This window comes from Streptomyces sp. NPDC048521, from assembly GCF_043199855.1.
Lineage (GTDB): Bacteria > Actinomycetota > Actinomycetes > Streptomycetales > Streptomycetaceae > Streptomyces.
Window position 1 is genome coordinate 115,344 of record NZ_JBICWR010000017.1, and the last position, 56,486, is coordinate 171,829.

Annotated in this window: 55 protein-coding genes, 1 pseudogene and 1 riboswitch (2 of these 57 cut by a window edge); of the genes and pseudogenes, 35 read left to right on the plus strand and 21 right to left on the minus strand. The window is 71.2% G+C overall.

Annotated elements, in window-relative coordinates:
• Positions 1-1,815: the 5' portion of a DNA topoisomerase (ATP-hydrolyzing) subunit A gene (locus ACGFRF_RS32015; RefSeq protein WP_393745955.1), read on the minus strand. The gene continues 645 nt to the left of window position 1, outside the view; 1,815 of the gene's 2,460 nt are visible here — the first part of the coding sequence; the start codon lies at positions 1,813-1,815; its stop codon lies off the left edge, out of view.
• A gap of 452 nt (positions 1,816-2,267) precedes the next feature.
• On the opposite strand from ACGFRF_RS32015, the gene ACGFRF_RS32020 reads away from it, so the two are divergent.
• The 4 genes from ACGFRF_RS32020 to ACGFRF_RS32035 all read left to right on the plus strand — a co-directional run bounded on the left by ACGFRF_RS32020 (position 2,268) and on the right by ACGFRF_RS32035 (position 7,071).
• Positions 2,268-3,662, plus strand: a complete 1,395-nt coding sequence (locus tag ACGFRF_RS32020; protein WP_393745957.1) for a M16 family metallopeptidase — start codon at positions 2,268-2,270, stop codon at positions 3,660-3,662.
• Positions 3,659-5,047 (plus strand): M16 family metallopeptidase, encoded by a 1,389-nt coding sequence (locus ACGFRF_RS32025; protein ID WP_393745959.1) that lies wholly within the window; start codon positions 3,659-3,661, stop codon positions 5,045-5,047. The genes ACGFRF_RS32020 and ACGFRF_RS32025 overlap by 4 nt, the downstream gene beginning before the upstream one ends.
• 210 nt (positions 5,048-5,257) lie before the next feature.
• Positions 5,258-5,418: riboswitch (cyclic di-AMP (ydaO/yuaA leader) on the plus strand.
• 12 nt (positions 5,419-5,430) lie between these two features.
• Positions 5,431-6,186 (plus strand): M23 family metallopeptidase, encoded by a 756-nt coding sequence (locus tag ACGFRF_RS32030; protein ID WP_393745961.1) that lies wholly within the window; start codon positions 5,431-5,433, stop codon positions 6,184-6,186.
• 198 nt (positions 6,187-6,384) lie between these two features.
• Positions 6,385-7,071 (plus strand): GntR family transcriptional regulator, encoded by a 687-nt coding sequence (locus ACGFRF_RS32035; RefSeq protein ID WP_393745963.1) that lies wholly within the window; start codon positions 6,385-6,387, stop codon positions 7,069-7,071.
• Between the two features lie 280 nt (positions 7,072-7,351).
• On the opposite strand, the gene ACGFRF_RS32040 is transcribed toward ACGFRF_RS32035, so the two are convergent.
• Complete coding sequence (locus tag ACGFRF_RS32040; RefSeq protein WP_030563197.1) at positions 7,352-7,633, minus strand: HPr family phosphocarrier protein; 282 nt, start codon at positions 7,631-7,633, stop codon at positions 7,352-7,354.
• Positions 7,634-7,810: 177 nt separating this feature from the next.
• Between ACGFRF_RS32040 and ACGFRF_RS32045 the strand changes: the two genes are divergently transcribed.
• Genes ACGFRF_RS32045 through ACGFRF_RS32065 form a run of 5 tightly spaced genes read left to right on the plus strand, consistent with a single transcriptional unit; the run spans position 7,811 to position 13,540 of the window.
• Positions 7,811-10,633: a GNAT family N-acetyltransferase gene (locus tag ACGFRF_RS32045; protein WP_393745965.1), complete on the plus strand. Its 2,823-nt coding sequence runs from the start codon at positions 7,811-7,813 to the stop codon at positions 10,631-10,633.
• A 16-nt stretch (positions 10,634-10,649) separates the two neighbouring features.
• Positions 10,650-11,063, plus strand: a complete 414-nt coding sequence (locus ACGFRF_RS32050) for a hypothetical protein (RefSeq protein ID WP_393745967.1) — start codon at positions 10,650-10,652, stop codon at positions 11,061-11,063.
• 1 nt (position 11,064) lies between these two features.
• Positions 11,065-11,661, plus strand: a complete 597-nt coding sequence (locus ACGFRF_RS32055) for a DUF5998 family protein (RefSeq protein ID WP_393745969.1) — start codon at positions 11,065-11,067, stop codon at positions 11,659-11,661.
• Positions 11,661-12,851 (plus strand): alkaline phosphatase family protein, encoded by a 1,191-nt coding sequence (locus ACGFRF_RS32060; protein WP_393745971.1) that lies wholly within the window; start codon positions 11,661-11,663, stop codon positions 12,849-12,851. Before ACGFRF_RS32055 ends, ACGFRF_RS32060 begins: the two co-directional genes overlap by 1 nt.
• Positions 12,852-12,889: 38 nt before the next feature.
• Positions 12,890-13,540: a thymidine kinase gene (locus ACGFRF_RS32065; RefSeq protein WP_393745973.1), complete on the plus strand. Its 651-nt coding sequence runs from the start codon at positions 12,890-12,892 to the stop codon at positions 13,538-13,540.
• Between the two features lie 88 nt (positions 13,541-13,628).
• Here ACGFRF_RS32065 and ACGFRF_RS32070 read toward each other — a convergent pair whose 3' ends face one another.
• A complete protein-coding gene (locus ACGFRF_RS32070) occupies positions 13,629-14,420 on the minus strand; it encodes a VOC family protein (protein WP_393745975.1) in 792 nt (263 codons plus the stop codon).
• Between the two features lie 319 nt (positions 14,421-14,739).
• Here ACGFRF_RS32070 and ACGFRF_RS32075 point away from each other — a divergent pair, with 319 nt between their 5' ends.
• Entirely contained in the window at positions 14,740-15,591 is an 852-nt protein-coding gene (locus ACGFRF_RS32075) for a sulfurtransferase (RefSeq protein ID WP_393745977.1), read from the plus strand.
• A 63-nt stretch (positions 15,592-15,654) separates the two neighbouring features.
• Here ACGFRF_RS32075 and sepH read toward each other — a convergent pair whose 3' ends face one another.
• Positions 15,655-16,695, minus strand: coding sequence for a septation protein SepH (gene sepH / locus ACGFRF_RS32080; RefSeq protein ID WP_393745979.1), 1,041 nt, complete (start codon positions 16,693-16,695; stop codon positions 15,655-15,657).
• Positions 16,696-17,186: 491 nt separating this feature from the next.
• On the opposite strand from sepH, the gene ACGFRF_RS32085 reads away from it, so the two are divergent.
• A complete protein-coding gene (locus ACGFRF_RS32085) occupies positions 17,187-17,978 on the plus strand; it encodes a hypothetical protein (RefSeq protein ID WP_393745981.1) in 792 nt (263 codons plus the stop codon).
• Here the strand turns inward: ACGFRF_RS32085 and ACGFRF_RS32090 are convergent.
• Positions 17,902-19,221, minus strand: coding sequence for a D-arabinono-1,4-lactone oxidase (locus tag ACGFRF_RS32090; protein WP_393745983.1), 1,320 nt, complete (start codon positions 19,219-19,221; stop codon positions 17,902-17,904). The two genes, ACGFRF_RS32085 and ACGFRF_RS32090, sit on opposite strands and share 77 nt — an antisense overlap.
• The gene (locus ACGFRF_RS32095) at positions 19,181-20,419 is read right to left on the minus strand and encodes an MFS transporter (RefSeq protein ID WP_393745985.1); all 1,239 of its coding nucleotides are present in this window, start codon (positions 20,417-20,419) and stop codon (positions 19,181-19,183) included. Before ACGFRF_RS32095 ends, ACGFRF_RS32090 begins: the two co-directional genes overlap by 41 nt.
• Positions 20,420-20,591: 172 nt before the next feature.
• Here ACGFRF_RS32095 and ACGFRF_RS32100 point away from each other — a divergent pair, with 172 nt between their 5' ends.
• A complete protein-coding gene (locus tag ACGFRF_RS32100) occupies positions 20,592-21,719 on the plus strand; it encodes a ferrochelatase (protein ID WP_393745987.1) in 1,128 nt (375 codons plus the stop codon).
• An 8-nt stretch (positions 21,720-21,727) separates the two neighbouring features.
• On the plus strand, positions 21,728-22,543 hold the full coding sequence (locus tag ACGFRF_RS32105) for an inositol monophosphatase family protein (RefSeq protein WP_393745989.1): 816 nt from the start codon (positions 21,728-21,730) through the stop codon (positions 22,541-22,543).
• Positions 22,544-22,653: 110 nt separating this feature from the next.
• Here the strand turns inward: ACGFRF_RS32105 and ACGFRF_RS32110 are convergent, their stop codons facing one another.
• On the minus strand, positions 22,654-22,827 hold the full coding sequence (locus ACGFRF_RS32110) for a hypothetical protein (protein WP_186581674.1): 174 nt from the start codon (positions 22,825-22,827) through the stop codon (positions 22,654-22,656).
• A 415-nt stretch (positions 22,828-23,242) separates the two neighbouring features.
• On the opposite strand from ACGFRF_RS32110, the gene ACGFRF_RS32115 reads away from it, so the two are divergent.
• The 4 genes from ACGFRF_RS32115 to ACGFRF_RS32130 all read left to right on the plus strand — a co-directional run bounded on the left by ACGFRF_RS32115 (position 23,243) and on the right by ACGFRF_RS32130 (position 26,768).
• Complete coding sequence (locus ACGFRF_RS32115; RefSeq protein WP_003993508.1) at positions 23,243-23,896, plus strand: response regulator transcription factor; 654 nt, start codon at positions 23,243-23,245, stop codon at positions 23,894-23,896.
• Between the two features lie 6 nt (positions 23,897-23,902).
• Positions 23,903-25,150: a sensor histidine kinase gene (locus ACGFRF_RS32120; RefSeq protein WP_393745991.1), complete on the plus strand. Its 1,248-nt coding sequence runs from the start codon at positions 23,903-23,905 to the stop codon at positions 25,148-25,150.
• 393 nt (positions 25,151-25,543) lie between these two features.
• Positions 25,544-25,840: a DUF4193 domain-containing protein gene (locus ACGFRF_RS32125; RefSeq protein WP_003997302.1), complete on the plus strand. Its 297-nt coding sequence runs from the start codon at positions 25,544-25,546 to the stop codon at positions 25,838-25,840.
• Positions 25,841-25,853: 13 nt separating this feature from the next.
• Positions 25,854-26,768, plus strand: a complete 915-nt coding sequence (locus tag ACGFRF_RS32130) for a hypothetical protein (protein ID WP_393745993.1) — start codon at positions 25,854-25,856, stop codon at positions 26,766-26,768.
• 13 nt (positions 26,769-26,781) lie between these two features.
• On the opposite strand, the gene ACGFRF_RS32135 is transcribed toward ACGFRF_RS32130, so the two are convergent.
• On the minus strand, positions 26,782-27,246 hold the full coding sequence (locus ACGFRF_RS32135) for a DUF3093 domain-containing protein (RefSeq protein ID WP_393745995.1): 465 nt from the start codon (positions 27,244-27,246) through the stop codon (positions 26,782-26,784).
• 58 nt (positions 27,247-27,304) lie between these two features.
• Between ACGFRF_RS32135 and ACGFRF_RS32140 the strand changes: the two genes are divergently transcribed.
• The 9 genes from ACGFRF_RS32140 (at position 27,305) to ACGFRF_RS32180 (ending at position 35,901) form a co-directional block, all read left to right on the plus strand.
• The gene (locus ACGFRF_RS32140) at positions 27,305-27,889 is read left to right on the plus strand and encodes a PaaI family thioesterase (RefSeq protein WP_393745997.1); all 585 of its coding nucleotides are present in this window, start codon (positions 27,305-27,307) and stop codon (positions 27,887-27,889) included.
• Positions 27,886-28,437 (plus strand): dUTP diphosphatase, encoded by a 552-nt coding sequence (gene dut / locus ACGFRF_RS32145; protein ID WP_393745999.1) that lies wholly within the window; start codon positions 27,886-27,888, stop codon positions 28,435-28,437. The genes ACGFRF_RS32140 and dut overlap by 4 nt, the downstream gene beginning before the upstream one ends.
• Position 28,438: 1 nt before the next feature.
• On the plus strand, positions 28,439-29,203 hold the full coding sequence (locus tag ACGFRF_RS32150) for a DUF3710 domain-containing protein (protein ID WP_393746001.1): 765 nt from the start codon (positions 28,439-28,441) through the stop codon (positions 29,201-29,203).
• Positions 29,204-29,349: 146 nt separating this feature from the next.
• The gene (locus ACGFRF_RS32155) at positions 29,350-30,519 is read left to right on the plus strand and encodes an alginate lyase family protein (protein ID WP_393746003.1); all 1,170 of its coding nucleotides are present in this window, start codon (positions 29,350-29,352) and stop codon (positions 30,517-30,519) included.
• Between the two features lie 69 nt (positions 30,520-30,588).
• Positions 30,589-31,281, plus strand: coding sequence for an ABC transporter ATP-binding protein (locus ACGFRF_RS32160; RefSeq protein WP_393746005.1), 693 nt, complete (start codon positions 30,589-30,591; stop codon positions 31,279-31,281).
• Between the two features lie 135 nt (positions 31,282-31,416).
• Positions 31,417-33,972: an ATP-binding protein gene (locus tag ACGFRF_RS32165; RefSeq protein ID WP_393746007.1), complete on the plus strand. Its 2,556-nt coding sequence runs from the start codon at positions 31,417-31,419 to the stop codon at positions 33,970-33,972.
• The gene (locus ACGFRF_RS32170; protein ID WP_393746009.1) at positions 33,969-34,658 is read left to right on the plus strand and encodes a response regulator; all 690 of its coding nucleotides are present in this window, start codon (positions 33,969-33,971) and stop codon (positions 34,656-34,658) included. Before ACGFRF_RS32165 ends, ACGFRF_RS32170 begins: the two co-directional genes overlap by 4 nt.
• 73 nt (positions 34,659-34,731) lie before the next feature.
• Positions 34,732-35,130, plus strand: coding sequence for an OB-fold nucleic acid binding domain-containing protein (locus ACGFRF_RS32175; protein ID WP_078894191.1), 399 nt, complete (start codon positions 34,732-34,734; stop codon positions 35,128-35,130).
• Between the two features lie 3 nt (positions 35,131-35,133).
• Positions 35,134-35,901, plus strand: a complete 768-nt coding sequence (locus ACGFRF_RS32180) for a DUF3159 domain-containing protein (RefSeq protein ID WP_393746011.1) — start codon at positions 35,134-35,136, stop codon at positions 35,899-35,901.
• Positions 35,902-35,971: 70 nt separating this feature from the next.
• Here the strand turns inward: ACGFRF_RS32180 and ACGFRF_RS32185 are convergent, their stop codons facing one another.
• The 3 genes from ACGFRF_RS32185 to ACGFRF_RS32195 form a co-directional block, all read right to left on the minus strand.
• Entirely contained in the window at positions 35,972-36,643 is a 672-nt protein-coding gene (locus ACGFRF_RS32185) for a potassium channel family protein (RefSeq protein ID WP_393746013.1), read from the minus strand.
• On the minus strand, positions 36,643-37,314 hold the full coding sequence (locus ACGFRF_RS32190) for an NAD-binding protein (protein WP_392074965.1): 672 nt from the start codon (positions 37,312-37,314) through the stop codon (positions 36,643-36,645). Before ACGFRF_RS32190 ends, ACGFRF_RS32185 begins: the two co-directional genes overlap by 1 nt.
• Positions 37,315-37,428: 114 nt before the next feature.
• The gene (locus ACGFRF_RS32195; RefSeq protein ID WP_393746078.1) at positions 37,429-37,563 is read right to left on the minus strand and encodes a hypothetical protein; all 135 of its coding nucleotides are present in this window, start codon (positions 37,561-37,563) and stop codon (positions 37,429-37,431) included.
• A 161-nt stretch (positions 37,564-37,724) separates the two neighbouring features.
• On the opposite strand from ACGFRF_RS32195, the gene ACGFRF_RS32200 reads away from it, so the two are divergent.
• From ACGFRF_RS32200 to ACGFRF_RS32230, 7 genes are all read left to right on the plus strand, one after another.
• Positions 37,725-39,776: an APC family permease gene (locus tag ACGFRF_RS32200; protein ID WP_393746016.1), complete on the plus strand. Its 2,052-nt coding sequence runs from the start codon at positions 37,725-37,727 to the stop codon at positions 39,774-39,776.
• Positions 39,777-39,902: 126 nt separating this feature from the next.
• Complete coding sequence (locus ACGFRF_RS32205; RefSeq protein ID WP_393746018.1) at positions 39,903-41,231, plus strand: class I SAM-dependent RNA methyltransferase; 1,329 nt, start codon at positions 39,903-39,905, stop codon at positions 41,229-41,231.
• A gap of 295 nt (positions 41,232-41,526) precedes the next feature.
• A complete protein-coding gene (locus ACGFRF_RS32210; RefSeq protein ID WP_037672007.1) occupies positions 41,527-41,721 on the plus strand; it encodes a ribbon-helix-helix protein, CopG family in 195 nt (64 codons plus the stop codon).
• Positions 41,718-42,110 (plus strand): type II toxin-antitoxin system death-on-curing family toxin, encoded by a 393-nt coding sequence (locus ACGFRF_RS32215; protein WP_393746020.1) that lies wholly within the window; start codon positions 41,718-41,720, stop codon positions 42,108-42,110. Before ACGFRF_RS32210 ends, ACGFRF_RS32215 begins: the two co-directional genes overlap by 4 nt.
• Positions 42,111-42,519: 409 nt before the next feature.
• Entirely contained in the window at positions 42,520-42,951 is a 432-nt protein-coding gene (locus ACGFRF_RS32220) for a hypothetical protein (protein ID WP_393746022.1), read from the plus strand.
• 20 nt (positions 42,952-42,971) lie between these two features.
• Entirely contained in the window at positions 42,972-45,329 is a 2,358-nt protein-coding gene (locus ACGFRF_RS32225; protein WP_393746024.1) for a hypothetical protein, read from the plus strand.
• Positions 45,330-45,358: 29 nt separating this feature from the next.
• Positions 45,359-46,042: a hypothetical protein gene (locus tag ACGFRF_RS32230; protein WP_393746026.1), complete on the plus strand. Its 684-nt coding sequence runs from the start codon at positions 45,359-45,361 to the stop codon at positions 46,040-46,042.
• Between the two features lie 566 nt (positions 46,043-46,608).
• Here the strand turns inward: ACGFRF_RS32230 and ACGFRF_RS32235 are convergent.
• The 9 genes from ACGFRF_RS32235 to ACGFRF_RS32275 form a co-directional block, all read right to left on the minus strand.
• Positions 46,609-46,983, minus strand: a complete 375-nt coding sequence (locus tag ACGFRF_RS32235) for a hypothetical protein (RefSeq protein WP_393746028.1) — start codon at positions 46,981-46,983, stop codon at positions 46,609-46,611.
• Positions 46,984-47,162: 179 nt separating this feature from the next.
• Positions 47,163-47,543 carry an SDR family NAD(P)-dependent oxidoreductase gene (locus ACGFRF_RS32240; RefSeq protein ID WP_393746030.1) on the minus strand — a complete coding sequence of 127 codons (381 nt, stop codon included), beginning with the start codon at positions 47,541-47,543 and terminating at the stop codon, positions 47,163-47,165.
• Positions 47,540-48,292, minus strand: coding sequence for an SDR family NAD(P)-dependent oxidoreductase (locus tag ACGFRF_RS32245; protein ID WP_393746032.1), 753 nt, complete (start codon positions 48,290-48,292; stop codon positions 47,540-47,542). Before ACGFRF_RS32245 ends, ACGFRF_RS32240 begins: the two co-directional genes overlap by 4 nt.
• Entirely contained in the window at positions 48,289-49,260 is a 972-nt protein-coding gene (locus tag ACGFRF_RS32250) for a fumarylacetoacetate hydrolase family protein (RefSeq protein WP_393746034.1), read from the minus strand. Before ACGFRF_RS32250 ends, ACGFRF_RS32245 begins: the two co-directional genes overlap by 4 nt.
• Positions 49,261-49,357: 97 nt before the next feature.
• Complete coding sequence (locus ACGFRF_RS32255) at positions 49,358-50,296, minus strand: VOC family protein (RefSeq protein ID WP_393746036.1); 939 nt, start codon at positions 50,294-50,296, stop codon at positions 49,358-49,360.
• Between the two features lie 4 nt (positions 50,297-50,300).
• On the minus strand, positions 50,301-51,302 hold the full coding sequence (locus ACGFRF_RS32260) for an amidohydrolase family protein (protein ID WP_393746038.1): 1,002 nt from the start codon (positions 51,300-51,302) through the stop codon (positions 50,301-50,303).
• Positions 51,299-52,429 (minus strand): FAD-dependent oxidoreductase, encoded by a 1,131-nt coding sequence (locus ACGFRF_RS32265; protein ID WP_393746040.1) that lies wholly within the window; start codon positions 52,427-52,429, stop codon positions 51,299-51,301. The genes ACGFRF_RS32260 and ACGFRF_RS32265 overlap by 4 nt, the downstream gene beginning before the upstream one ends.
• Before the next feature lie 24 nt (positions 52,430-52,453).
• Positions 52,454-53,416: a cyclase family protein gene (locus ACGFRF_RS32270; protein ID WP_393746042.1), complete on the minus strand. Its 963-nt coding sequence runs from the start codon at positions 53,414-53,416 to the stop codon at positions 52,454-52,456.
• On the minus strand, positions 53,413-54,414 hold the full coding sequence (locus tag ACGFRF_RS32275; protein WP_393746044.1) for a fumarylacetoacetate hydrolase family protein: 1,002 nt from the start codon (positions 54,412-54,414) through the stop codon (positions 53,413-53,415). Before ACGFRF_RS32275 ends, ACGFRF_RS32270 begins: the two co-directional genes overlap by 4 nt.
• 128 nt (positions 54,415-54,542) lie before the next feature.
• On the opposite strand from ACGFRF_RS32275, the gene ACGFRF_RS32280 reads away from it, so the two are divergent.
• The gene (locus tag ACGFRF_RS32280) at positions 54,543-55,478 is read left to right on the plus strand and encodes a LysR family transcriptional regulator (protein WP_393746046.1); all 936 of its coding nucleotides are present in this window, start codon (positions 54,543-54,545) and stop codon (positions 55,476-55,478) included.
• 204 nt (positions 55,479-55,682) lie between these two features.
• Positions 55,683-55,871: pseudogene (locus ACGFRF_RS32285) on the plus strand (MFS transporter); the annotation flags it as partial.
• 115 nt (positions 55,872-55,986) lie between these two features.
• Here the strand turns inward: ACGFRF_RS32285 and ACGFRF_RS32290 are convergent.
• Positions 55,987-56,486, minus strand: the 3' portion of a protein-coding gene (locus tag ACGFRF_RS32290) for a LacI family DNA-binding transcriptional regulator (RefSeq protein WP_393746048.1). It continues 514 nt past the right edge of the window; the window shows 500 of its 1,014 coding nt (coding positions 515-1,014); the start codon falls outside the window, past its right edge; it ends in the stop codon at positions 55,987-55,989.

The following is a 56,486-nucleotide window of genomic DNA, read 5'->3' on the forward strand; positions in this document are numbered from 1 at the left end:
CAGGGAGACGAACTCCGCCAGCGGCGCCCCTCCGGAGAGGTTCGGCGTGGCCACCGACTCGGGCAGCTGCGGCAGGTCTACCACGTTGATCCGCAACAGGCGGCCCGCCGACGTCACCGCGCCGATCTCACCGCGCGCGGTCGCCGGGACCGCCGAGACGATCACATCGTGCTTGACGCGCTTGGCGCCGGCCGCCTCCGCGAACGGCTCCGCGGTCGCCGTACGGGCCAGCAGACCCGTCGAGGACAGCAGCACCCGGCACGGGTCGTCGGCCACCTGGAGCGGCACGGCGGCCACCGGGGCACCCGCGGACTCCAGCAGGACCGTGCGCCGGTCGGTGCCGAACTTCTTGGCCACCGCCGCCAGTTCGGCCGAGACCAGCTTGCGCAGCTCGGCGTCCGAATCCAGGATCCGGGTCAGCTCCTCGATCTCCGCGGTGAGCTTCTCCTTCTCCGCCTCCAGCTCGATGCGGTCGTACTTGGTGAGCCGGCGCAGCGGCGTGTCGAGGATGTACTGCGTCTGCACCTCGCTCAGCGAGAAGCGCTCGATCAGGCGCTCCTTGGCCTGCGCGGAGTTGTCGCTGGACCGGATGATCCGGATGACCTCGTCGATGTCGACCAGCGCGGTCAGCAGACCCTCGACCAGGTGCAGCCGGTCGCGCTTCTTGCCGCGGCGGAACTCGCTGCGGCGCCGGACCACCTCGAAGCGGTGGTCGAGATAGACCTCCAGCAGCTCCTTCAGGCCCAGGGTGAGTGGCTGGCCGTCGACCAGGGCGACGTTGTTGATGCCGAAGGACTCCTCCATCGGCGTCAGCTTGTACAGCTGCTCCAGGACCGCCTCGGGCACGAAGCCGTTCTTGATCTCGATGACGAGGCGCAGACCGTGCTCGCGGTCGGTGAGGTCCTTGACGTCGGCGATGCCCTGGATCTTCTTCGCGTTGACCAGGTCCTTGATCTTCGCGATGACCTTCTCGGGGCCGACCGTGAACGGCAGTTCGGTGACCACCAGGCCCTTGCGGCGGGCGGTCACGGTCTCCACCGACACCGTCGCGCGCATCTTGAAGGTGCCGCGACCCGTCGCGTACGCGTCCCGGATGCCGTCCAGGCCGACGATCCGGCCGCCGGTGGGCAGGTCCGGGCCCGGGACGTGCTTCATCAGCGCGTCCAGGTCCGCGTTCGGGTGCTTGATCAGGTGACGGGCGGCGGCGACGACCTCGCGCAGGTTGTGCGGCGGCATGTTCGTCGCCATGCCGACCGCGATGCCGGAGGAGCCGTTGACCAGCAGGTTCGGGAAGGCGGCCGGGAGGGCCACCGGCTCCTGCTCCTGGCCGTCGTAGTTGGGCGCGAAGTCGACCGTGTCCTCGTCGATCGACTCGGTCATCAGGCTCGTCGCCTCGGCCTGGCGGCACTCGGTGTACCGCATCGCGGCCGGCGGGTCGTCGTTGCCCAGCGAGCCGAAGTTGCCGTGGCCGTCGACCAGGGGCACGCGCATGGAGAAGGGCTGCGCCATACGCACCAGGGCGTCGTAGATCGACGCGTCACCGTGCGGGTGCAGCTTGCCCATGACCTCGCCGACGACACGCGCGCACTTCACATAGCCGCGGTCGGGGCGCAGGCCCATCTCGTTCATCTGGTAGACGATCCGGCGATGCACCGGCTTGAGGCCGTCACGGGCGTCCGGCAGGGCGCGCGAGTAGATGACCGAGTACGCGTACTCCAGGTAGGAGCCACGCATCTCGTCCACGACGTCGATGTCGAGGATCCTCTCCTCGAACGAATCGTCGGGCGGCGGGGTCTTCGTGCTGCGGCGGGCCATCGCTGCCGGCTCCTCCTGATCTGGTCGCTTGCCTACGGTGCGCTCGGTGTGGGGGGGCGGGGGGGGGGGGGGGCGGGGCGGGGGGGCGGGGGGGGGCCGCCCCCCCCCCCCCCCCCCCCCCCCCCCCCCCCCCCCCCCCCCCCCCCCCCCCCCCCCCCCCCCCCCCCCCCCCGCGCCCCCTCGGCTCGCTCTTGCTGCTGAAGCGATTGACGGATCTGACGCGGACCATTGTGGACCGCGGCACTGACAGCCCGGGCCACGACCCGGTCTCCGCCGGCCTGGCCGGTGCCCGGAGGCCATCGGGAGAGGGGTCGCAGGCAGGCTACGCGATCCGCTGTGGGCGTACGTCCCGCGGGAACTTCACCGACGTCCCGCACGCTTTGCATACAGTGGCAGGAACGGCAGGAAAACCGCGGTTTCTTTCGACCGCCTCCGCTCGCGAAGGGACGTACATGCCCATGGGTCACACGACCACAGCCGAGGCAGGCTCCGGGGGCCTGACAGCGACCGAGCACCGCCTGGCCAACGGTCTGCGCGTGGTGCTCTCCGAGGACCACCTGACCCCGGTGGCGGCGGTGTGCCTCTGGTACGACGTCGGTTCCCGCCACGAGGTCAAGGGGCGTACCGGCCTGGCTCACCTCTTCGAGCACCTGATGTTCCAGGGCTCGGCGCAGGTCAAGGGCAACGGCCACTTCGAGCTGGTGCAGGGCGCCGGCGGCTCGCTCAACGGCACCACCAGCTTCGAGCGGACCAACTACTTCGAGACCATGCCGGCCCACCAGCTGGAGCTCGCCCTCTGGCTGGAGGCCGACCGCATGGGCTCGCTGCTGGCCGCCCTGGACGACGAGTCCATGGAGAACCAGCGGGACGTCGTCAAGAACGAGCGCCGCCAGCGCTACGACAACGTCCCCTACGGCACCGCCTTCGAGAAGCTGACCGCCCTCTCCTACCCGGAGGGCCACCCCTACCACCACACGCCGATCGGCTCGATGGCGGACCTGGACGCGGCCACCCTGGAGGACGCGCGCCAGTTCTTCCGCACCTACTACGCGCCGAACAACGCGGTGCTCTCCGTGGTCGGCGACATCGACAGCGCGCAGACGCTCGCCTGGATCGAGAAGTACTTCGGGTCGATCCCGTCCCACGACGGCAAGCCCCAGCCCCGCGACGGCTCCCTGCCGGAGATCATCGGGGAGCAGCTGCGCGAGGTCGTCGTCGAGGAGGTCCCGGCGCGCGCCCTGATGGCCGCCTACCGGCTGCCGCACGACGGCACGCGCGAGGCGGACGCGGCCGACCTCGCCCTGACCGTCCTCGGCGGCGGCGAGTCCTCCCGCCTGTACAACCGGCTGGTGCGCCGCGACCGTACGGCCGTCGCGGCCGGTTTCGGCCTGCTGCGCCTGGCCGGCGCGCCCTCGATGGGCTGGCTCGACGTGAAGACCTCCGGTGACGTGGAGGTGCCGGTCATCGAGGCCGCCATCGACGAGGAACTGGCCCGGTTCGCCGCGGAGGGCCCCACGCCCGAGGAGATGGAGCGCGCCCAGGCCCAGTTGGAGCGTGAGTGGCTGGACCGGCTCGGCACGGTCGCCGGCCGCGCCGACGAACTGTGCCGGTACGCCGTGCTGTTCGGCGACCCGCAGCTCGCCCTCACCGCCGTGCACCGCGTCCTCGAGGTGACCCCCGAGGAGGTCCAGGAGGTCGCCAAGGCCCGCCTGCGGCCCGACAACCGCGCGGTCCTCGTCTACGAGCCCAAGTCCCCGGAGGCCGTCGAGGACGCCGAGGTCCCGGAGGATCCGGAGCAGGAAGCGACCGTAGAGGCCGGTAACGAGAACGAGGAGACGGCCAAGTGACCCAGCTCGCCACGATGGACTTCCACCCCCAGCCGCAGCCGGGCGAGGCCAGGCCGTGGGCGTTCCCGGCCCCCGAGCGCGGCACGCTCGACAACGGTCTGACGGTGCTGCGCTGCCACCGCCCCGGCCAGCAGGTCGTCGCCGTCGAGGTGCTGCTCGACGCGCCCCTGGACGCCGAGCCGGCCGGCCTGGACGGCGTCGCCACGATCATGGCGCGAGCCTTCTCCGAAGGCACCGACAAGCACTCCGCCGAGGAGTTCGCGGCCGAGCTGGAGCGCGCGGGCGCCACGCTGGACGCGCACGCCGACCACCCCGGTGTCCGGCTCAGCCTGGAGGTCCCGGCCTCCCGCCTGGCCAAGGGCCTCGGACTGCTCGCCGACGCCCTGCGCGCCCCGGCCTTCGCCGAGAGCGAGGTGGAGCGGCTGGTCCGCAACCGCCTGGACGAGATCCCGCACGAGCTGGCCAACCCCTCCCGCCGGGCGGCCAAGGAACTCTCCAAGGAGCTGTTCCCGGCCGCCTCGCGCATGTCCCGCCCGCGGCAGGGCACCGAGGAGACCGTCGAGAAGATCGACGCGGGGGCGGTACGCGCCTTCTACGAGCGGTACGTACGCCCGGGCACGGCCACCGCGGTCGTGGTCGGCGACCTGACCGGGGCCGATCTGGACGCGCTGCTCGGCGACACCCTGGGCGCGTGGACCGGCACCCGGGGCGAGCCCCGGCCCGTGCCGCCGGTGACCGCCGACGACACCGGCCGCGTGGTCATCGTGGACCGGCCCGGCGCCGTCCAGACGCAGCTGCTCATCGGCCGGGTCGGCCCGGACCGGCACGACCGCGTCTGGCCCGCCCAGGTGCTCGGCACCTACTGCCTCGGCGGCACCCTCACCTCCCGCCTGGACCGCGTCCTGCGCGAGGAGAAGGGCTACACCTACGGTGTGCGTGCCTTCGGGCAGGTCCTCAGGTCCGCCCCGGACGGCACCGGTGCCTCGATGCTCGCCATCAGCGGCTCCGTGGACACCCCCAACACCGGCCCCGCGCTGGAGGACCTGTGGAAGGTGCTGCGCACCCTCGCGGCGGAGGGCCTGACCGACGCCGAGCGGGACGTCGCCGTGCAGAACCTGGTGGGTGTGGCGCCGCTGAAGTACGAGACCGCGGCGGCCGTCGCGAGCACCCTCGCCGACCAGGTCGAGCAGCACCTGCCCGACGACTTCCAGGCGACGCTGTACCAGCAGCTGGCCGCGACGGGCACGGTGGAGGCCACCGCGGCCGTCGTCAACGCCTTCCCGGTGGACCGGCTGGTGACCGTCCTCGTCGGTGACGCGGCTCAGATCAAGGCGCCGGTCGAGGCGCTGGGCATCGGCGAAGTCACCGTCGTCGCCGCGGAGTAGCGGCACGCGCGCGTGGGGCCCTGACGACCCGCGGGTCGTCAGGGCCCCACGCTGTTCCACCGGCTGCCCAGATGCCCGATTTGAGGCGGAGGTTGCCTGTCTGCCCTGTGGGATGCGCTACAAAAGCCCCGATCCGTTTGAGGATTGAAAGCAGGCTTTCGTAGCGTCATGCGGGCTGTTCGTCAGGCAGTGCGCCGCACCCGCGGCACCGGACAGCCATCGCCGAGTCCCCGTACGGCGCGAGCCAGGGGAGCCGGGGACCCACCGTCCCTGGGGTGAATCGGGTGCCCATGCGAGAGCGAGGGGGCCCGTAGGAGACCTTCCTGCTCCGAACCCGTCAGCTAACCCGGTAGGCGAGAGGGAAGGAAAGGACCAGCCACTTCATGGCGTTCATGTGCGCCACCGGGAAGCACCGCAAGCCCGGCCGGGTCAAGCGGACCACCGCTCAGGCGGCCGGTATCGCGGCCCTCACCACCACCGGTGTCATCGGCACCCTCGCCGTCTCGCCGGCGCTCGCCGCGGAGAACTCCCTGGAGCAGACCGGTCTCACGCCCGTCCTCGCCGCGAGCGACGACGTGGCCGAGCAGATCGACGCGCAGGCCGCCGCTCAGCAGCAGGCCGCCCAGGAGAAGGCGGCCGAGGAGGCCGCGGCCAAGGCGGCCGCCGAGAAGGTCAAGCAGGAGCGTGCGGCCCAGGCCCGCGCCGCCCGCGAGGCCGAGCGCAAGCGCCTGAACGCCTTCGTCGCCCCGATAGCGCACTCCTACGTCTCCACGGCCTACCAGGCCACCAGTTCCCTGTGGTCCTCCCGTTCGCACACCGGCGTCGACTTCCACGCCGCCAGCGGCACGTCCGTCCACGCGGTCGGCTCCGGCACCGTGGTCTCCGCCGGCTGGGGCGGCGCGTACGGCAACCAGATCGTGATCCGGATGGCCGACGGCATGTACACCCAGTACGGCCACCTGTCGTCCATCGGTGTCACCGTGGGCCAGAAGGTCACCCCGGGCCAGCAGATCGGCCTGTCCGGCGCGACCGGCAACGTCACCGGCCCGCACCTCCACTTCGAGGCCCGCACGACCCCCGACTACGGCTCGGACATCGACCCCGTCGCCTACCTCCGCAAGCACGGCGTGAACGTCTGACCCTCCGTCGCACGGCACCCGAAGCCCCGGCTCGCCGAGCCGGGGCTTTCGTCGTTTTTCGCGGTGTCCGCCGGGCCCGTTGTCCAAAAAATATGCATGGATTCCGGCCCGCCGTCGGAAATTACGGCTCATTGGAATAGAGTCACGGGACACACGTCCATCGTCGACGTTTCACGGGGATTAAGGCGGAGGTCGGTCATGCGTATTCCGGCGCACTCGGTGTGCACGGCGATCCGGGACGACATCGTCGCGGGTGTCTACGAGCGCGGCAGCCGCCTCACCGAGGAAGTCCTGGCCCGCCGCTACGGCGTCTCACGCGTCCCCGTCCGCGAGGCCCTGCGCACCCTGGAGGCGGAGGGCTTCGTGGTGACCCGCAGGCACGCGGGCGCGTGCGTGGCCGAACCCACCGAGCAGGAGGCCGCCGACCTGCTGGAGATGCGCATGCTCCTGGAACCGCTGGGCGCGGCGCGGGCCGCCCAGCGGCGCACGGAGGCCCACCTCAAGGTGCTGCGCGGCCTGGTCCGGCTGGGGCAGGAGCGGGCCAGGCGGGGCAACAGCGAGGATCTGCGCTCGCTGGGCGGCTGGTTCCACGAGACGCTCGCCCAGGCCTCCGGCAGCCCCTCGCTGACCTCGATGCTCACCCAGCTGCGCCACAAGATCGCCTGGATGTACGCGGTGGAGGCGCCGTCGAGCCCGCTGGAGGCCTGGGCGGAGCACGGCGCGATCGTGGACGCGGTGGCGCGCGGCGACGGTGAGCGCGCGCGGGCGGTCACGGCGCTGCACGCCGAGCGCGCGACGAGCGCGCACCGCCTTCGCTTTTCCGGCGCCGCGGAGCGTGTGAGGACTTCGCAACATGCCGTAAACATGTCGGGCCAGCGGCATTAACACGGGCGCCGTATACAAAGAAGAGCTATTCGGCGGCGGGGCATTTTCTGCGCTGCCCGAATTCCGCTGTGCCGTAATTCATGAGAGGGCGCCACACGCATGCCGGCGGTAAATCGGCGGTAAATCGGTGGCAAATGGAGCGGGGCGTGCGGCGCTTATGACGCAGCCGCGTGCGGAGGGTGCGAGCTTATGACGCAGCCGCGTGAGCATTGCGCCGCACAGGGTGCAGCCGCGCCGCCCCGAGGGGCCGACGCGGCTGCGGCGTGAGCGCGCGAGGCGCTCAGACGGTCTCGGGCAGCTCTTCCAGGCCCTCGGCGACCAGCTTGGCCAGACGGTCCAGGGCGGCGTCCGCGCCCTCGGCGTCGGAGGCCAGGACGATCTCCTCGCCACCCTGGGCGCCCAGGCCCAGGACGGCCAGCATGGAGGCCGCGTTGACGGGGTTGCCCCCGGCCTTGGCGATCGTCACCGGGACGCCTGCGGCCGTGGCGGCTCGGACGAAGATGGAGGCGGGACGGGCGTGAAGGCCCTCGGCCCAGCCGACGTTGACGCGGCGCTCAGCCATGTGTTGCTGCCCTTCAGTCTTCAGGGTTGTCTAGACCAGTTTCCCATATCGTGAAGCGTCCCCGGAGTGGACCTTCGTCCCCTCCGGTGTGGCGTCGGACCGCGGCCTCGGTCCGGCTTGTCGTCCTCCACAGACTGCCTCGCGCCGTTGTCGTACGCGAGCCGTACTCTGGGGCCCATGCAGACCTCGGCGGACCGGCAGGACCGGCACGAGTACCCCGCCCACTGGGAGGCGGACGTGGTGTTGCGCGACGGGGGCACCGCGCGCATCCGGCCCATCACCGTTGATGACGCCGACCGCCTGGTCAGCTTCTACGAGCAGGTCTCGGACGAGTCGAAGTACTACCGCTTCTTCGCGCCGTACCCGCGGCTCTCCGCCAAGGACGTCCACCGCTTCACGCACCACGACTTTGTGGACCGGGTGGGACTCGCGGCCACCATCGGCGGCGAGTTCATCGCCACCGTACGCTATGACCGCATCGGTACCGACGGAATGCCCGCCTCCGCGCCCGCCGACGAGGCCGAGGTCGCCTTCCTGGTGCAGGACGCCCACCAGGGCCGCGGGGTCGCCTCCGCCCTGCTGGAGCACATCGCGGCCGTCGCCCGCGAGCGGGACATCCGCCGCTTCGCCGCCGAGGTGCTGCCCGCCAACACCAAGATGATCAAGGTGTTCACCGACGCCGGCTACACCCAGAAGCGCAGCTTCGAGGACGGTGTCGTACGCCTGGAGTTCGACCTCGAACCCACCGACCGCTCCCTCGCCGTGCAGCGCGCGCGGGAGCAGCGCGCCGAGGGCCGCTCGGTACGACGGCTCCTCGTGCCCGGCTCCGTCGCCGTCGTCGGCGTCGGCCGCACCCCCGGCGGAGTGGGCCGCAGCATCCTCGGCAACATCAGGGACGCCGGCTATCCCGGCCGGCTGCACGCCGTGAACAAGGCCTTCCCCGAGGACCTCGAGGAGGTCGACGGGGTGCCGGCGTACCGCTCGGTGCGGGACATCGAGGGACATGTCGATCTCGCCGTGGTCGCCGTACCCGCCGAGCACGTGCCCGCGGTGGTCGCCGAGTGCGGAGAGCACGGCGTCCAGGGGCTCGTCGTGCTCTCCGCCGGATACGCCGAGAGCGGTCCCGAGGGGCGCGAACGCCAGCGGGTCCTCGTCCGGCACGCGCGCGCGTACGGCATGCGGATCATCGGCCCGAACGCCTTCGGGATCATCAACACCGCGCAGGACGTCCGGCTGAACGCCTCCCTCGCCCCGGAGATGCCCCGCCCCGGCCGCATCGGGCTGTTCGCCCAGTCCGGCGCCATCGGCATCGCCCTGCTGTCCCGGCTGCACCGGCGCGGGGGAGGGGTGACCGGGGTCACGGGCGTGTCCACCTTCGTCTCCGCGGGCAACCGCGCCGACGTCTCCGGCAACGACGTCCTCCAGTACTGGTACGACGACCCCGGGACCGACGTCGTCCTCATGTACCTGGAGTCCATCGGCAACCCCCGCAAGTTCACCCGGCTCGCCCGGCGGACGGCGGCGGCCAAGCCGCTGGTCGTGGTGCAGGGGACGGGCGCCGCGCCGCAGGGCCACGCGGTACGCGCCACGCGGCTGCCGCACGCGACCGTCTCCGCCCTGCTCCGGCAGGTCGGGGTGATCAGGGTCGACACGATCACCGAGCTGGTCGACGCGGGCCTGCTGCTCGCCCGGCAGCCGCTGCCCGCCGGTCCGCGCGTGTCGATCCTCGGCAACTCCGAGTCGCTGGGCGTGCTGACGTACGACCGCTGCCTGGCGGAGGGGCTGCGCCCGGCGCGACCACTGGACCTGACGACGGCGGCGACGGCCGAGGACTTCCACCGGGCGCTGGCGCGGGCGCTGGCGGACGAGACGAACGACGCGGTCGTCGTCACGGCGATCCCCGCGATCGGCGAGGGGTCGCCGGGGGACGCGGAACTGGCGCAGGCGTTGCGGTCGGCTGCGGCGGCCGTTCCCGGCAAGCCGGTGCTGGTGGTGCACGTGGAGCTCGGCGGGCTCGCCGAGGCGTTGTCGGCTGCGGCGAGCACCGCACCCCAGGCCGTCGACAAGGCGCCCACCGGAGTGACCGGCGCCGACGACGCACCCACCGCGGTAACCGCGGAGCCGCCCCCCGAAGGCACCCATCTGATCCCCGCCTACCCCGCCGCCGAACGCGCCGTCCGGGCCCTCGCGGAAGCCGTCAAGTACGGGCAGTGGCGTCGGGAGGCGGCTGATCCCGGGAAGGTGCCGGAGTACGACGACATCGACGAGAAGGCCGCCGCGCGGCTGATCGGCGAGCTGCTCGAACGGGGCGAAGGACTCACGATCCCCGCCGACGAGACCTGCGAGCTGCTCGGGGCGTACGGCATCGACGTGCGCCGGGCGTGCCCCGCACCCACCCCGGACGCCGCAGCCGAGGCCGCCCGCGCCCTCGGCTACCCGGTGGCCCTGAAGGCGACCGCCCCGCATCTCAGGCACCGGGCCGACCTGGGCGGCGTACGCCTGGACCTCGCCGACGAGGAGCAACTGCGCCGGGCGTACGCCGAGTTGACCGAGCTGTTCGGGGCGCCGGAGGAGCTGCGGCCGGTGGTGCAGGCCATGGCGCCGCGCGGGGTAGACACGGTGGTACGCGCCGTGATCGATCCGGCGGCCGGTGCCGTGCTGTCCTTCGGGCTGGCCGGGGCCGCCTCGCAGCTGCTCGATGACATGGCGCACCGGCTGATCCCGGTCACCGACCGGGAGGCGACCTCGCTGGTTCGGTCGATCCGTACGGCACCCCTGCTGTTCGGCTGGCGCGGCTCCACACCCGTCGACACCCCCGCGCTGGAGGAGCTGCTGCTGCGCGTCTCCCGGCTCGTGGACGATCACCCGGAGGTGGTCGCGGTCACCCTGGAGCCGGTCGTCGTCGCCCCGCACGGCGTGAGCGTCCTCGACGCCACCGTACGGCTCGCGCCGCCGCCCGCCCGCGACGACCTCGGCCCGCGCACGCTGCCGGCCTACTGAGCGGGGGAGGGGCGGCGTGGAGATCGCCGGACGCGAGCTGTCCGAGGGCAGCTGGTGGGACTGGGAGGTCATCGCCTGGGACGCGGGGCAGCTGCGCCTGGCGGCCGGGTACGACCTCACCTACCACCACGGTCTGGAGCTGGTCCTCCTCGATCCCGTCCTCGTCTCGTGCCCACCGAGCTTCCAGGACCCCGTCTTCCGCGCGCCCACGGCCCGGGAGACGGCACGTCTTCGGCGGGCGCTGGGCGCGGAGGCGGCCCTCGTCGTCGCGTTCGAAGCGGTCTCCGGTGGCCCAGAACCCGTCTCCTGCCTGGTCGCCGCCGAACGGCTGGACATCCGCCCGGGGCAGCTGCGCAGACACGCGCGCCCGCGTGCGCAGGCCGCCCCGGGTCCCCGTGACTGGCCCGGACCGCCCTTGCCCACGGATTAGGATGGACGCCATGGCCAAGACCAGTACGACGACCCAGGGGCTGCGCGCGGCGATCGAGCGCAGCGGCTACTACCCGGCCCTCGTGGCCGAGGCGGTGGAGGCCGCTGTGGGCGGCGAGCCCATCCGGTCGTACCTGGTCCACCAGGAGACCACGTTCGACCAGAACGAGGTGCGCCGGCATGTGACCGTGCTGGTCCTCACCGGCAACCGCTTCATCGTGAGCCACACCGACGAGCAGGCCGCCGACAGCACCTCCCCGACGCCGTACGCCACGACGTCCACGGAGTCCGTGAAGCTCGGCCGGATCTCCTCGGTCGTGGTCAGCCGCGTGGTCGCCAACCCGGAGCAGTACAAGCCGGGCACGCTGCCCCGCGAGGTCGTGCTGACCATCGGCTGGGGCGCGGTGAGCCGCATCGACCTGGAGCCCGCCGCCTGCGGCGACCCCAACTGCGACGCCGACCACGGCTACACGGGCAGCTCCACGGCGGACGACCTGAGCCTGCGCGTCAGCGAGGCCGGGGACGGCCCGGAGACGGTGCGCCAGGCGCTCGCCTTCGCGCAGGCCATCTCGGAGGCGACCGCGGACCTCACGCGCTGATGTCCCAGCTCTCCGCCTGGGACCACCCGGAACCGCTCGCCCTGGACACCGCCCCGCTGCCCGAGTACGGCACCGGCTCCCTCGCCGACCTGCTGCCCACCCTGGCCGCCGGGATGGGCGTCCCCGGCCTGACCGCCACCATCGAGGAACTGGCCGCGGCCGACCGGGTCTGCGTCTTCCTGATCGACGGGCTCGGCTGGGAGCAGCTGCGGGCGCACCCCGACGAGGCTCCGTTCCTGACCTCGCTGCTCGGCAGCTCCCGCGGCGGCACCGGCCGCCCGCTCACCGCCGGCTACCCGGCGACCACCGCGACCTCCCTGGCCTCCGTCGGCACCGGTCTGCCGCCGGGCGCCCACGGCCTGCCCGGATACACCGTCCGCAATCCGGCCACCGGCGAGCTGATGAACCAGCTGCGCTGGCAGCCGTGGACCCCGCCACGCCCCTGGCAGCCGTATCCCACCGTCTTCCAGCTGGCCCACCAGGCCGGGGTGCACGCCGCCCAGGTGTCCTCGCCCGCCTTCGCGCAGACCCCGCTCACCAAGGTCGCGCTCAGCGGCGGCACCTTCCACGGCCGGCTGACCGGCGAGGAGCGCATGGACCTCGCGGCCGAGCAACTGGCCGCCGGGGACCGCTCACTGGTGTACACGTACTACGCCGAACTGGACGGCGCCGGGCACCGCTACGGCGTCGCCTCCGACACCTGGCGCGGCCAGCTCATGTGCGTCGACCGGCTCGCCCAGCGCCTCGCCGAGCAACTGCCGCCGCGCAGCGCCCTCTACATCACCGCCGACCACGGCATGGTCGACATCCCGTTCGACGACGAGCACCGGATCGACTTCGACGCGGACTGGGAGCTGCGCGCCGGGGTCGCCCTGCTGGGCGGTGAGGGGCGGGCACGGCACGTGTACGCGGTGCCGGGCGCCGGGAACGACGTCCTGACCGTCTGGCGCGAGGTGCTCGGCGAGCAGTTCTGGGTGGCGTCGCGGGACGAGGCGATCGCGGCGGGCTGGTTCGGCCCACGCATCGACGAACGCGTGTACGCGCGGCTCGGGGACGTGGTCGCGGCCGCGCACGACGACGTCCTGATCATCGCCTCCGAGCGGGAGCCCAAGGAGTCGGCACTGGTCGGCAACCACGGTTCGATGACCCCCGCGGAGCAGCTGGTCCCGCTGCTCGAAGTACGCTCCTGACACCCCTGCCGCCCTCGCCGAAAGGTGCTCAACCCCTCATGCCCGAGCTGGTGTTCTTCTCCGGAACGATGGACTGCGGGAAGTCGACGCTGGCTCTGCAGATCGAGCACAACCGCTCCGCCAGGGGCCTCGTCGGCATGATCTTCACCCGGGACGACCGGGCGGGCGAGGGCAAGCTGTCCTCCCGGCTGGGCCTGGTCACCGACGCGGTGGAGGTCGAGGACGGTCAGGACCTCTACGCCCACATCGTCGAGCACCTCTCCCGGGGCGGCCGCGCGGACTACGTGATCGCGGACGAGGCGCAGTTCCTCGCGCCCGGGCAGATCGACCAGCTCGCGCGCGTGGTGGACGACCTGGGCCTGGACGTCTACGCCTTCGGCATCACCACCGACTTCCGCTCCAAGCTGTTCCCCGGCTCGCAGCGGCTGGTGGAGCTGGCCGACCGCATCGAGGTGCTCCAGGTGGAGGCGCTGTGCTGGTGCGGCGCCCGCGCCACCCACAACGCCCGCACGATAGGCGGCGAGATGGTCGTCGAGGGCGCCCAGGTGGTCGTCGGCGACGTCAACCAGTCCGCGGGCGAGGTCGGCTACGAGGTGCTGTGCCGCCGCCACCACCGGCGCCGGATGACGGCCGCGTCGGCCCGCGCGGCGGCCCTGTCCCCGGACGTCCTGCCCGTCTCACCGGCCTGAGCACGCACCCCGCCTCCGGCTCGCGGGCCGGCGTCGGCACCTCGGCCCGCGCCGGCCGGGCCACCACTGACGGCTCGGGCCCCGGTTCTCAGCACGGGTCCTGGATCACCGAGAACTCGGCTCCCTCCGGGTCCGCCACCGTCGCCACCCGGCCGTGCGCGCTGTCGTGGACGGGTCTGAGCACCCGGCCGCCGAGGTCCACGACCTGCCGCAGCGCGGCCTCGGCGTCGCAGACCTCGAAGTACGTCCGCCAGTACGACCCCCGGTCCCGCGGCAGCGCGTGGCCCACGCCGTGCAGACCCGCCACCGCACGACCGCCGAGGTGCAGCGTCACGTAGTCGAAGTCGGCGGACACCACCGGCTCCACCTCGTAACCGAACACACTGACGTAGAACTTGGCGACGCTCTCGGTCTCGAAGGTGAGCAGCTCGTCCCAGGCGGGCGTGCCGGGCACGCCGGTGATCGCCGTGCCGAGGTGCGCGGCGCCCTGCCAGATCCCGAACACCGCCCCGGAGGGGTCGGAGACGATGGCCATCCGCCCGGCCTCGGCGGCGTCGAGCGGGCCGACCGCCACCGTGCCGCCGCACAGCCGCACCGTGTCGGCCGTCCGGTCCACGTCGTCCGAGGCGAGGTACGGCGTCCAGGCGATCGGCAGCCGGCGGTCCGGCGGCAACTGGCCCATCCCCGCCACCTCCCGCCCGTCGAGCAGGGCCCGCACGCAGGGGCCGAGCTGCTGCGGACCCGGCCGGAACTCCCAGCCGAACAGTTCACCGTAGAACTCCTCGGTGGCGGCCAGATCGTGCACCATCAGGCTCACCCAGCAGGGCTCGCCGGGCACGTGCCGCGCGTGCGGACCGGCCGACTCCCGTGCCTCGGTCATCGATCACTCTCTCCCCGGCCCCTCGCGGTGGCCGTGTCGCATCCGCTCCCCGGAAGGGGTGTCCACGCGGACCGCGTGTACGCCCGTGCCGGTGCCCGCGTCCTCCCCTGTGCCGCCTGCCGTGCCGCGCCGCGGCCCGGCGGTGGCACGGGGAGGACGCCGGATCTGCCGTGGTTCGCCGCTTCCTGACGGCGGCCGACGTGTCCGCCGGCCGTACAGCGCGTGCTCGATCCCCTACGCCTCGTGATCGAGTCTGTCCGGCCGAGCAGAGTAGCCGGACCTGGACGCCGCGGCCACCCCTGGCGTATGGATGGACGCCATGAGAGCCATCATCACCGCGACCGAACTCGCACACGAGCTGACCGGCGCGACCCCGCCCGTGCTGCTGGACGTCCGCTGGCAGCTGAGCTTGGCGAAGGCGGCGGGCGCACCGGCCTTCGACGGACGGGCCGAGTACGCGGCCGGGCACATCCCCGGCGCGGTCTTCGCCGACCTGGACCGAGAACTGGCCGCCACACCGGGGGCGGCCGGCCGCCATCCGCTGCCGGACCTTGAGGAGTTCGGCGCCGCGATGCGCCGCGCGGGGGTGTCGGCGGGCCGGCCGGTCGTCGTGTACGACGGCGGACAGGGCTGGGCGGCCGCGCGCGCGTGGTGGATGCTGCGCTGGACGGGTCACCCGGACGTGCGGGTCCTCGACGGCGGATTGCCGTCCTGGGAGGGCGAGCTGTCCACGGCGGTGCCCGATCCGGCCGAGGGCGACTTCGTACCGGCGTCGGCCGCCGCGGGACTGCTGGACGCGGACGGGGCCGCGGCGCTGGCCCGCACGGGTGTGCTGCTGGACGCGCGCGCGGGTGAGCGGTACCGCGGTGAGGTGGAGCCGATCGACCGGGTCGGCGGGCACATCCCGGGCGCGGTGTCGGCGCCGACGACGGAGAACGTGGGTCCCGACGGCCGCTTCCTGCCCGCGGCGGAACTCAAGGACCGGTTCAAGGCCCTGGGCGTCTCCGAGGACACCGAGGTCGGCGTGTACTGCGGTTCGGGCGTCTCCGCCGCCCACGAGGTGCTCGCGCTGGCCGTGGCGGGCATTCCGGCGGCCCTGTACGTCGGCTCCTGGTCCGAGTGGTCCTCGGACCCGTCCCGCCCGGTGGCGGTGGGCGCGGACCCGCAGTAGGGACGGTCAGCCGGAAGAGGGGGCACGCGCGCGTGCCCCCTCTTGCGTACGTCCTGCGGCCGGTTACTCCTGCTTCTTGCGGCGCGTGCCGAACACGATCTCGTCCCAGCTCGGCACGGCGGCACGGCGGCCGGGGCGGACGCCGTCGGCCTCGGCCTGGCGGTCGGTGGCCCCGATGAGCCGGTCGCGGTGGCTGCCGACCGAGCGGGGCATCAGAACGTCGGCGTAGGCCGAACCCGCCGAGGCGGCGGGTGCCGGGGCCTCTTCCTCCACGGGCTCCTCGGCGGGTTCCTCCGAGGGCTCCGACGGGCGTTCCGGGACCACCAGGTCGCCCCGGAAACTCGGCACGGCCTCCAGCAGACTGGTCAGCGAGTCCCGTTCGCCCGTGCTCTCCTCGGGAGGCTCGGACGGTTGCGCGGGCAGACTGGGCCGCTCCCGGTCGCCCCGGTCGAGGGCGCGGTCCATCGAACGCTCGCGCGGCAGCCGGGCGATGCGCGGGACGAACGGGAAGCTCGGCTCGGGCACGGCGAGGTCGTCGGACTCGCCGATCAGCGAGCGCGCCTCGTCGTCCACGGCCTGGACGAGCCGCCGGGGCGGGTCGTACGTCCAGCTCGCCGAGTGCGGTTCGCCCGCGACCCGGTAGACGAGGAGGACTTCCCAGGTGCCGTCGTCGCGGCGCCAGGAGTCCCACTGCACGGTGTCCTTCTCGGCGCCGCGCAGCAGCAGTCGCTCCTGGACGGCCTCGCCGAGCAGCGGGCCGGAGTTCTCGCCGGGACGGCGGACCGGGGTCTTGCGGGCACGCTCGGCCATGAAGGCGCGCTCGGCCAGCACGGGACCCTCGAAGCGCCGCACCCGGTCCACGGGGATGCCCGCGAGCTGTGCGACCTCCTCCGCCGTGGCACCGGCACGTATACGCGCCTGGATGTCGCGGGGCCGGAGATGGCTCTCGACCTCGATCTCGATCTGACCGAGACGGGGGCGGTCGCCGCGCACAGCGGCACGCAGCCGTTCGTCGATCGGAAGTGTGTACTCCGTGGAGTCGGCAGCTTTGAGCACCAGTCGTGTGCCGTCATTCGAGACGGCCACGACACGCAGTTCGGGCATGGGGACCTCCCGGGTGGTGCCTGCCGACGTCACGTGCGTCGCTGCTTCCGCTAGTCGAGTGTGGCCTGCCCGGGTGCAGCCTGCCACAACCTTGCCGAGTTGCCCGGCGTGTCGGGCACGGGCCCTGGACCGCCGTTATGGCACGGTTACCTGTTCGCAACGCTAAGTGACCAACTCCGTCACCCTGTGCAACTAGCCCCCTCCCGGCGGTCGTGCAAGGCCGCGGGCACCCTGGTGGGAGACCGGACCCAGGGCTCGCAACAGTACTCCATTCGGACCATGTGCGTGGATCGGCGCGCCGCCCAACTTCTGGCAAGGGGTGCGACTTGGCCGTCCGCAACCGGCTTTGTCGATCATGAACGTGGTGAACTTCACGTAATCCCCAGAAACGGAACTAATGGTTTCGTCTGTACGTCCCTTTCTCGTGCAGTCGATCGATCAATGTCATCAAGTAGACCGTCAAGTAGGGGAAAGGCAGGCAAGTTCCGGGTATGCGTGAGACGCCCGATGCGGGTCGGAAGCGGATCGACCTGAACGTCCCCCAGGTCGCGGGCGGTGCCCTGGCGGCGGTCGTGGCGGCCAAACTGGCTTCGTACTTCGGGGTGTACGGCACGATCCTCGGTGCCGGGGTCGTCAGCGTCGTGGCCACCTGCGGCGGCACGGTGTTCCAGCACTTCTTCAAGCGGACCGGGGAGCAGTTGAAGGAGAAGGCGGCGGTGGCCGTCCGGCCGAGGGAACAGGTGGCACCGCTTCCCGGCGAGTTCACCGAGGGCACCGTCTACCGCGCGCGGGTGAAGAACTGGAGACGCCCGGTCCTCGCGGCCGCCGTCGTCTTCGGCGTCACCATGGCCGGCATCACCGCGTACGAAATGGTGTCCGGCGACACCTTCAGCGGCGGCAGGGGCACCACGGTGGGCGAAGCCGTCACCGGCCGCGGCCCGTCCTCCGCGACGTCCGGCTCCACCGATCCCGGTTCTCCGCGAACGGATTCCCCGAAGTCCGGTTCCCCGCGGTCCGATTCCTCGACGTCCACGGGGGGCTCGCCCTCGTCGCCGCCCTCCGGTACGCCGGACGGTCACCGGTCCGGGACCGACGGGGGGACGACCGGCGGCGGGACGCCCGCGCCCGGCGGCTCCGCCGGCACGGGGCCGAGCGACGACGTGAGTACGTCCCCGACCCCCACGCCCAGTGGGTCCGCCGCGCCGCCTACGCCCCCAGAACCCTCCGCAAGTAGTCGTTCCGGAACAGCCGTTCAGGGTCGAGACGGTCTCTCAGCGCAGTGAACTCGCCGAAGCGCGGGTACACCCGGGCGAAGTACTCGGCGTTCCGCGTGTGCACCTTGCCCCAGTGCGGCCGGCCCTCGTGCGCGGTGAAGATGCGCTCGGCGGCGGTGAAGTAGGCCTGGTACGGCGTGCCCCGGAACATGTGCACGGCGATGTAGGCGCTGTCCCGGCCGGAGGCCGTGGACAGGGTGATGTCGTCCGCCGGGGCGGTGCGCACCTCCACCGGGAAGCTGACGCGCAGGCCCGAGCGGTCGACCATGGCCTTCAGCTCGCGCAGCGTCTCCACCAGGGCCGCGCGCGGGACGGCGTACTCCATCTCCACGAAGCGCACCCGGCGCGGCGAGGTGAAGACCTTGTAAGGGATGTCCGTGTACGTCCGCGCGGACAGCGCCCTGCTGGAGATCTGCGCGATCGCGGGGACGGTGGCGGGAACGGCGCGGCCGACCCACTGGGCCGCCTGGAAGACGCCGTTGGAGAGGAACTCGTCCTCGATCCAGCCGGCGAGCTGCCCCACGGGCCGCTCGGGTCCGGCGCTGCGGTTGTTGCGCTTGGTGTTGGTGCTGCCGGTGTGCGGGAACCAGTAGAACTCGAAGTGCTCGTTCTCCGCCCACAGCTGGTCGAACTCGGCGAGGACCCGCGCGAAGGGCATCGGTTCCTCGCGCGCGGTGAGCAGGAACAGGGGCTCCACGGCGAAGGTGATCGCGGTGACGACGCCGAGGGCGCCGAGGCCTATGCGGGCGGCCGCGAAGACCTCCGGGTTCTCCTTCTCGGAGCAGGTGAGCACCGAACCGTCGGCCGTGACGAGTTCGAGTCCCTTGATCTGGGCGGCGATGGAGCCGGACTCGCGGCCGGTGCCGTGTGTGCCGGTGCTGGTGGCCCCCGAGACGGTCTGCTCCATGATGTCGCCCATGTTGGTGAGCGAGAGCCCCTCGCGCGCGAGAGCCGCATTGAGTCTCTTGAGCGGGGTGCCCGCCTCGACCGTGACCGTCATGGACTCGCGGTCGATCCTGCGGATGCCGGTCAACAGGTGAGGGCGGATCAACACACCGTCGGTCGCGGCGATCGACGTGAAGGAGTGGCCGGTCCCGACCGCCTTCACCTTCAGCCCGTCCTCCCGCGCCCGGCGCACCACCGCGGCCAGCTCCTCCACCGAGGCCGGCGCGACCTGCCGGGCGGGGCGGGCGGAGACGTTGCCGCCCCAGTTACGCCAGGTGCCGTTCTTCGCGCTCGCTGTGGTGCTCAACGGTGCCTCCCCGACCCGCGGCCGGCCTGCGGAGCCGGCGGTACCCGAGGAAACCGACCACGACCGCGACGGCTCCGGACACGGCCGGAACCCCGTACCCCGCACCCGCCCCGGCTGCGTCGATCACCCAGCCGGCCGCGGAGGAGCCGAGCGCGACGCCGACCGCGAGGCCGGTGCTCACCCAGGTCATGCCCTCGGTCAGCTGCGCGCGAGGTACGTGCTCTTCGATCAGGGACATCGTCGTGATCATCGTCGGTGCGATGGACAACCCCGCAACGAACAGCGCCACGGCCAGAAGCGGCAGGTTTCCGACCAGTAGGAGGGGGATCATACTCACGGCCATCGCCGTCACGCCCAGCAACCAGCGACGTTCCGGCGCCCCGGCGAACCGCAGCAGCCCGAAGACCACCCCGGCCGCGCAGGAGCCGGCCGCGTAGACGGCGAGGACCACGCTCGCGGCGCCCTTGTGGCCGCGCTCGTCGGCGAAGGCGACCGTGACCACGTCCACCGATCCGAAGATCGCTCCGGTCGCCACGAACGTGGTCACCAGCACCTGGAGTCCGGCCGAGCGCAGGGCGCTGCCGCCGCCGTGGCGCTCGCGCGGGTGCGGCTCCGGCTCGGTGGCGCGCTGGGCGGTGAGCCAGAGGACGCCGACCGCGAGGAAGCAGGCGGCCAGCAGGGGCCCCGCCTCCGGGAACCAGGCCGTGGACAGCCCGATGGAGATGATCGGGCCGAAGATGAAGCAGACCTCGTCGACGACCGACTCGAACGAGTACGCGGTGTGCAGCTTCGGCGTGCCCCGGTACAGCGCCGCCCAGCGCGCCCGGATCATCGCGCCCAGGCTCGGCACCGAGCCGATCCCGGCGGCGCACGCGAACAGCACCCAGTCCGGCCAGCGGAAGTGCGCGGCGAGCAGCAGCCCGGCCGCCGCTGCGAGGGCCACCAGGGTCGCGGGGCGCAGCACCCGCCGCTGTCCGTGCCGGTCCACCAGCCGGGATATCTGCGGCCCGATCGCCGCCGCGGACAGCGCGATGGTGGCCGACAGGGCACCCGCGAGCCCGTACCGCCCGGTGAGCTGGGAGACCATCGTGACCACGCCGATGCCCATCATCGACAGCGGCATCCGGCCGAGGAACCCCGCGGCGGAGAAGGCCTTGGTGCCGGGCTCGGCGAACAGGGCTCTGTAGGGGCTGGGCACGTGGTCTCCGGGCGGCTCGGTAAGGCGCGAATGCGGCTCATACAGCTTACGAATCAGGGCACCCTAATTGCACCCTGTGCGTCAACCGGAAAAAAATGCACAAAATCAGCAGTAACCGGACTTGGTGCCCCACTGTTTCCCGGCTGTCAGTACCGGGTGGCAGGATCAAGACATGCCAGACGCGCTCGATGCCACCCCGTACGACGCCCTGCTCCTGCTCTCCTTCGGCGGCCCCGAGGGCCCGGACGACGTGGTCCCGTTCCTGGAGAACGTCACGCGCGGGCGAGGCATCCCGAAGGAACGCCTGAAGGAAGTCGGGCAGCACTACTTCCTGTTCGGCGGGGTCAGCCCCATCAACGACCAGAACCGCGCCCTGCTGGACGCCCTGCGCAAGGACTTCGCCGGGCACGGCCTGGACCTGCCGGTCTACTGGGGCAACCGCAACTGGGCGCCGTACCTGACGGACACCCTGCGCGAGATGGTCGCCGACGGCCGCCGCCGCATCCTGGTGCTCGCCACCAGCGCCTACGCCTCCTACTCGGGCTGCCGGCAGTACCGCGAGAACCTCGCCGACGCACTGGCCGCGCTGGAGGCCGAGGGCCTTCAGCCGCCGAGGATCGACAAACTGCGGCACTACTTCAACCACCCCGGCTTCGTCGAACCCATGATCGACGGCGTGCTGCGCTCCCTCGCCGACCTCCCCGAGGACGTCCGCGACGGCGCCCACATCGCCTTCACCACCCACTCCATCCCGACCTCCGCCGCCGACACCTCCGGCCCCGTCGAGGCACACGGCGAGGGCGGCGCCTATGTCGAGCAGCACCTGGACGTGGCCCGGCTGATCGCCGACGCCGTCCGCGAGCGCACCGGCGTCGAACACCCCTGGCGGCTCGTCTACCAGTCCCGTTCCGGCGCCCCGCACATCCCCTGGCTGGAGCCGGACATCTGCGACCACCTCGAGGAGCGGCACGCCGCCGGTGTCCCGGCGGTCGTCATGGCCCCCATCGGCTTCGTCTCCGACCACATGGAGGTCCTCTACGACCTCGACACCGAGGCCACGGCCAAGGCCGGCGAACTGGGCCTGCCGGTGCGCCGCTCGGCCACCGTGGGCGCCGACCCACGGTTCGCCGCGGCCGTCCGCGAGCTGATCGTGGAGCGCGCCGCCGTGGAGCGCGGGCAGCAGGTCACCCCCTGCGCCCTGGGCGCCCTCGGCCCTAGCCACGACGTCTGCCCGGTCGGCTGCTGCCCGGCCCGTACGCCCCGGCCCGCGGCCGCGGGCGCCGACAGCCCCTACGCGTGAGGAGACCCGTGACCGACGCCCTGCACCGGGACCTGCTCGACCTGGCCCAGGAGGCCGCCCGCCGCGCCGGCGAGCTGCTGCGGGACGGCCGCCCGGCCGACCTGACCGTGGCGAAGACCAAGTCCAGCCCGATCGACGTCGTCACCGAGATGGACATCGCGGCGGAGAAGCTGATCACCGACCTGATCTCCGGCCGGCGCCCCGACGACGGCTTCCTCGGCGAGGAGGGCGCCTCCGTCGCGGGCACGAGCGGTGTCCGCTGGGTGATCGATCCGCTCGACGGCACCGTCAACTACCTGTACGGCCTGCCGACCTGGGCGGTGTCCATCGCGGCCGAGCAGGACGGCGAGACCGTCGTCGGGGTCGTCGCGGCACCCATGCGCGGCGAGACGTACTACGCCGTGCGCGGCGGCGGCGCGTGGGCCACGGGCGCATGGGAGGGCGAGCGGGCGCTCACCTGCCGCCCCGCGCCCCCGCTGGACCAGGCACTGGTCTCCACCGGCTTCGCCTACGTCGCCGAGGTCCGCGCCCACCAGGCCGAGGTGGCCGGCCGGATCGTCCCGCTGCTCCGGGACATCCGGCGCGGCGGCTCGGCTGCGGTCGACCTGTGCGATGTGGCCTGCGGCCGGCTCGACGGGTACTACGAGCGCGGGCTCAACGCGTGGGACTTCGCCGCGGGGGACCTGATCGCCCGGGAGGCGGGCGCGCTGACCGGTGGACGGCCCGGAGAGCGGCCCTCACGTGACCTCACGGTCGCCGCTGCCCCGGGGGTCTTCGAGCCCCTCCAGCGGCTGCTGGAGGATTTCGGGGCCTGGCACGACTGACCGAAGGCGCGGGCCCGCAGGGGAACCGGGGAAGGCGCCGGCGGGCGAAGACGAACGGGACCCCCGGCGCTGGATTCGCCGGGGGTCCCGTCGGTGCGCTTTCGGGCCGATCAGACGCGTGACGCGCCGACCTCCACACCGTGTTCGGCGGCGAGGCGTCGCAGGTCGTCGAGCTCTGCCTGCTCCACCTCGGCGAGGAAGTCGTCGCCCTCGTCACGAGCCCGCGACAGGTCGGACTCGGTCGCCCTTATGCGCTGCAGAAGTCCTGCGGTGAAAGCGTCCATGCTGCGCCCCCTCGTCCTGGGTCGTGGGTCGGTGGCACGGGGGTGTGCCGGTTGAGAAGGGGCGATCACGTCTCCTGTAGGTGCCCAGCGCTGCCCTGCTGGGCGGCGACGGTGCCGGACACCCACGCCCGCCCTGCGGAAGCGGATGGCGGAGTGCCGCATGGTGCTGCGGCACATGCAGAGCGTGATCGCGGGGTGTAAAGCCGTCCTCCCCCCGCTCCCTTCCCCGGAAACCTCAACCGGAGGAAAAAATCTCGTATTCCCGACCTCCGACCCCGGTCCCTGCGGCCCTGACCCCGCCTTACAGCCGACTTACGGCCGAAAAGGGCAGGATGGAGGTCACACCCCACGAACACCCCTGCCCGCTCGCGCCCACGGCGCGCTACGCGGGTGGACATGAGGAAGGACAAGCGACGTGCGCGTACTCGTCGTCGAGGACGAGCAACTGCTCGCCGATGCGGTGGCCACCGGACTGCGCCGGGAGGCCATGGCCGTCGACGTCGTGTACGACGGTGCGGCCGCCCTGGAGCGCATCGGCGTCAACGACTACGACGTGGTCGTCCTCGACCGCGACCTCCCGCTCGTGCACGGTGACGACGTCTGCCGCAAGATCGTGGAACTGGGTATGCCCACGCGCGTGCTCATGCTCACCGCGTCCGGTGACGTCAGCGACCGCGTAGAGGGCCTGGAGATCGGCGCCGACGACTATCTGCCCAAGCCGTTCGCGTTCAGCGAGCTGATCGCGCGCGTGCGCGCCCTCGGCCGCCGCACGAGCGTGCCGCTGCCGCCGGTCCTGGAGCGGGCCGGCATCAAGCTCGACCCCAACCGCCGCGAGGTCTTCCGCGACGGCAAGGAGGTCCAGCTCGCGCCCAAGGAATTCGCGGTCCTGGAGGTGCTGATGCGCAGCGAGGGCGCGGTCGTCTCCGCCGAGCAGCTGCTGGAGAAGGCGTGGGACGAGAACACCGACCCGTTCACCAACGTGGTGCGTGTGACGGTCATGACCCTGCGCCGCAAGCTCGGCGAGCCCCCCGTGATCGTCACGGTCCCCGGCTCCGGCTACCGGATCTGATCGCCCGTGGCCGCGACGCCGGCGCCGCCCCAGGCGCCCCCGAAACCCACCTGGGACCCCAGGAGGCCGCAGCCCCCCTTCCCCTGGCTGCGCCCGACCATCCGGATACGGCTCACGCTGCTCTACGGCGGCATGTTCCTGATCGCCGGCATCCTGTTGCTGTCGATCATCTATCTGCTGGCCGCGCAGGCGATCAGCACCGGCAACCAGCCGCTGTTCAAGATCGTCAGCTTCCAGCAGCTCAAGGTCTCCAGCGACAACTGCCCCGCGATCAACACGACCGCCCTGTCGCTGCAGGACTTCAACGACGCGATCAGCCAGTGCGTCGACCACCAGCGCCAGGCGGCCCTGGACAACCTGCTCAGCCGGTCGCTGCTGGCCCTGCTGGGTCTCGCCGTGATCGCCTTCGCGTTCGGCTACGCGATGGCCGGCCGCGTGCTGTCCCCGCTCGGCCGGATCACCCGCACCGCCCGCCAGGTGGCCGGTTCCGACCTGTCGCGCCGCATCGAGCTGGACGGTCCGGACGACGAGCTGAAGGAGCTGGCGGACACCTTCGACGACATGCTGGAGCGTCTGGAGCGGGCCTTCACCGCCCAGCAGCGCTTCGTGGGCAACGCCTCCCACGAGCTGCGCACGCCGCTGGCGATCAACCGCACCCTGCTGGAAGTGCACCTGTCCGACCCGAACGCACCGGTGGAGCTGCAGCAGCTCGGCAAGACGCTGCTGGCCACCAACGAGCGCAGCGAGCAGCTCGTGGAGGGTCTGCTGCTGCTCGCCCGCAGCGACAACCAGATCGTCGAGCGCAAGCCGGTCGACCTGGCTGAGGTGGCCACCCAGGCCGTCGACCAGGTGCACGCCGAGGCGGAGGCCAAGGGCGTCAAGATCCGCGGCGGGCGCAAGCCGGCCGTGGTGCAGGGCAACGGCGTGCTGCTGGAGCGGATCGCGCTGAACCTCGTACAGAACGCGGTGCGCTACAACGTGGCCGAGGGCGGCTGGGTCGAGGTGGACACCGAGGTCGAGCACGGCCAGGCGGTGCTCACCGTGTCGAACACCGGGCCGGTCGTGCCGGCGTACGAGATCGACAACCTCTTCGAGCCGTTCAGACGGCTTCGTACGGAGCGCACGGGCAGCGACAAGGGGGTGGGCCTCGGGCTGTCCATCGTCCGCTCCGTGGCCCGCGCGCACGGCGGGCACATCGTGGCGCAGCCCCGGGAGGGCGGCGGCCTGGTGATGCGCGTCACCCTGCCGCTGTGACCAGGGGCCGACACACGCGGAGGATGTTCGCTTTGCGCGGAATTTTCAAAGGGTCCGACGAGGTTGGACTTGTGTGATCGATCACATGGGAGGATTTCCGGACATGCACTCTCCGTGATCATGACACAAGGTGGAAAGCCGGGAAAGTCCTGGTTTTCAGGGCTCTTGATCACGGGAAGTACACGGGGAGGCGCCTTTGAGGTGCGACATTCGAACCGTGTACGGTCCTCACCGCCGTCCAAGCCGATCACTCTCGAGGGATCGGGTTGGGTGTCGATTGAGTAACAGACCTTGATGTGAGGCAAAATCTCCGCCTCAGGTCGGGCACAAGTCCGGCCTCTCACGCGTTACGTGCGCTGGAGACACCGCAGACACCCAGAGGGGGAGAGCGATATGGCAACCGATTACGACACTCCACGCAAGACCGACGACGACGTCGACTCGGACAGCCTTGAAGAGCTGAAGGCCAGGCGGAACGACAAGTCCACCTCGTCGGTGGACGTCGACGAGTTCGAGGCCGCAGAGGGCCTCGAGCTGCCCGGCGCCGACCTTTCCAACGAGGAACTGGCCGTCCGAGTGCTGCCCAAGCAGCAGGACGAGTTCACCTGCATGAGCTGCTTCCTGGTGCACCACCGCAGCCAGCTGGCCCGCGAGAAGAACGGTCAGCCGATCTGCCGCGACTGCGACTGAGGACGGGTCGGCCGTGTCTGGCTCGACCCCTCCATGGAAGCGCCGCTTCCCCCTGGGGAAAGCGGACCCGGGGCCGTCCGACGGCCCGCACGGCGCGCGTGACGACGAGCGGGGCTCATCCGGTGCGGGAGCCTCGCTCGAACCGGCCGCCGCCGGGGAAGACCCGCCGGCGCCGGTGCGGCATCCCGCGCCCGTCGCGAGGCGACGGGTCGCGGTGATGCGTGACAAGGCCCGGGACATGGCCCGGGAAGGGGCCCGTAGAGGCGGCAGCCGCGCTCGCGCGGGGCTGGCGTACCTCACGGACCGGATCATCGAGATCGCCCCGCGTATCCCCGTACGCGACCTCGCGACCCTGCGCAGGCAGTTCCCCGGCTTCGGGCCGGAAGAACTCGCCGACAAGCTGGTGGCGGGCGCGGCGGCCGGGACCTCGACGGTCGGGGCCGGCATCGGGGCGGCGGCGATGCTGCCGGTGCCTCCGGCCATGCCGACCGAACTGGCCGCGGAGATCACCGGGGTCGCCGTGGTCGAACTGAAGCTGATCGCCGAACTGCACGAGGTCTACGGCGCACGTCCGCCGGGGAACCTCAAGGTCCGCAGCACCGCGTATCTGTCCTCCTGGTCGGGGGAGCGCGGGATCGACGTGATGAAGCCGTCGACGTACGACACGGCCCTCGGAGGCCGTATGAAACGCCAACTGCGTCAGCAGATCATGAAGCGGATGGTCCGCGACCTGCCCAACCTGATGCCGTTCATGGTCGGAGCCGCCGTCGGGGCGGCCATGAACCGCCGGGACACCAGGAGACTCGCGGCGCGCATCCGCGCCGACCTGCGCAAGGTCCAGGTGCCGTGGGACGAGCTGCAGGGGCTGCCGCCCCTGGAGAAGCCCGCGGAGCCGCTGAAGATGCGCGACCTGCCCGACGAGCTCTAGGACCCGAGGGGCTCTAGGTGTTCGCCTTCCGGGCCGCCTCGATCGCCGCGGCCAGCTTCTCCGGCTCCCGCGTCGACAGGTACAGGTACGGCGTCGGGTCCTCGGGGTCGGTGACCTCCACCCGCAGCGCCGTGGGGATGTAGGCCCGCAGCAGCAGGAAGGCGCGGGTGTCGGCCTTGTACGTCCGCCAGGCGCGGGCCTCCTCCGCGTCCAGGATCTGCGACCCGCCCAGCGCCGACACCGGGATCTTCGCCTCGCCCGCTATCAGGGAGCCACCCACCACACGGATGCGCGGGGAGCCGTAGGCGCTGGCCACCACCGCCGCGGCGGCCGTACCGCCGACCAGGCCGCCGAGCAGCGGCAGGGTGCCGAACGGCAGCAGGATCAGGGCGAACGAGACACCCACGAGGAAGCTGATCAGCCACCACGAACGGGGGGCGGTGAGGCGTTCTTCGTAAGGGGTGGCGGTGAGCTGCATGGAGCCAAGCTTGGCACGGGATCCGGAACACCCGGACGCGCGGGTAAGGTCTGCGCCTGTGAGTGGTAGTTCAGCAGCCCTTCGACCTCCCGCCGACGCGGTGCAACCGGTACGGCACCCCGACGCGCCCGCGCCCGGGGATTTCCTCGGCGCCCACTACGAACACTGTTTCGGTTGCGGCCCCGGGCAGCCGCACGGACTGCACCTGGCCGCCCGGGCCGGTGAGGGCGTCTCGCTGACCGCCGAGTTCACCGTCCAGCCCGCCCATCAGGGCGCCCCCGGCCTCGCGCACGGCGGAGTGCTGGCCGCGGCCCTGGACGAGACGCTCGGCTCACTGAACTGGCTGCTGCGGACCATCGCCGTCACCGGGCGGCTGGAGACCGACTTCGTACGGCCCGTGCCCGTCGGGACCACGCTGCACCTGGAGGCCGAGGTCACCGCCGTCGCCGGCCGGAAGATCTACTCCACCGCCACCGGGCGCATCGGCGGCCCCGACGGGCCTGTCGCCGTCCGCGCCGACGCCCTCTTCGTCGAGGTCAAGGTGGACCACTTCGTCGACCACGGCCGCGAGGAAGAGATCCAGGCCGCCATGAACGACCCGGACCAGATCCGGCGTGCCCGCGCCTTCGAGGTGAACCCGTGAGCCGAACCCCGCTGAACGTGCTGATCCGGCGCCTGGACCCGGGCGTACCGCTTCCGGAGTACGAGCACCCGGGGGACGCCGGCGCCGATCTGCGCACCACCGAGGCCTGTGAGCTGAAGCCCGGTGAGCGTGCCGTGCTGCCCACGGGTGTGTCGATCGCCCTCCCGGAGGGGTACGCGGCCTTCGTGCACCCGCGTTCCGGCCTCGCCGCGCGCTGCGGCGTGGCCCTCGTGAATGCCCCAGGGACGGTTGACGCCGGGTACCGTGGGGAGATCAAGGTGATCCTGGTGAATCTCGACCCGCGCGAGTCCGTGCGGTTCGAGCGCTTCGACCGGATTGCCCAACTGGTCGTCCAGCAGGTCGAGAAGGTCCGCTTCCAGGAGGTGGCGGAACTTCCCGGCTCGGCGCGGGCCGAGGGGGGCTTCGGGTCCACCGGTGGCCATGCCGCGGTGGGCGGCGAGAGCGGCACAAGCGGTCAGGCCGCCCTGGGCGGTCCGACGGGTGGGAATCGATACGCTTCGGTCGTATCCGACCGGGAAGGACAGTGACGTGTTCGGACGTCGCAAGAAGAAGGGTGCCGCCGAGGACGCGGCCGGCGAGGCCGAGCAGGTCGTCGACAACGTCGACACCGAGGCGGACGAGGAAGAGGAGGCCGAGCGCGAGCGCGTCCGGCTGGAGCCCGGGCCCCGGCCCGACGGGCCGTGGGACAGCAGCGAGGTGCGCGACCCGGGTGAGGGCCGTGTGGACCTCGGCGGGCTGTTCATCCCGGGCGTCGACGGCATGGAGCTGCGGGTCGAGGTCGCCGGTGACGCGATCGTCGCCGCGACCGTCGTGCTGCGCGACAGCGCCATCCAGCTCCAGGCGTTCGCCGCGCCCAAGCGCGAGGGCATCTGGGGCGAGGTCCGCGAGGAGATCGCGTCCGGCATCACCCAGCAGGGTGGCATCGTCGACGAGGCCGAGGGTCCGCTGGGCTGGGAGCTGCGCGCTCAGGTGCCGGTGCAGCTGCCCGACGGCACCGGCGGCTTCCAGGTCGTGCGGTTCGTCGGCGTGGACGGCCCGCGCTGGTTCCTGCGCGGTGTGATCTCCGGCCAGGGCGCGGTGCAGCCGCAGGCCGCCGGTCTGCTGGAGCAGATCTTCCGTGACACGGTCGTGGTCCGCGGCGAGGGCCCGATGGCGCCCCGCGACCCGATCGTCCTCAAGCTGCCCAACGACGCCCAGATGGTTCCCGAGGGCGTCCAGCAGGAGGAGGGCTCGCGCTTCTCCGGCGGCATGGGCCAGCTGCAGCGCGGACCGGAGACCACCGAGGTCCGCTGAGTCGGGACGACGGAGGGCCGCACCCTTGGGTGCGGCCCTTTCGCATGCGTGACCCCTTGACGGACGAATGGTCTGTACCTACGGTCTCCGGCCAACGCCTGCGTTCATACAGGCACTCCGCGTTCACGTACGAGAACGGAGTCACTGTGCGTCGTACCCCCCTGCTCGCCCTTGTGGTCGCGCTCCTGCTGGGCGCCTTCACCGCACCCGCCGCCCACTCCGCCCCCGATGCCTTCGCACACCCCGGAGTCACCGTCTCCCGGGGCCAGCTGGACTTCGCCCGCGACAAGGTGCTGGCCGGCGCCCAGCCCTGGAAGGGCGCCTACGACCAGATGATGGCGAGCAAGTACGCCGACCTGAACCGCACGCCCAAACCCTGGGCCACCGTCGAGTGCGGCTCCTACTCCAACCCCAACTACGGCTGCACCGACGAGCGCGAGGACGCGATCGCCGCCTACACCGACGCCCTCGCCTGGTACATCACCCGCGACACGCGCTACGCCCAGAAGGCCATCCAGATCATGGACGCCTGGTCGGCCACCATCACCAGCCACACCAACAGCAACGCACCCCTGCAGACCGGCTGGGCGGGCTCCTCCTGGCCCAAGGCCGCCGAGATCATCAAGTACACGTACACCGGCGGTTGGGCCAACCAGAGCCGCTTCGCGACCATGCTCCGCAACGTCTACCTGCCGGTGGTCATCAAGGGCTCCAACTCCAACGGCAACTGGGAGCTGTCCATGATGGAGGCCGCCGTCGGCATCTCCGTCTTCCTGGAGGACAAGGCCTCGTACGACACCGCGATGGCCAAGTTCCGCACCCGCGCCGCCGCCTACGTCTACCTCGCCTCCGACGGCGATCTGCCCAAGACCGTGCCCAGCCAGAACCTGAACACCCGGGACAAGATCGTCGCCTACTGGCAGGGCCAGTCCACCTTCGTCACCGGCCTCACCCAGGAGACCTGCCGCGACTTCACGCACACCGGGTACGGCATCTCCGCGATCTCCCACATCGCCGAGACCAGCCGGATCCAGGGCCAGGACCTGTACGGCACCGACGTCGGCGAACGCCTGCGGCAGGCGCTCGGCTTCCAGTCCAAGTACCAGCTCGGCACGGCCGCCCCCAGCTGGCTGTGCGGCGGCACCCTGCATCTCGGACTCGGCCCGGTCACCGAGGTCGGCTACAACGCCCTGCACAACCGCCTCGGCATCGCCATGACCAACACCCAGACGCTGACCCAGCAGCAGCGCCCGGCCGGCAGCAACAACCTCTTCGTCGCCTGGGAGACCCTCACCCACGGCGACAACCCCAACTGAACCGTTGAACGGCCGGGCGCCGCACGGCGATACTGGCGCCCGGTCCACGGGGACGACGGGGGAGACGGAATGAGTCAGGTGCTCACCGAGACCATGGTGCGTGTCGAGGACGTCCACAAGTCCTACGGGCGGGACGCCGCCGCCGTGCACGCCCTGCGCGGCGTCTCCTTCGAGGTGCCGCGCGGCGAACTCGTCGCCCTCAAGGGACGCTCCGGCTCCGGCAAGACCACGCTGCTGAACATCGTCGGCGGACTCGACACGCCCGACCGGGGGCGGGTCGAGGTCGACGGGCGGCAGCTCGGGGAGCTGGGCGAGAGCGAGCTGCTGCGGCTGCGCCGGGACCGGATCGGGTTCGTCTTCCAGTCCTTCGGGCTCATCCCGATCCTCACCGCGGCCGAGAACGTCGGCGTACCCCTGCGACTGCGCCGCGCCGAGCCGCGCCAGCGGGAGGAGCGCGTCGAGCTGCTGCTCTCCCTCGTCGGACTCGCCGGTCACGCGGCCCAGCGGCCCGGCGAGCTGTCCGGCGGCCAGCAGCAGCGGGTGGCCATCGCCCGCGCCCTCGCCAACCGCCCGGCCCTGCTGATCGCCGACGAACCGACCGGGCAGCTCGACGCCGAGACCGGGCACGCCGTGATGGAGCTGCTGCGGGCCGTCGTCCGCACCGAGCAGGTCACCGCCCTGGTCGCCACCCATGACGCGACCCTCCTCGACCTCGCCGACCGGGTGCTGGAACTGCGCGACGGCGAGATCACCGAGCACTGAACCGCGGGGAGCGCGGACGGCACATCAGGATTGCGTCAAAGGTGCCCTCCGGCGCGGCCCCTGTCCCGTTCGCCGTGATCGTGGGCCGTAGGGTCGACGCTGCGTAGGCAGGAGTCACGGGAAGACAATGGGGCCATGGCACGCGGCAAGCTTCGGATCTACCTCGGTGCCGCACCGGGTGTGGGCAAGACCTACGCCATGCTGTCCGAGGCGCACCGCCGCATCGAGCGGGGCACCGACTGCGTCGTCGCGTTCGTCGAGGCCCACGGCCGGCCGCGCACCGAGGTGATGCTGCACGGTCTGGAGCAGATACCGCGCAGCCGGCTGGAGTACCGGGAGACCACCTTCGGTGAGATGGACGTCGACGCCGTGCTGCGCCGCAGCCCCGCCGTCGCCCTCGTGGACGAACTCGCCCACACCAACGTGCCCGGTTCCCGCAACGCCAAGCGCTGGCAGGACGTGGAGGAACTGCTCGCCGCCGGGATCGACGTGATATCGACCGTCAACATCCAGCACCTGGAATCACTCGGCGACGTCGTGGAGTCGATCACCGGGGTGCGGCAGCGCGAGACCGTGCCCGACGAGGTGGTACGGCGGGCCGACCAGATCGAGCTGGTCGACATGTCCCCGCAGGCCCTGCGCCGCCGTATGGCGCACGGCAACATCTACCAGCCGGACAAGGTCGACGCGGCCCTGTCCAACTACTTCCGCCCCGGCAACCTCACCGCCCTGCGCGAGCTGGCGCTGCTGTGGGTGGCCGACCGGGTCGACGAGTACCTCAACGAGTACCGCAGCGAACACCGGGTCTCCCGGATCTGGGGCTCCCGCGAGCGGATCGTCGTCGGGCTGACCGGCGGACCCGAGGGGCGCACGCTCATCCGCCGTGCCGCCCGGCTGGCCGAGAAAGGGGCCGGCGGCGAGGTCCTCGCCGTCTACATAGCCCGCAGCGACGGGCTGACCTCGGCCTCCCCGAAGGAACTGGCCGTCCAGCGCACCCTCGTGGAGGACCTCGGCGGCACTTTCCACCACGTGGTCGGTGACGACATACCGGCCGCCCTGCTGGACTTCGCGCGCGGCGTCAACGCCACCCAGATCGTCCTGGGCTCCTCGCGACGCAAGGCCTGGCAGTACGTCTTCGGGCCCGGTGTCGGCGCCACGGTCGCCCGGGACTCCGGCCCCGATCTCGACGTCCACATCGTCACCCACGAGGAGGTCGCCAAGGGCCGCGGACTGCCCGTGGCCCGCGGCGGACGGCTCGGGCGGGCCCGGATCCGCTGGGGCTGGGCGGTGGGCCTGGCCGGCCCCGCGGTCCTCGCGGTGCTGCTGAACAGCGTCGATCTCGGTCTCGCCAACGACATGCTGCTGTTCCTGGCCGTCACGGTCGCGGCGGCCCTGCTCGGCGGCCTGCTGCCCGCCCTGGCCTCGGCGGCCTTCGGCTCGCTGCTGCTGAACTACTTCTACACCCCGCCGCTGCACCGGCTGACCGTCGCCGACCCCAGGAACATCGTCGCCATCGCGATCTTCTTCGGCGTCGGCATGGCGGTCGCCTCGGTGGTGGACCTGGCGGCCCGGCGCACCCACCAGGCCGCCCGGCTGCGCGCCGAGTCCGAGATACTCTCCTTCCTCGCCGGCAACGTGCTGCGCGGCGAGACCGGCCTGGAGGAGCTGCTGGAGCGGGTCCGCGAGACCTTCGCCATGGAGTCGGCCGCCCTGCTGGAGCGGGCGAGCGACGTCGACCCGTGGACCTGCGCCGGCCGCGCCGGATCCGGGCCCCCGCTCGAGCGCCCCGAGGACGCCGACGTCGACATGCCGGTCGGCGACCACATGGCCCTCGCGCTCACCGGCCGGGTGCTGCCCGCCGAGGACCGCCGGGTGCTCGCCGCCTTCGCCGCCCAGGCAGCCGTCGTCCTCGACCGCAGGCGCCTGCGGGAAGAGGCCGACCGGGCCCGCGCGCTCGCCGAGGGCAACCGCATCCGCACCGCCCTGCTGGCCGCCGTCAGCCACGATCTGCGCACCCCGCTCGCCGGGATCAAGGCCGCGGTCTCCTCCCTCCGCTCCGACGACGTGGCCTGGTCCGAGGAGGATCAGGCGGAGCTGCTCCAGGGCATCGAGGAGGGCGCCGACCGCCTCGACCACCTCGTGGGCAACCTCCTCGACATGTCCCGCCTGCAGACCGGCACCGTCACCCCGCTCATCCGCGAGATCGACGTGGACGAGGTCGTCCCGATGGCGCTGGGGGGCGTACCCGAGGGCAGCGTCGAGCTGGACGTGCCCGAGACCCTGCCGATGGTCGCCGTCGACCCCGGGCTGCTGGAGCGGTCGGTGGCCAACCTGGTGGAGAACGCCGTCAAGTACAGCCCGCGCGGGCGGCGTGTCCTGGTCTCCGCCAGCGCCATGGCCGACCGGGTCGAGGTGCGGGTGGTGGATCGCGGACCGGGCGTGCCGGACGAGGCCAAGGACCGCATCTTCGCGCCCTTCCAGCGGTACGGTGACGCTCCGCGCGGTGCCGGGGTAGGGCTCGGCCTGGCGGTTGCCCGGGGCTTCGCCGAGGCCATGGGCGGCACCCTGGACGCCGAGGACACGCCGGGCGGCGGGCTCACCATGGTGCTCGGCCTCCGCGCGGCGGGATCGCCGCCCGCGTCCCTCGGCACGGGCACGGACATCGCAGAACCGGAAAGGCAGCCCCTATGACGACCCGGGTGCTCGTGGTCGACGACGAGCCGCAGATCGTGCGCGCCCTCGTGATCAACCTCAAGGCGCGCAAGTACGAGGTCGACGCGGCCCCCGACGGCAGGACCGCGCTCGAACTCGCCGCCTCCCACCACCCGGACGTGGTCGTCCTCGACCTGGGCCTGCCGGACATGGACGGCGTCGAGGTGATCAGAGGCCTGCGCGGCTGGACCCGCGTGCCCATCCTGGTCCTCTCGGCCCGTCACTCCTCCGACGAGAAGGTGGAGGCGCTGGACGCGGGCGCCGACGACTACGTCACCAAGCCCTTCGGCATGGACGAACTGCTGGCCCGGCTCCGCGCCGCCGTGCGCCGGGCCGAGCCGGTCGGCCCCGGCGCGGACGACCTGACGACCGTCGAGACGGAGGGGTTCACCGTCGACCTCGCCGCCAAGAAGGTCCACCGCGGCGGCAGGGACGTCCGGCTCACCCCGACCGAGTGGCACCTGCTGGAGGTCCTGGTCCGCGACACCGGCCGTCTGGTCAGCCAGAAACAGCTGCTTCAGGAGGTGTGGGGGCCGTCGTACGGGACCGAGACCAACTACCTGCGCGTCTACATGGCCCAGCTGCGCAGGAAGCTGGAGACGGACCCCTCGCACCCCAGGCACTTCATCACCGAGCCGGGGATGGGCTACCGCTTCGAGAAGTGAGCCGGCGCGTGGGCTGCCTGGCCGAAGTGAGCTGCCTTACGGTCCTGTCGGCTCTCCCCGGTACGCTCTAGTTATGACTGCTGTTCCTCGATCCGAAAAGCCGGCCGGCCGGTTCCGGCGCATGCTCGACCGGCTCTCCTCCTCGCAGGAGGACCTGGAGTCGGAGGAGCTGCGTGAGGACGCCGAGACGGCGGGCTGTACCAAGATCGGCGACTGTCGTGACCGGCAGATCGTCACCGTAACTGGTACCTTGCGCACGGTCACCCTGCGACCGCGGGCCGGAGTCCCGGCCCTGGAGGCCGAGCTGTTCGACGGCTCCGCCGCGCTGGACGTGGTGTGGCTCGGCAGGCGCTCCATCGTGGGCATAGAACCGGGGCGCAAGCTGATCGCATCGGGCCGGATCTCGATGAGCCGGGGCCGCCGGGTGCTGTTCAACCCGAAATACGAACTGCGACCCCTTGGACGGGAGTAGCCGGTGACGTCCCTCGACAAGCCGACCGAAGGCACCGACCAGAGCCCGTCGGACCATGCCCGCGCGGTGACCGAGGCCGCGCTGTTCGAGGCGTTCGGCGGTGTCCGCGGCATGGTCGAGACGGTCGTGCCGGGCCTGCTCTTCGTCGCGATCTTCACGGTCAACAAGGACCTGCACCTGTCGGCGATCGCCGCGCTGGCCGTGTCCCTGGTCCTGGTCGTCGTCCGGCTGGCCAGGAAGGACACCGTCAAGCACGCCTTCAGCGGGGTGTTCGGCGTGGCCTTCGGTGTCGTCTTCGCGATGTTCACCGGCAATGCCAAGGACTTCTACCTCCCCGGCATGCTCTACACGCTGGGCCTGGCGCTGGCGTACATCATCACGACCCTCGCCGGCGTGCCCCTGATCGGCCTCATCCTCGGCCCGGTCTTCAAGGAGAACCTCTCCTGGCGCACCCGCAACCCCGGCCGCAAGAAGGCGTACGCGAAGGCCAGCTGGGCCTGGGGCCTGATCCTGCTCGCCAAGTGCGCGATCCTCTTCCCGCTGTACTGGTGGGCCGACACCGCCCAGCTCGGCTGGGTCCTGGTCGCCCTGAAGATCCCGCCGTTCCTGCTGGCGGTATGGCTCACCTGGGTCTTCCTCGCCAAGGCCCCGGCTCCCATCGACGTCTTCGCGGAGATGGAAGCCGAGGAGCAGGCGGAGAAGGAGCGCAAGGCGGCTCTGGCCGCGGAGAGCGGCGAGGCGACGAGCGGACGGCACCGCCGGGACATGTGAGCGGTCCTACGACGTGAGAGGGCGCCCTTGGCATCAAGGGCGCCCTCTCACGTCGTACCGCCGAAAGGCGTCAGGCGTCTTCGCGCCGCACCGACAGCAGCTCCTCCAGCTGCTCCTCCCGGGCCTGCGCGGCCACGAAGAGCAGTTCGTCGCCCGCCTCCAGGGAGTCCTCCTTGGAGGGGGTCAGCACGCGGGTGCCGCGGATGATCGTGACCAGGGAGGTGTCCTGCGGCCACTCCACGTCGCCGACCTGGGTGCCGGCCAGGGCCGACTCCTCGGGCAGGGTCAGCTCGACGAGGTTGGCGTCGCCGTGGCTGAAGCGCAGCAGCCGGACCAGGTCGCCGACGCTCACCGCCTCCTCGACCAGGGCGGACATCAGGCGCGGGGTGGACACGGCCACGTCCACGCCCCAGGCCTCGTTGAACAGCCACTCGTTCTTGGGGTTGTTCACCCGGGCGACGACGCGCGGGACGCCGTACTCCGTCTTCGCGAGCAGCGAGACGACCAGGTTCACCTTGTCGTCGCCGGTCGCGGCGATGACGACGTTGCAGCGCTGGAGCGCCGCCTCGTCCAGGGACGTGATCTCGCAGGCGTCGGCCAGCAGCCACTCCGCCTGGGGCACCCGCTCCACCGAGATGGCGGTCGGGGCCTTGTCGATCAGCAGGACCTCGTGGCCGTTCTCCAGCAGCTCGCCCGCGATCGAGCGGCCGACGGCGCCGGCACCGGCAATGGCGACCCTCATCAGTGACCGCCCTCCTCTTCCGGGCCCCCGGCGAACGCCGCCTCGACCTTCTCCACGTCGTCCGTCCGCATCATCACGTGCACCAGATCGCCCTCCTGCAGCACCGTCTGCGAGGTGGGCAGGATGGCCTCGCCCAGGCGGGTCAGGAACGCCACCCGGACGCCCGTCTCCTCCTGCAATGTGCTGATCTTGTGCCCCACCCACTTCGGGGAGGCGTGCACCTCGGCGAGCTGGACACCGCCGGTGGGGTCGCGCCACAGCGGCTCGGCGCCCGAGGGCAGCAGACGGCGCAGCATCTGGTCGGCGGTCCAGCGGACCGTGGCCACGGTGGGGATGCCCAGACGCTGGTAGACCTCGGCGCGGCGGGGGTCGTAGATGCGGGCGGCCACGTTCTCCACACCGAACATCTCGCGGGCCACGCGCGCGGAGATGATGTTGGAGTTGTCACCGCTGGAGACGGCGGCGAAGGCGCCGGCCTCCTCGATGCCCGCCTCGCGCAGGGTGTCCTGGTCGAAGCCGACCCCGGTGACCCGGCGGCCCCCGAATCCCGGGCCCAGCCGGCGGAAGGCGGTGGGGTCCTGGTCGATCACGGCGACCGTGTGGCCCTGTTGCTCCAGGGTCTGGGCGAGAGCGGAACCCACTCTTCCGCAGCCCATGATGACGATGTGCACGACCGTCCTTCCGGTGTCCAAAAGTTGCTGCTCAGCATCAGGGTCTCAGACCGACGCCCAAAGCTACACACGGGCGGTTCGGGGCGGGCACCCCCCGTACGCGGGTTTGCCCGATCAGGGCCGCCGCTCCCCGTCGCCGATCATGGACCGCGCCCACCGGCGAGTGATGCTGCGCACGCTGAACAGGGTCAGGATTCCGAGGCCGACGAGGGCGACCGTGGCCCCGATCAGCTCAGCGGTCGCGGGCATGGAACCTCCGAGGTGCGAGGACAGGCGGGATTTGCCATCTAGGCACGGAAGGCGGGTCCGGCACGGAATCCGCAGGTCTTGTGTGGCTTGAGTTCACTCGTGGGGCAGATACGGGACGGCGACTGGGCGGCTGCCAGTTCGAAGGCTTACGATCCTCTCTCGTGTCCAAACTGACCGACGTGCCCAAACGGATCCTGATCGGGCGCGCACTGCGCAGTGACCGGCTGGGCGAAACACTCCTGCCGAAGCGCATCGCACTCCCCGTCTTCGCCTCCGACCCGCTGTCCTCCGTCGCCTACGCGCCGGGGGAGGTCCTGCTGGTCCTGTCCATCGCGGGCGTGTCGGCGTACCACTTCAGCCCCTGGATCGCCGCCGCGGTCGTCGTGCTGATGTTCACCGTGGTCGCCTCCTACCGGCAGAACGTGCACGCGTACCCGAGCGGCGGCGGCGACTACGAGGTGGCCAACACCAACCTCGGCCCCAAGGCCGGCCTGACCGTCGCCAGCGCCCTGCTCGTGGACTACGTCCTCACCGTCGCCGTCTCCATCGCCTCCGGCATCGAGAACCTCGGCTCCGCGATCCCGTTCGTGGTCGAGCACAAGGTGCTCTGCGCGACCGCCGTGATCGTGCTGCTGACGCTGATGAACCTGCGCGGCGTGAGGGAGTCGGGCAAGCTCTTCGCGATCCCGACGTACGTCTTCGTCGGCGGCGTCTTCATCATGATCGCGTGGGGCGCGTTCCGGGGCCTGATCCTCGGCGACACCATGCGTGCCCCGACGGCCGACTACCACATCAAGGCCGAACACCAGGGCCTCGCGGGCTTCGCGCTGGTCTTCCTGCTGCTGCGTGCCTTCTCCTCCGGCTGTGCCGCGCTGACGGGCGTGGAGGCCATCTCCAACGGCGTCCCGGCCTTCCGCAAGCCCAAGTCGAAGAACGCCGCGACCACGCTCGCGCTGATGGGCCTGCTGGCCGTCACCATGTTCTGCGGCATCATCGCCCTCGCGATGACGACGAAGGTCCGCATGGCCGAGCACCCGGCCACCGACCTGATCCACAACGGCAGCGCGGTCGGCTCCGGCTACGTCCAGAACCCGGTGATCTCCCAGGTCGCCGAGGCGGTGTTCGGCAAGGGCAGCTTCCTGTTCGTCCTGCTGGCGGCCGCCACGGCCCTGGTGCTGTTCCTCGCGGCCAACACGGCGTACAACGGCTTCCCGCTGCTCGGCTCGATCCTCGCCCAGGACCGCTACCTCCCGCGCCAGCTGCACACCCGCGGCGACCGCCTCGCCTTCTCCAACGGCATCGTGCTCCTCGCGGGCGCCGCGGCCCTGCTGGTCTTCATCTACGGCGCCGACTCCACGCGCCTGATCCAGCTGTACATCGTCGGCGTGTTCGTGTCCTTCACGCTCAGCCAGACCGGCATGGTCCGGCACTGGAACCGCCACCTCGCGGTCGAGAAGGACCCGTCCGAGCGCAGCCACATGATCCGCTCCCGCGCGATCAACGCGTTCGGCGCCTTCTTCACCGGCCTGGTGCTGGTCGTCGTCCTGGTCACCAAGTTCACGCACGGCGCCTGGGTGGCCCTGCTCGGCATGGTCATCTTCTACGCGACCATGACCGCGATCCGGAAGCACTACGACCGCGTCGCCGAGGAGATCGCGGCCCCCGAGGGCCCCGCCGACGACATGGTCCGCCCGTCCCGGGTGCATTCGGTCGTCCTGATCTCCAAGATCCACCGTCCGACGCTGCGCGCCCTGGCCTACGCCAAGCTGATGCGCTCGGACTCCCTGGAGGCGCTGACGGTCAACGTCGACCCGGCCGAGACCAAGGCACTGCGCGAGGAGTGGGAGCGGCGCGGCATCGACGTACCGCTGAAGGTCCTGGACTCGCCGTACCGCGAGATCACCCGACCGGTGATCGAGTACGTCAAGGGCCTACGCAAGGAGTCCCCGCGCGACGCGGTCTCCGTGATCATCCCCGAGTACGTGGTCGGCCACTGGTACGAGCACCTGCTGCACAACCAGAGCGCCCTGCGCCTGAAGGGCCGCCTGCTGTTCACACCGGGCGTCATGGTGACCTCGGTGCCCTACCAGCTGCAGTCCTCCGAGGCGGCCAAGCAGCGGGCCCGCAAGCGGCAGGAGTGGAGCGCGCCGGGCGCGGTCCGGCGTGGACCGGCGGTGGAACGGCCGAAGGAGTCGTCGGCGGCCCAGGACTGAGCCCCCGCGGGGAGGCCGTAGACTGGTGGGCTGTTGTCCGGCCCACCGGTGTGCGGCCGTTCTCGTAGCCGAGTCCCTTCCCCGAGGCTCACCCGAGTCTCCTCCTCGATCTGGAGTCACCCCACCATGCAGGCAGAACCGACGAAGTCTCTGGTGGGCACGGAGTACGAGGTCGAGATCGGCCCCGTCGCCCACGGCGGCCACTGCATCGCCCGTACCTCCGAGGGCCAGGTGCTGTTCGTCCGGCACGCCCTGCCCGGCGAGCGGGTCGTGGCCCGAGTGACCGAGGGCGAGGAGGGCGCCCGCTTCCTGCGCGCGGACGCGGTGGAGATCCTCGAGGCCTCCAAGGACCGCATCGAAGCCCCCTGCCCCTTCGCCGGCCCCGGCCGCTGCGGCGGCTGCGACTGGCAGCACGCCAAGCCGGGCGCCCAGCGCCGCCTCAAGGGCGAGGTGATCGCCGAGCAGCTGAAGCGGCTCGCGGGCCTCACGCCCGAGGAGGCCGGCTGGGACGGCACGGTGGTGCCGGCCGAGGGCGACAAGCTGCCGGCCGGCCAGGTCCCGCAGTGGCGCACCCGCGTGCAGTACGCCGTCGACGCCGAGGGCCACGCGGGCCTGCGCCGCCACCGCTCGCACGAGGTCGAGCGCATCGACCACTGCATGATCGCGGCGGAGGGTGTCAGCGAGCTGGGCATCGAGCAGCGGGACTGGACCGGCATGGAGTCGGTGGAGGCGATCGCCGCGACGGGTTCGCAGGACCGCCAGGTGATCCTGACGCCGAGGCCGGGCGCGCGGCTGCCGATCGTGGAACTCGACAAGCCGGTGTCGGTCATGCGCGTCGACGAGAAGGACGGCGGTGTCCACCGCGTCCACGGCCGCCCCTTCGTCCGCGAGCGCGCGGACGACCGTACCTACCGTGTCGGCAGCGGCGGCTTCTGGCAGGTCCACCCGAAGGCGGCGGACACGCTCGTGACGGCGGTCATGCAGGGCCTCCTCCCGCGCAAGGGCGAAACCGCCCTGGACCTCTACTGCGGCGCCGGCCTCTTCGCGGGTGCGCTGGCCGACCGCCTCGGCGAGAAGGGCGCGGTCCTCGGCATCGAGTCCGGCAAGCGGGCGGTGGAGGACGCGCGGCACAACCTGGCCGACTTCCCGCGGGTCCGCATCGAGCAGGGCAAGGTCGAGTCGGTCCTGCCGCGCACGGGCATCACGGAGGTCGACCTCATCGTCCTCGACCCGCCCCGCGCGGGCGCCGGCCGCAAGACGGTCGCCCACCTCGCCTCCCTGGACGCCCGCCGCATCGCCTACGTCGCCTGCGATCCCGCCGCGCTGGCCCGGGACCTGGGGTACTTCCGGGAGGGCGGGTACCGGGTGCGGACGCTGCGGGCGTTCGACCTGTTTCCGATGACGTCGCACGTGGAGTGCGTGGCGATTCTGGAGCCTGCGGGCAAGGGTGCCTGACCTGCGGTTCGTTGCCCTGGTGAGTTGCTCGACCTGTTTCCCTCCGTGCAGCGGTTCGAGCGGACGATTGATCTTTGAGGGCTCTCCGACCTGCGAATTCGTGAGCGAGGCGCTTGTGACGGCGACGCCTTCAAGTGGCTCTTGCGGAGATCCTTGACGCTCGGATGGCGCTTGAAATGGAGGTCTCTACTGCGCCTCCGCAGTAGGGACGCGAGCGGCCGCCTGGTCCCACGCTCCGCGGAGCCGAGAGCGCGGCCCGACCTGCCAATTGATACCGGCCTGGTATCATCTCTGCATGGCGATGACACTTCGACTCCCCGACGACCTTGACGCGAAGCTCACCGAGCGGGCTCGTCGGGAGGGCCGCAGCAAGCAGGAACTTGCCATTGAGGCCATCCGTGACGCCCAGAACCGGGCCGAGCTGAAGGTCGATGACGTTCTGGCCGAGCTCATGGACAGCGATGCGGAGATCCTGGACTACCTCAAGTGACGGACGTGCGCTACATCCAGATCGACGAGATCCTGGCAATCGCCCGCACGGTCAACGGCACCGAGCACAGCGTGCGTGACATGGGCCTTCTGGTGTCGGCGATCGAGCGACCCCGGACGAACATGTTCGGAGCCGAGTTGTATCCCACGCTGCACGAGAAGGCTGCGGCACTGCTGCACTCCGTCGCCCGCAATCACGCGCTGATCGACGGCGACAAGCGCACCGCCTGGCTCGCCATGCGTGTCTTCCTGCGGTTCAACGGCGTCAGTGCCAGTACCGTCCCGCCGCCCGTCTCCGTTGCCGGCCCGTTCGTCGAGGAAGTCGCGCAGGACAACATCGATGTACCGGCCATTGCCAAGCGTCTGTCGGCCTGGTTCCCGGATACCTGACGCCGATGACGTGGGGAGCTTGCGTGCCCAGCCCTCACGCATTTCCGGCTTGTTCGTGACCAGAGCGGAACCGGGCGTTGACACGGACCAGGCCAGGCGCAGCGGCAGCTCCAAAGCCCCCGGAGCCGGGAGTGAGTCTGCGCACGAGGCAGCCGATGTCCCGCAGCCGCCCCTGCGGGTGGAGGCGATCCAGCCTCGTGTTCTGGAGTCGCTCTGCCGGCTTCGGGCAGGCGGGGTGGCCGGCTGGACGGGGCATGACGCTGCCGTAATCCGGTAGTTGTCGTCCGGGCTCCGGGGAATCAACTACCGGCCGCCCGTGGGCGGGTGATGATACAAGAGACAGGTGATCAGGTCGGTGGCCGCGCGAGTACGGTGGAGTGGCCTGCCCGGATGGACTTGGGGGAAATTCATGACGTTCGAGCAAGAATGGGCAGAACTGCGCGCGGCGGCGGCCAAGCGGACTGCCATGCAGATCAACAGCATTCCGGCCGACGGCGGCGGAGGTGGTGGTGGCGGGAACGACCTGGTGGTCAATCGGGACGACCTCGGCGCTATCGGCAATGACGCGTATGACCTGCTGGGTCGGCTGGCGAAGGAGGGCGACATCGCCCGTTCCTCCACGTTCGACGCGGCGACGGCGCTGACCAACGGGAACTTCGCGAGCGGTTCGGCCGTGCTGAAGGTGCATGACTTCTGGCAGACCCACCTGAAGACGCTGCTGGACGCCTGCGCGCAGATTTCGAATCACCTCGATTACAGCAAGGCCCAGCACGCCAAGGACGAGGCGAAGATCGAGGGAGATCTGACCCGGGTATCCGTGCTCACGGAATACATGAAATAGGGCTCGGGGGAGCGCGCACCATGCTGAAGTACGAGGACATAATCGACGCCCCGGTGGCGAAGCTGAAGGCCGCCGCCGACGACTGGTCGGAGATGGCGGGGAAGCTGGACAAGCTCGCCACCGACGCCGCCGACGGGATGAAGGCAAAGGCGGACAGAGCGGCTTGGGAGGGCGTCAACGCCGGGGTCACCAAGGCGTTCATCGGTAAGACGGTCAAGGAGTTCGCGGACGCCGCGGCCGAGGCCAAGGGCGTGAAGCTGATCCTGGAAGAGGGTTACGCGGCCATCAAGAAGGCCAAGGACGACCTGGTCAACATCCGGGACCACGAGGGACCCGCGGCCGGCATCCGCGTGGACGGCAACGGCAAGGTCACGGCGCGGAACCCGTTGTCCGAGATCCCCGCGGCGCGGCACGACCCCGACTACAGCGAGCTTCTGCAGGAGGAGAGGCGGAACATCGAGTCGTGGCAGAAGAGGATCGACCTCATCGTCGACAACTGCAACGACACCGACCTCGCCCTCAAGAACACCCTCGAGGCCAACGTCACCGACCGCAAGGACTTCAGCGCTCCGACATACACGAAGCTGGACCAGGAGGAAGCCGCCCGCGCCGCCGCTCTGGCGGCCAAGGGCCAGGACATCACACACGCCGAACTGCAGCAGCTCAACGAGCTGCTGAAGGACAACAGTTCGTCGGTGGAGTTCGCCAAAGACTTCTACGAGAAGCTCGGTCCCGAGAAGTCGCTCGCGTTCTTCGGCCAGCTCTCCAGGGACACGTACGAGTACGGCAAGGTCGACGCGGTGCGCCTCAAGGACGTCCAGGAGCTGCAGAAGAACCTGGGCCTCAACCTGGCCACCGCCTCTCACGACAAGGAATTCACCGACAAGTGGGGCCCGGAGCTCCGCAAGTTGGGTACGGAGCGCATTCCGCTGGCCAAGCACGACTACGGCGGGCCGTTCGGATACCAGCTGCTCGGCGGGATCATGCGGTACGGGAACTACGACGCGAAGTTCCTCAACCCGATCGCCGAACACGTGGCGCAGCTGCACGCGAAGCATCCGGACATGTTCGCCGAGAACAAGGTGGTGAACAGTCCGTTCAAGAACCCGTTCAACCCCTCGGGCGTGAACGGGGCCGGCTACGACCCGGCCACCGCCATGCTGGAAGCGCTCGGCAACAGTCCGGTAGCGGCGAAGAAGTTCTTCGCCGACCCCCCGACCGCGTACAACGAGGACGGCACGGTCAACCACGGTGCCACGGCCGACCTCGGAAAGAACAAGGACGGCGAGGCGATCGACAACTACCTCGACTTCTTCGGCAACGAGAAGTGGGAGTCCTTCCCCGACGTCAACTCTTCCGACGAGAAGGAGAACAAGGCGTCGCTCGACCAGATGCCCGACGCCCTCGGCCACGCCCTGGAGGCAGCGACCCTCGGCTACCCGGCCGGGCACCCGGACGCCGGCGTGGTGCGGGACGCGGACAACGCCGCGGTCATGCAGAAGGTCATGGAGAAGTACGGTGCGGACCCGGGTCTGCTCAAGGAGCACCACGAGGCGATGGCCGACAGCCTGGGCGTCATGGGCGCCGGCTACATCGACGACATCAACTGGGCGTTGGCCAAGAACGACCCGGACAGCGTGTTCGCGCCGGGCAAGAACCCGGACGGGCACCTCGACTTCGCGGACACCGTGGACGGGAACGGGCGGAGCGTCGTCCGGGGCTTCCTCAGCACCCTGGGACAGCACCCGGACGCCTACGCGACGCTCTCGACCGCGGAGCAGGTCTACACCCGCAGCGCGCTGGAAGAGACCGTGGGCCCGGACGGAAAGATCACCGAGGAGGTCGAGGCCAGGGCCAGGGCGACCGTGCGCGTGGGCGCCGAGGTGCAGGGCATGCTCGACCAGTCCCGTGCCGACCAGGTGGAGGCGACGAACCTCAAGACCCACGAGGACTACGAGAAGGCGGTCGCCAAGCGGGCGGGCTGGGTCGAGTTCGGAGCCACGGCGGGCCTCGCGGCGGGCGTCGCCTTCCTGCCCGCGACCGCGGCCGTGGGCACGGCCGCGGTGCTCATCCCGCTGGCGACCGACACCGCCAGTGGTGCTGCCGAACAGGTCATCAGCCAGATGGTCGGCGACATCTCCGACAACTCGGTGGACGAGCACAAGGAGAAGATGGAGGACCTTACCCAGGTAGAGAGGAAAAGGATCTACTCCGCCGGTGAGAGCATGGCCGAGGCCCCGATGGGGGAGTTCCTGGAGCGTCACGATATTGGCAAGGACAGCGTGTTCAGGCAGGACCTATACGAATCGATGCTGATCGGCTACGGGGTCGGCAACGACCGGGAGAACCAGCAGGGTAACGACCCGGAGACCGGCTGAGAGCGGTGGACGGCCGAGGACACGTAAGGATGCGGACAGTGATCAGTCGTAGGTCAGTACCCGGGGGACTCCTCTCCGCGGCCGTGGCCGGCTCGTTGTTTCTCGGGGCCACCGGTTGTGGAGGGGACGGAGATAAGGACGGAGTTCCGAAGGACTACAAGGTCGTGGCGGGGACACAACTCTGCGGTGGCAATGCCGTGTCCGCCGACGCGTCCCGGGCGCTGAAGGTGATAACGGGGTCGCCGCGGTTCGAGGCGTCGGCAGAGAGGTACACCATCAAGGCCGCGGCAAACCTTGTCGAGACGTTCCCGACCCCCACCGTGACCAAGGACGTCTGCCGTGTCTACACGCCCATCGGCACGCCGGATTTCGAACTCAGAATCACCTGGAATCTGGAAGACGGCGCCCCGACGGGTGCCCCGGCCCCGAACTTCACCGTGCTGAAGATGGGGGAGCGAGCCGTGGCGGCGGCGGACAAGGCGTACGTCTTTTTCGCGTGCCGGAGCGCCAGGTTGGCCGGCTCGTCGACACCGGCCCACATCGTGATCGGCGTGGAGCGCTGGGGCATGCCGACGGAGCCCGAGGGCAACGTCGAGGCGTTGAAGGACGCCTACGCGACCGTGGCCCACTCCTTCTCACTGGCCATGGCCAAGGAACTGCGCTGCGAGAAGAACGGCGGGCTCCCCGCGAGGCCCGTGCTGGATCCCGCGTAGCCGCCGGCGTATGCGGAGACGACCATGATCAGGTGGCCCTTCCTGTCCGGAGGAGGGGCCGTCTGCTGTATGCGGTGCGCCACGGACGAGCGGTGCACGGACCTCGTTCCCAAGGTGGCGCCGACCTCGCGCTCGCCCACGATTCCGACCCGGCCCGGCTCCCCGTACCGGACGGTGCGGAGACGCTTGGTCCGACCTGCGAACACCACCACGTGCAGCCGGCCATCTCCACAGCCGCCCGGGAGGCGGTCGACTGCCCACGGTTGCGTCGCCTTGGGGCGTTCCGTTCAGGCAGGGCGGACGTCGAGGACGGGGATCGGCCACCTCACCTCGACGCCCACCCGACGCCGCCTCTGTGGCACGTCAGCCCGGTGCGTCGGCGTAGGTCGCCCGCCCAAGAGGTCATGTGCCCATGAGCGCGGAGCCTGCCCGTGTGCAACGGCTTCAGCGCTCGCGGGACCGGGTGGTTCTCTCAGGAACTCCGGACGTGGTCCCGTGACGGGCCGAGCGGACATCGGCGAGGACACAGAACGCGCCCGCATCCGCGGCGACACGCTTGAGCCGCTTCAGCCGGCCGAATCGACCAAAGTCTCGAAGCCTGAGCCGTCGCAGTAGGACACGGCACGACCCTCGGCGCCGATGTCGCCGCCCACCGCGTTGACGGTGTCGTCGAGGATGTGGCTGTCGCCGTGTTCGATGCCTTCCCGGTCAAGCTTCTTCGAGGCAGCGATGGCGGCACGACCCGCTGATTCCACGTTGTCCGACTCAGGCGACCCGACATCCTGTCCGCCACCGGCGTCTGCCGCGCTGCTTGCCACGGTGCGCTTGGCGTCCTGCCAGGAGCCCAGCTCGGTGCAGTACTCCTGCTGCCACTGCTTGGCTTGCGCCGGATCGTCCGACGAGCAACTGCTCATCAGGGCGGCGACCACGACAGCGGCCATCGCTCGCGCGACTACTCGTCTACTCCTACCGATGTGCTGCATGTACATGCCCTCCCCGATACGATCATCAGCGCCTGCTCCTGGGTACCGCGTCAGCTGGTACAGCTCAACTCGTCCTGACCGAACCGGTGCCGCATCGGCCGGGGTTGCGTCCGCTCGCGACGGGCGATCAGGTGCGGTCAAGCCGCCCGAACGGTCAGCCGCACCGAGTCCAGCCCGGCGCGCAGGATGAAGGCGGAGTCGTCGTGCGGCCGGCTGTCGACGGGCCCGAAACGGACGGCGCCCGCGTCGGCGCAGACGATGTCGACCCCATCGAAGGCGTCCGCCGCCTCCTCGACCCAGGTCCGGACCGCGTCCCCGTCGGTGATGTCCAGTGGGCCGGGAGTGAGGGCCGTGCCGCCCTCGCGGGCGATGAGTCGCTGCGTCTCGACGGCCTCCTCGTGCAGCAGGTCGCCGCCGACGACGAGCGCGCCCTCGGCCGCGAACCGCGGGGCCGCGGCCGTGCCCCGGCCGCGTGCGGTGCCCGGGATCAGGGCCACCTTGCTCTCCAGCCGCTTCACGACGGCCCCTCGCGCAGGGCGTCGGAGACGGACTTCACGCCGCCGTGCGCGGTCAGCCCCCCGTCGACCGGGATGTCGGCACCGGTGATGAACGACGACTCGTCCGACAGCAGGAACACGACCAGCGGGGCGACCTCGGCGACGGTCCCCGTGCGCCCCAGAGGGGTCTCCCGGATGTTGGCCTCGCGGAAGGCGGGCGCGGCGGAGGCGGTCATCCCGGTCTCGATGTAGCCGGGGTGGATGGTGTTGACGCGGATGCCGCGCGGCCCGAGTTCGAGCGCGGCCGTCCTGGACAGCCCCCGCAGCCCCCACTTGCTGGCGGTGTAGGCGACCGGGTAGTGGGCCGTGAGGGCCGCCGAGGAGCCCACGTTGACGATCGAGGAGCCGGGCGGCATGAGCGGGGCCAGGTGCTGGATGCCCAGCAGCGGCCCGGTGACGTTGACCGCGTGGACCCGGTCGAAGTCCTCGGCCCGCACGTCGCCGACACGGGCACGCCAGGTGATGCCCGCGTTGTTCACCAGCCCGTGGATCCGCCCGTACGCCTCCTTCAGCTCGGCGGCGAGGTCGGCCCAGTCCTGTTCGCCGGTCACGTCGAGGCGGCGGCAGTCGCCGTCCGGCCGTACGTCGGTGGCGATCACCCGCGCGCCCTCCCGGGTCAGCGCCTCCGCCTCGGCGGCGCCCTGGCCGCGTGCCGCGCCGGTGACCACGACCACCTTGCCGAACAGCCGTTTGACGTGCAGGTCGCTCACGGCCGCTCCCGGGGCCGGCGCCGGCCGGTGGGGACGGCCACCGGGTCCGCGCCGGGGACGACGGTGTTGGACACCGTGCCGATGGCCTCCACCGTGAGGGTGACGGTGTCGCCGGGCTTCAGCGGCGGTGGGCTCTGCTCGCCGCGCCGGCCCCACAGTTCGGCGAGGCAGCCGCCGTTGCCGCAGGTCCCGGAGCCCAGGACGTCACCGGGCACCACCCGCGTGCCACGGGAGGCGTACGCGACCATCTCCTCGAACGTCCAGCTCATGTTGGACAGCAGGTCCCGGCCGACGACCTCGCCGTTGACCTCCGCGGTGAGCGCCAGCCGCAGGAAACCGTCGGCGTCCCGGTACGGCTCCAGTTCGTCGGCGGTGACCAGGTAGGGGCCGAGCGTGGTGGCGGTGTCCTTGCCCTTGCAGGGGCCCAGGCCGACCCTCATCTCGGCGGACTGCAGGTCGCGGGCGGACCAGTCGTTGAAGACGGTGTAGCCGAGGATGTGGTCGCGGGCCTGCTCCGGGGTGAGGTCACGTCCTTCCCGGCCGATGACCACGCCGACCTCCAGTTCGAAGTCCAGGACCGCGGAACCGGGGGGCACGGGGATGTCGTCGTGCGGGCCGTGGATCGCGTGCGGGTTGGTGAAGTAGAAGGTCGGAGCGGCGTACCACTGCTCCGGTACGCCGCCGGTGCCTTCCACGGAGCGCCGTACGCCTTCCACGTGCTCCTCGAAGGTGACGAAGTCCCGGACCGAGGCGGGTCGCACAGGAGGCAGCAGCCGGACCTCCGACACGTGCGGGCCGGGCGGGACGTCGAGCGCAGCCGCGCCCGCGGCGAGCAGGCCGGGCAGACCGCCGGACTCCGGCAGCAGGTCGGTGAGCGACGTGACGCCGGGCAGCGGCAGCAGGGTGCCGTTCTCCTCCACGACGGCCACGCGACGGCGGTGATGGTGTTCGTAGGCGGCGAAACGCATGGTGCGGCTCCGGGCAGGCTGGGCCCAAGGGCGCGGCGGGACGTGAGTCGGGGCGGGTGACAGGGCCGGCCGCGCCCCCGGGAGCGGTGGGGTGGGATCAGACCGGCGGGGCGACGAAGCAGCCGCGGTCGGGGTCGTTGAAGGACTCCTTGGCGACCAGCTCGTTCATGGGGTTCGCCGTGCCCCACTGGTCGGTGACCTCGGGCTGGGAGAAGTCGTAGACGTGCGGGTGCCAGGTGTCCTCGTCGAGCAGTTCCAACTCGGTGGTGTACTCGACGGTGTTGCCGTGCGGGTCGAGGAAGTAGGTGAAGGTGTTGTCACCGGCCATGTGCCGGCCCGGGCCCCAGATCTTCTTGAACCCGGCGCGGATCACCCGGCCGGAGCCGCGCATGTACTCGTCGATGCCGCGCATCTCGAAGGAGACGTGGTGCAGGGCGGTGTGCGGGCCCTTCGCCAGCGCCATCGAGTGATGCTGGTCGGAGATCCGCATGAAGTGCATGACCTCGCCCATGTGCGGCGAGCTGAGCGTGTCGGAGAGGCGGAAGCCGAGGTGGCGCTCGTACCACTCCCTGGTCCGGTTCAGGTCGGGGGAGTTGAGGACGACGTGGCTCAGCTTGACCGGGATCGCCTCCTTCTCCTCGATCTTGCGGTGCTGCCGGACCGCGACGTCGGCGGAGACCTCGATGGTGCGGCCGTCGACGTCGAAGAAGCGGAAGCCGTAGCCGCCGCCGGGGGTGTCCACCTTGCCCGGCCGGGTGATCAACTGGACCCCGCCCGCCAGGAGTCGCTCGGCGAGCGTGTCCACGTCGGCGGCGGAGGCGGCGCCGTAGGAGACCAGGTCGAGGCGCTTCTCCTCGGCCTTGCGCAGCCGGACCACGTACTGCTCGGGGGAGCCTTCGGCGGCCAGGAAGGAGATGCCGGAGTCCTCGGCGACCTTGGTCAGGCCCCAGACGCCGGCGTAGAAGTCGAGCTGCTTGTCGTAGTCGGGCACGGCGAGGTCGACGTGCCGGAGGTGGGTGAGCAGACGTGCGCTCATGGTGTCACTCCTTGCAGAGGAGGGCGGCGGCGTTGCCGCCACGTACCGCGTGGAAGTCGGTGTCGGGAAGGCGCGCGGCGCGCAGCGCGCCGACCGGGTCCTCGGCACCCATGTCGAAGGGGAAGTCGGAGCCGAGCAGCACCCGGTCCGCGCCGGCGACCCGGATCAGCTCCCGCAGGACGTACGGGTCGTGGACGAGGGAGTCGAAGTAGAGCCGCTCGAGATAGCTGCTGGGCAGGTGGGCGCAGCCGGCGCCCGCGTCGGAACGGGCGGACCAGGCGTGGTCGGAGCGGCCGATGTGGGTGGGCAGATAGCCGCCACCGTGCGCCGCGATCAGCTTCAGGCCGGGGTGCCGGTCCAGGACACCGGAGAAGATCAGGTGGGAGAGCGCGACCGCGTTCTCCACCGGCTGTCCGACGGTGTTGGACAGGTACCACTGGTCCAGGCGCTCGTCGAGCGTGCAGCCGAAGGGGTGCAGGAAGAGGATCGCGCCCGTCTCTTCGGCCCGTGACCACAGCGGCTCGTACGCCGGGTCGGACAGCTCCCGGCCCGGGGCGTGGCTGGAGATCTCGACGCCCAGCAGGCCCTGTTCCAGCGCGTGATCGAGGGCTCGTACCGTGTGATCGGGGTGCTGGAGCGGCACGAGCCCGAGCCCGCGCAACCGATCGGGCGAGGCCGAACAGTGCGCCGCGGTCGCGTCGTTGGCGAGCCGGTACACCTTCTCCGCCGTGTCCTCGTCGGTCCAGTAGTGGTAGTGCGAGGGGGAGGGGCTGACCAGTTGGACGTCCACGCCCTGGGCGTCCATCGAGGCCAGGCGCACGTTCACGTCGGTGAGCCGCGGGATGCGCTCGCGCACCATGGGTCCGCTCACGGCGAGGGCCGCCGGACCGTTGCGCCGGGCATCCAGCGCCTTCGCCTCCGCCAGACCCGGCAGGCCCGCGACCAGGGCCTCGACCTCGGGCAGCAGCACGTGGGCGTGGACGTCCACGGTGGGGGCCGCGCTCACGGCAGCTCCCGCAGCATCGTCATGGTGCGGCCCATCAGGCCGGGAACGTCCGCGTCACGGACGCCGTCGAGCTGCCACTGCCCGATCTGGACGGACGCCTCCACGACCGGGCGGACGCGGGCGACGCGCCGCTCGTAGTACGCCTGGAAGAGGGCGTCGTCCCAGGTGTCCGAGGCGGTCAGCAGCTGGGCGAGCACCCACGCGTCCTCCAGGGACAGGGCCGCGCCCTGGGCGAGGGTGGGCGGGCAGCAGTGCGCGGCGTCGCCGATCAGCACCACCCGGCCGCGGTGCCAGGAGCCCTCCACCAGCAGCCGGTCGAACCAGGTGTAGTTGACCTTCGCCGGGTCGGTGATGTGCGCGGTGATCTCCGGCCAGAATCCGCCGTAGGCGGAGGCGAGGCGCCGCATCTCGTCCGCGTACGTCTCCGGTGGGATGGAGGAGCGGTCGCGGTTGGCCTCGACGACGTACGCGTAGAGGGTGGTGTCGCTGGTGGGGCAGTAGCCGGCGATGTAGGCGGGGCCGCCGTAGGCGAGGTCGGTGCGGATCACGCCGGCCGGGCGGGGGGCGGCGATCCGCCAGATGGCCATGCCGGTGGGTTCCGGCTTGTCGCCGATGCCGATCGCCGCGCGGGTCGAGGAAGCGAGGCCGTCGGCGGCGACGACCAGGTCGTACCGGCCCTCGCTGCCGTCGGAGAACCGTATCGAGACCCCGTCCGCGTCCTGGCCGGCGATCTCGGCGGTCGTGCCGAGCCGCACCGAGGCGTCGCTGCCACGCACGGCGTCGATCAGGATCTGCTGAAGCTGCGGGCGCTGCATGCCGACGGTGGCGGGCAGATCGTCGCCGCCGGTGCGCAGGTCCCAGGCGATGTGCAGGACGGTGCCGTCGGGGGCGGTGATGCCGACCGAGCCGAAACCGAAGCCGGACTCCTTGACCCGGTCCCAGACGCCGAGTTCACGCAGGACACGCAGGGCGTTGCCCTGGAGGGTGATGCCGGAGCCGGCGGTGGCGTTCCAGTCCTCCTTGGCCTCGATCAGGTCCACCGTGAGGCCGGCGCGGCGCAGAAGGACCGTCACGGCGTTGCCGGCGGCGCCACCGCCGATCACCAGGACCGTGCGGGCTGTGCTCATGTGGGAACTCCCTTGTTCCGTGTGTTACTTGACGGCGATCGGGTTGACGGGGGAACCGACCGCGCCGGTGATGGGGAGGGGGGCGGCGGTGAGCCAGAACTCGTACACGCCGTCGCGGGCACAGTCCTCGGCCAGCGCCTCCAGATCCCACAGCTCGCCGATCAGCAGGCCGATGTTCGGGATGGCGACCTGGTGCAGCGGCTGGAAGGCGTTCTCGAACTCGTTGGGGCGGACCTCGAAACCCCAGGTGTCCGTGGCGATCGCGGCGATCTCGGTGCCGTGCAGCCAGCCGGCCGTGGTGAACGACAGGCCGGGCGCCGGTCCGCCGGCGTAGTCGCCCCAGCCGTCGCGGCGGGCCCGCGCCAGCTGCCCGGTGCGCACCAGCACGATGTCGCCCCGTCCGACGGCCACCCCGTGCGCCTCGGCCGTCGCCGTCACGTGCTCCTCGCAGATCGCGAACCCGTCGGGCAGCTCGCCGTCCACGCCGATCACCCGGCCCACGTCGAGCAGCACGCCACGCCCGGCGACGTACGGCGCCATGTGCTCGATGCCGGTGACGAGGTCACCGTCGGAGGTGACGACCTTCTCGGCCGCCCGCCCGTTCCACGCCTTGCCGTGGTCGAAGATGTGCCCGAGCCCGTCCCACTGCGTGGAGCACTGCAACGGCATCGCGATCACGTCGTCGGCGCCGCCGATGCCGTGCGGGAAGCCCTGATTGCCGAGGGCGGCGTCGGTGCCGGTGTCCAGCATGGTGTGCACCGGGTTGGTGCGCCGCCGCCAGCCCTTCTGCGGGCCGTTCATGTCGAAGGACTGGGACAGGGAGAAGCTGACACCCCGTCGGACGAGTGCCGCTCCCTCGCGCCGCTTGGCCTCGTCGAGGAAGTTGAGGGTGCCGAGCCGGTCGTCCGCGCCCCAACGGCCCCAGTTCGAGTACGCCTTGGCGGCCTCGGCGATCGATCCCTCGGGATCGTGGCGGTCCAGGGTCACGGCGCGACCTCCGCCACACATCGGGTGCGCTGCACACCGAGCCCGGTCACCGAGCCCTCCATGACATCCCCGTCGCGCAGCAGCCGGCCCCAGTGCATGCCGTTGCCGGCCGGGCTGCCGGTCAGCACCAGGTCGCCGGGGAGCAGGCGCGCGGTCTGCGAGGCGTACGACACCATGCGCGCGACCTTGAAGATCATGTCCTTGGTGGACTCGTCCTGCATGGTCTCGCCGTTCAGCCTGAGCGTGACCCGCAGGTCGTCCGGGTTCGCGATCGACTCGGCCGGGACGATCCACGGGCCGAGCGGGGTGAAGCCGGGGGCGTTCTTGCTGCGCAGCCAGTCGGTGCCGATCTGCGGCATGTCCCGGCGGAAGACGGTGGCCCGGTCGGTCAGGTCGTTGGCGATGGTGTAACCGGCGATGTACTCCGGCGCCTGTGCCACCGGCACCCGGTGGGCCGGCTTGCCGATCACGACCGCCAACTCCAGTTCCCAGTCCGGCTTCTCGGCCCACCCGGGCAGGACGACGTCGTCGTACGGGCCGGTGATCGAGGTCGGCAGGCCGATGAAGACGTACGGCAGGTCCTCGGCGGCCCGCCGGTCCATGATCTCGGCGGCCTCCGCGCGCCGCTCGCTCTCGGGCCGTTCGTCACCGGGTGCGCGGTGGGCGACGTGCAGGTCGATGACGTGCTGCCGGTAGTTCGCGCCCGACTGGAACACCTGGCGCGGCGCCACCGGTGCGTGGACGCGCAGGTCCGCGACGGCGGTGCGGGCCAGGCCGGTGTCGGCCGCGAGCGCGCGCAGCTGCGGCAGAGCCGTCTCCCAGCGGTCCAGCACGTCCAGCGCGGTCAGCCGTTCGTCGCCGAAGGCGTCCCGCAGATCGAGAGCCTGGCCGTCGGGGGTGACGAGCGCGGGGAATTCCGGTCCGTCCGGGGCCGAGAGGGTGGCGAGGGCGAACGGTCCGGCGAAGAGTGCGGACGTGGGTTCAGGTTTCACGGACATGTCCTCCTGATTGCGGTGTGACTAATCTGGACCTCGCACCCGCGATCAGGGAAATAGATCTCATGGATGATCTGCATCCACGGCGTTTATTCGCCCTGGTAGCCGCCGCACCGCTTGGGGGAAGTCCAGTGAATCTGGCCCGTCTCGATCTCAATCTCGTCGTCGCGCTGCGCGCGCTGCTCGAAGAGCGCAACGTCACCCGGGCCGGGCAGCGCGTCGGGCTGAGCCAGCCCGCCATGAGCGCCGCCCTGGCCCGGCTGCGCCGCCATTTCGACGACGACCTGCTGGCCAGGGTCGGCGGCCGCTACGAGCTGACCGCGCTGGGCCAGGTGCTGCTGGACCGCACCTCGACGGCGTACGACGTGCTGGAACGCCTCTTCGCCAGCCAGGCCCACTTCGACCCGGCCGAGGAGAGCCGCGAGTTCAAGCTGCTCGCGTCGGACTACGCCGTCGCCGTCTTCGGCACCGAGCTGGCCCGCGTGGTGCACGAGGAGGCGCCCGGCATCCGGCTGCGCTTCACCCAGACCCCGACCACCGTGGTCGACGACACCGCCACCCTGCTGAGCGCCTCCGACGGGCTGCTCATGCCGCACGGGGTCATCAGCGATTTCCCGGCCACCGACCTCTACGACGACCGCTGGGTGTTCCTGGTGGCGGACGACCACCCGAGCATCGATGACCGCCTCAGCCGCCAGGACCTTGCCCGCCTGCCCTGGGTCACCTATCAGCGCACCTACGACGCCCCCGCGGTGCGGCAACTGGGCATGCTCGGCATCGAGCCGCGTGTGGAGATCTCCGTCGACAGCTTCCAGCTGCTGCCCCTGATGGTCGCCGGCACCCGACGGATCGCCCTGGTCCAGGCGCGGCTGGCCCGCCTGATGGCGCCGATCGCCGCCGTGCGGGTGGTGGAGCCGCCGTACGAGGCGATCCCGCTGCGGGAGGCCCTGTGGTGGCATCCGGTGCACACCCATGACGCCGCCCACATCTGGCTGCGGGAGACGGCCGCGCGGGTCGGCAGGCGGCTCGTGGACCGAGCCGAGGAGGACGGCGTTCCCGCGCGGTGATCCGGGCGCGCGGACACCGGATCATCCACCGCATGGATCGACGCCATCCGCACCTTGGATCGCGTGAGGGGTGGGCAGGGCCGTGCCCGGACCGCATAGTCGTGGCACATCACGCACGCGCCCTGCGCCAGGTCCCGGAACGACAGCCGGGCCGGTCCGCTCCGGCGGCGCTGCCTTCCCGCACCTCACGTCCGGAGTGCCGCCATGCCCGCATCCGCTGCCCCGCCCACCCGCGCACACGGCACCACCCCGGCCACGCGGCGCGGGCTGTCCGCCGCCCTGCTGATGGCCGGCAGCTGTCTGCCCGTCCTCGGCGCGGTGCTGCTCGCCCCGGTCCTGCCCGACATGCAGGACCACTTCGAGAGCGTTCCCGGCAACGCCGCGCTGGTGCCACGTCCTTGATGCCGACCCGGCGGATCCGGTCCCGGCCACGGTCGAGACCCGCCTCGGCCCGGCGTTCCGGTAAGTGATGTGCGGCAGGCGCAGCGGGCAGGCGTCGGTCCATGGCCTATCGGCCCCGCGGTCCCGCCGTGCTGCCGCGCACGACGAGCCGTGGCGTCATCGTGGTCCGCATGGCTCTGTCCCGTCGTCCCTCCACACGCTCGACGAGCATGCGGGCGGCGGAGGAACCCATGGTGTGGCCGGCCTGGTCGACGCTGGTCAGCTGGACCGGGGCGAGTGCGGCGAGGGTGGTGTTGTTGTAGCCGACGAGGGACAGGTCGTCCGGGATGCGCAGGCCCAGTTCATGGGCGGCGCGGTAGATGCCCAGGGCGGCGACGTCGGCGCCGGTCATGACGGCGGTCGGCGGGCGTTCGGCCGTCAGCAGGGTCATGCCGGCCTTGAAACCGCCCTCGTCGGAGTAGGCGGCGTGGTGGACACGGGCGTGGCCGGTGAGGCCGTGGCGGTCCATCGCGGCGAGGTAGCCGTCCGTCAGCACGGTCTCGGGAGGGCGTTTCCAGCGGTTGGCCTTGGTGCCCTGGGCGGAGACCAGGGCGATGTCGCGGTGGC

Excerpts from the sequence above, each read along its gene's own strand:
- ACGFRF_RS32165 (WP_393746007.1), top strand. The coding sequence starts at position 31,417 with ATGGCACGCGGCAAGCTTCGGATCTACCTCGGTGCCGCACCGGGTGTG.
- ACGFRF_RS32035 (WP_393745963.1), top strand. The coding sequence starts at position 6,385 with ATGCGTATTCCGGCGCACTCGGTGTGCACGGCGATCCGGGACGACATC.
- ACGFRF_RS32045 (WP_393745965.1), top strand. The coding sequence starts at position 7,811 with ATGCAGACCTCGGCGGACCGGCAGGACCGGCACGAGTACCCCGCCCAC.
- ACGFRF_RS32265 (WP_393746040.1), bottom strand. The coding sequence starts at position 52,429 with ATGAGCACAGCCCGCACGGTCCTGGTGATCGGCGGTGGCGCCGCCGGC.
- ACGFRF_RS32075 (WP_393745977.1), top strand. The coding sequence starts at position 14,740 with ATGAGAGCCATCATCACCGCGACCGAACTCGCACACGAGCTGACCGGC.
- ACGFRF_RS32040 (WP_030563197.1), bottom strand. The coding sequence starts at position 7,633 with ATGGCTGAGCGCCGCGTCAACGTCGGCTGGGCCGAGGGCCTTCACGCC.
- ACGFRF_RS32170 (WP_393746009.1), top strand. The coding sequence starts at position 33,969 with ATGACGACCCGGGTGCTCGTGGTCGACGACGAGCCGCAGATCGTGCGC.
- ACGFRF_RS32255 (WP_393746036.1), bottom strand. The coding sequence starts at position 50,296 with ATGAGCGCACGTCTGCTCACCCACCTCCGGCACGTCGACCTCGCCGTG.
- ACGFRF_RS32085 (WP_393745981.1), top strand. The coding sequence starts at position 17,187 with ATGCGTGAGACGCCCGATGCGGGTCGGAAGCGGATCGACCTGAACGTC.
- ACGFRF_RS32100 (WP_393745987.1), top strand. The coding sequence starts at position 20,592 with ATGCCAGACGCGCTCGATGCCACCCCGTACGACGCCCTGCTCCTGCTC.
- ACGFRF_RS32125 (WP_003997302.1), top strand. The coding sequence starts at position 25,544 with ATGGCAACCGATTACGACACTCCACGCAAGACCGACGACGACGTCGAC.
- ACGFRF_RS32210 (WP_037672007.1), top strand. The coding sequence starts at position 41,527 with ATGGCGATGACACTTCGACTCCCCGACGACCTTGACGCGAAGCTCACC.
- ACGFRF_RS32055 (WP_393745969.1), top strand. The coding sequence starts at position 11,065 with ATGGACGCCATGGCCAAGACCAGTACGACGACCCAGGGGCTGCGCGCG.
- ACGFRF_RS32230 (WP_393746026.1), top strand. The coding sequence starts at position 45,359 with ATGCGGACAGTGATCAGTCGTAGGTCAGTACCCGGGGGACTCCTCTCC.
- ACGFRF_RS32250 (WP_393746034.1), bottom strand. The coding sequence starts at position 49,260 with ATGCGTTTCGCCGCCTACGAACACCATCACCGCCGTCGCGTGGCCGTC.
- sepH (WP_393745979.1), bottom strand. The coding sequence starts at position 16,695 with ATGCCCGAACTGCGTGTCGTGGCCGTCTCGAATGACGGCACACGACTG.
- ACGFRF_RS32235 (WP_393746028.1), bottom strand. The coding sequence starts at position 46,983 with ATGGCCGCTGTCGTGGTCGCCGCCCTGATGAGCAGTTGCTCGTCGGAC.
- ACGFRF_RS32020 (WP_393745957.1), top strand. The coding sequence starts at position 2,268 with ATGCCCATGGGTCACACGACCACAGCCGAGGCAGGCTCCGGGGGCCTG.
- ACGFRF_RS32175 (WP_078894191.1), top strand. The coding sequence starts at position 34,732 with ATGACTGCTGTTCCTCGATCCGAAAAGCCGGCCGGCCGGTTCCGGCGC.
- ACGFRF_RS32160 (WP_393746005.1), top strand. The coding sequence starts at position 30,589 with ATGAGTCAGGTGCTCACCGAGACCATGGTGCGTGTCGAGGACGTCCAC.
- ACGFRF_RS32135 (WP_393745995.1), bottom strand. The coding sequence starts at position 27,246 with ATGCAGCTCACCGCCACCCCTTACGAAGAACGCCTCACCGCCCCCCGT.
- ACGFRF_RS32070 (WP_393745975.1), bottom strand. The coding sequence starts at position 14,420 with ATGACCGAGGCACGGGAGTCGGCCGGTCCGCACGCGCGGCACGTGCCC.
- ACGFRF_RS32065 (WP_393745973.1), top strand. The coding sequence starts at position 12,890 with ATGCCCGAGCTGGTGTTCTTCTCCGGAACGATGGACTGCGGGAAGTCG.
- ACGFRF_RS32205 (WP_393746018.1), top strand. The coding sequence starts at position 39,903 with ATGCAGGCAGAACCGACGAAGTCTCTGGTGGGCACGGAGTACGAGGTC.
- ACGFRF_RS32275 (WP_393746044.1), bottom strand. The coding sequence starts at position 54,414 with ATGTCCGTGAAACCTGAACCCACGTCCGCACTCTTCGCCGGACCGTTC.
- ACGFRF_RS32185 (WP_393746013.1), bottom strand. The coding sequence starts at position 36,643 with ATGAGGGTCGCCATTGCCGGTGCCGGCGCCGTCGGCCGCTCGATCGCG.
- ACGFRF_RS32030 (WP_393745961.1), top strand. The coding sequence starts at position 5,431 with ATGGCGTTCATGTGCGCCACCGGGAAGCACCGCAAGCCCGGCCGGGTC.
- ACGFRF_RS32225 (WP_393746024.1), top strand. The coding sequence starts at position 42,972 with ATGCTGAAGTACGAGGACATAATCGACGCCCCGGTGGCGAAGCTGAAG.
- ACGFRF_RS32110 (WP_186581674.1), bottom strand. The coding sequence starts at position 22,827 with ATGGACGCTTTCACCGCAGGACTTCTGCAGCGCATAAGGGCGACCGAG.
- ACGFRF_RS32195 (WP_393746078.1), bottom strand. The coding sequence starts at position 37,563 with ATGCCCGCGACCGCTGAGCTGATCGGGGCCACGGTCGCCCTCGTCGGC.
- ACGFRF_RS32060 (WP_393745971.1), top strand. The coding sequence starts at position 11,661 with ATGTCCCAGCTCTCCGCCTGGGACCACCCGGAACCGCTCGCCCTGGAC.
- ACGFRF_RS32220 (WP_393746022.1), top strand. The coding sequence starts at position 42,520 with ATGACGTTCGAGCAAGAATGGGCAGAACTGCGCGCGGCGGCGGCCAAG.